The 57,671-nt window shown below is 55.7% G+C and carries 45 protein-coding genes, 4 pseudogenes and 1 riboswitch (1 of these 50 running past the window's edge); of the genes and pseudogenes, 25 read left to right on the plus strand and 24 right to left on the minus strand.

What is annotated here, in order from left to right; translation table 11 throughout:
* Nucleotides 1-105: 105 nt before the first annotated feature.
* From ACELLULO517_RS26035 to ACELLULO517_RS29090, 3 genes and pseudogenes are all read left to right on the plus strand, one after another.
* Nucleotides 106-207, plus strand: a pseudogene (locus ACELLULO517_RS26035) (IS481 family transposase); the annotation flags it as partial.
* A gap of 264 nt (nucleotides 208-471) precedes the next feature.
* The gene (locus tag ACELLULO517_RS26040) at nucleotides 472-1,989 is read left to right on the plus strand and encodes a hypothetical protein (protein ID WP_227310411.1); all 1,518 of its coding nucleotides are present in this window, start codon (nucleotides 472-474) and stop codon (nucleotides 1,987-1,989) included.
* Between the two features lie 279 nt (nucleotides 1,990-2,268).
* A pseudogene (locus ACELLULO517_RS29090) lies at nucleotides 2,269-2,537 on the plus strand (DUF1330 domain-containing protein).
* Between the two features lie 595 nt (nucleotides 2,538-3,132).
* On the opposite strand, the gene ACELLULO517_RS26050 reads toward ACELLULO517_RS29090, so the two are convergent.
* A complete protein-coding gene (locus tag ACELLULO517_RS26050) occupies nucleotides 3,133-3,582 on the minus strand; it encodes a DUF302 domain-containing protein (RefSeq protein WP_227310413.1) in 450 nt (149 codons plus the stop codon).
* Nucleotides 3,583-3,684: 102 nt separating this feature from the next.
* Between ACELLULO517_RS26050 and ACELLULO517_RS26055 the strand changes: the two genes are divergently transcribed.
* Together ACELLULO517_RS26055 and ACELLULO517_RS26060 are read left to right on the plus strand one after the other, a co-directional pair.
* Nucleotides 3,685-4,659, plus strand: a complete 975-nt coding sequence (locus ACELLULO517_RS26055; RefSeq protein ID WP_227310414.1) for a GlxA family transcriptional regulator — start codon at nucleotides 3,685-3,687, stop codon at nucleotides 4,657-4,659.
* Nucleotides 4,660-5,170: 511 nt separating this feature from the next.
* The gene (locus ACELLULO517_RS26060) at nucleotides 5,171-6,337 is read left to right on the plus strand and encodes a mandelate racemase/muconate lactonizing enzyme family protein (RefSeq protein ID WP_227310415.1); all 1,167 of its coding nucleotides are present in this window, start codon (nucleotides 5,171-5,173) and stop codon (nucleotides 6,335-6,337) included.
* 251 nt (nucleotides 6,338-6,588) lie between these two features.
* Here ACELLULO517_RS26060 and ACELLULO517_RS26065 read toward each other — a convergent pair whose 3' ends face one another.
* The gene (locus ACELLULO517_RS26065; protein WP_227310417.1) at nucleotides 6,589-6,954 is read right to left on the minus strand and encodes a cupin domain-containing protein; all 366 of its coding nucleotides are present in this window, start codon (nucleotides 6,952-6,954) and stop codon (nucleotides 6,589-6,591) included.
* A 60-nt stretch (nucleotides 6,955-7,014) separates the two neighbouring features.
* Entirely contained in the window at nucleotides 7,015-7,959 is a 945-nt protein-coding gene (locus ACELLULO517_RS26070) for an NAD(P)-dependent oxidoreductase (RefSeq protein ID WP_227310418.1), read from the minus strand.
* Between the two features lie 845 nt (nucleotides 7,960-8,804).
* Between ACELLULO517_RS26070 and ACELLULO517_RS26075 the strand changes: the two genes are divergently transcribed.
* Complete coding sequence (locus ACELLULO517_RS26075) at nucleotides 8,805-9,215, plus strand: cupin domain-containing protein (protein WP_227310420.1); 411 nt, start codon at nucleotides 8,805-8,807, stop codon at nucleotides 9,213-9,215.
* Nucleotides 9,216-9,445: 230 nt separating this feature from the next.
* On the opposite strand, the gene ACELLULO517_RS26080 is transcribed toward ACELLULO517_RS26075, so the two are convergent.
* The 5 genes from ACELLULO517_RS26080 to ACELLULO517_RS26100 form a co-directional block, all read right to left on the minus strand.
* Nucleotides 9,446-10,692, minus strand: a protein-coding gene (locus ACELLULO517_RS26080) for an IS3 family transposase (RefSeq protein WP_227310421.1) whose coding sequence is annotated in 2 segments (ribosomal slippage) — nucleotides 9,446-10,353 and nucleotides 10,353-10,692 — 1,248 coding nt in all. Because the reading frame shifts where the segments join, the coding sequence is not laid out codon by codon here.
* 187 nt (nucleotides 10,693-10,879) lie between these two features.
* On the minus strand, nucleotides 10,880-11,977 hold the full coding sequence (locus tag ACELLULO517_RS26085; protein ID WP_227310423.1) for an epoxide hydrolase family protein: 1,098 nt from the start codon (nucleotides 11,975-11,977) through the stop codon (nucleotides 10,880-10,882).
* Nucleotides 11,978-12,055: 78 nt separating this feature from the next.
* Complete coding sequence (locus ACELLULO517_RS26090) at nucleotides 12,056-12,928, minus strand: carbohydrate ABC transporter permease (RefSeq protein ID WP_227310425.1); 873 nt, start codon at nucleotides 12,926-12,928, stop codon at nucleotides 12,056-12,058.
* Nucleotides 12,929-12,972: 44 nt separating this feature from the next.
* Nucleotides 12,973-13,923: a carbohydrate ABC transporter permease gene (locus ACELLULO517_RS26095; protein WP_227310426.1), complete on the minus strand. Its 951-nt coding sequence runs from the start codon at nucleotides 13,921-13,923 to the stop codon at nucleotides 12,973-12,975.
* A gap of 141 nt (nucleotides 13,924-14,064) precedes the next feature.
* A complete protein-coding gene (locus ACELLULO517_RS26100) occupies nucleotides 14,065-15,438 on the minus strand; it encodes an ABC transporter substrate-binding protein (protein ID WP_227310428.1) in 1,374 nt (457 codons plus the stop codon).
* A 127-nt stretch (nucleotides 15,439-15,565) separates the two neighbouring features.
* Here ACELLULO517_RS26100 and ACELLULO517_RS26105 point away from each other — a divergent pair, with 127 nt between their 5' ends.
* On the plus strand, nucleotides 15,566-15,796 hold the full coding sequence (locus ACELLULO517_RS26105; RefSeq protein WP_227310430.1) for a hypothetical protein: 231 nt from the start codon (nucleotides 15,566-15,568) through the stop codon (nucleotides 15,794-15,796).
* Nucleotides 15,797-16,196: 400 nt separating this feature from the next.
* Here the strand turns inward: ACELLULO517_RS26105 and ACELLULO517_RS26110 are convergent, their stop codons facing one another.
* Nucleotides 16,197-17,717, minus strand: a complete 1,521-nt coding sequence (locus ACELLULO517_RS26110; protein WP_227310432.1) for an amino acid permease — start codon at nucleotides 17,715-17,717, stop codon at nucleotides 16,197-16,199.
* 237 nt (nucleotides 17,718-17,954) lie between these two features.
* Nucleotides 17,955-18,041, plus strand: a riboswitch (glycine riboswitch).
* A 149-nt stretch (nucleotides 18,042-18,190) separates the two neighbouring features.
* Between ACELLULO517_RS26110 and ACELLULO517_RS26115 the strand changes: the two genes are divergently transcribed.
* Complete coding sequence (locus ACELLULO517_RS26115; RefSeq protein ID WP_227310434.1) at nucleotides 18,191-19,432, plus strand: D-amino acid dehydrogenase; 1,242 nt, start codon at nucleotides 18,191-18,193, stop codon at nucleotides 19,430-19,432.
* Nucleotides 19,433-19,616: 184 nt separating this feature from the next.
* Here ACELLULO517_RS26115 and ACELLULO517_RS29095 read toward each other — a convergent pair.
* The 3 genes and pseudogenes from ACELLULO517_RS29095 to ACELLULO517_RS26130 form a co-directional block, all read right to left on the minus strand.
* Nucleotides 19,617-20,408, minus strand: a pseudogene (locus tag ACELLULO517_RS29095) (NAD(P)/FAD-dependent oxidoreductase).
* A 940-nt stretch (nucleotides 20,409-21,348) separates the two neighbouring features.
* On the minus strand, nucleotides 21,349-22,545 hold the full coding sequence (locus tag ACELLULO517_RS26125; protein ID WP_227310436.1) for an ABC transporter ATP-binding protein: 1,197 nt from the start codon (nucleotides 22,543-22,545) through the stop codon (nucleotides 21,349-21,351).
* Nucleotides 22,546-22,873: 328 nt separating this feature from the next.
* Nucleotides 22,874-24,463 (minus strand): GMC family oxidoreductase, encoded by a 1,590-nt coding sequence (locus ACELLULO517_RS26130; RefSeq protein WP_227310437.1) that lies wholly within the window; start codon nucleotides 24,461-24,463, stop codon nucleotides 22,874-22,876.
* Between the two features lie 223 nt (nucleotides 24,464-24,686).
* On the opposite strand from ACELLULO517_RS26130, the gene ACELLULO517_RS26135 reads away from it, so the two are divergent.
* Together ACELLULO517_RS26135 and ACELLULO517_RS29100 are read left to right on the plus strand one after the other, a co-directional pair.
* Complete coding sequence (locus ACELLULO517_RS26135) at nucleotides 24,687-26,123, plus strand: NAD-dependent succinate-semialdehyde dehydrogenase (protein WP_227310439.1); 1,437 nt, start codon at nucleotides 24,687-24,689, stop codon at nucleotides 26,121-26,123.
* Between the two features lie 93 nt (nucleotides 26,124-26,216).
* Nucleotides 26,217-26,684, plus strand: coding sequence for a flavin reductase family protein (locus ACELLULO517_RS29100; protein ID WP_227310548.1), 468 nt, complete (start codon nucleotides 26,217-26,219; stop codon nucleotides 26,682-26,684).
* A gap of 122 nt (nucleotides 26,685-26,806) precedes the next feature.
* On the opposite strand, the gene ACELLULO517_RS26145 is transcribed toward ACELLULO517_RS29100, so the two are convergent.
* Nucleotides 26,807-28,555 carry a sigma-54-dependent Fis family transcriptional regulator gene (locus tag ACELLULO517_RS26145; protein ID WP_227310440.1) on the minus strand — a complete coding sequence of 583 codons (1,749 nt, stop codon included), beginning with the start codon at nucleotides 28,553-28,555 and terminating at the stop codon, nucleotides 26,807-26,809.
* A gap of 531 nt (nucleotides 28,556-29,086) precedes the next feature.
* Between ACELLULO517_RS26145 and ACELLULO517_RS26150 the strand changes: the two genes are divergently transcribed.
* From ACELLULO517_RS26150 to ACELLULO517_RS26160, 3 genes and pseudogenes are all read left to right on the plus strand, one after another.
* Nucleotides 29,087-30,283, plus strand: coding sequence for an LLM class flavin-dependent oxidoreductase (locus tag ACELLULO517_RS26150; RefSeq protein ID WP_227310442.1), 1,197 nt, complete (start codon nucleotides 29,087-29,089; stop codon nucleotides 30,281-30,283).
* 272 nt (nucleotides 30,284-30,555) lie between these two features.
* Nucleotides 30,556-32,709 carry a malate synthase G gene (locus tag ACELLULO517_RS26155; RefSeq protein ID WP_227310444.1) on the plus strand — a complete coding sequence of 718 codons (2,154 nt, stop codon included), beginning with the start codon at nucleotides 30,556-30,558 and terminating at the stop codon, nucleotides 32,707-32,709.
* A gap of 190 nt (nucleotides 32,710-32,899) precedes the next feature.
* Nucleotides 32,900-33,424: pseudogene (locus ACELLULO517_RS26160) on the plus strand (integrase core domain-containing protein); the annotation flags it as partial.
* A gap of 221 nt (nucleotides 33,425-33,645) precedes the next feature.
* On the opposite strand, the gene ACELLULO517_RS26165 reads toward ACELLULO517_RS26160, so the two are convergent.
* Nucleotides 33,646-33,987: a cupin domain-containing protein gene (locus ACELLULO517_RS26165; RefSeq protein WP_227310549.1), complete on the minus strand. Its 342-nt coding sequence runs from the start codon at nucleotides 33,985-33,987 to the stop codon at nucleotides 33,646-33,648.
* Nucleotides 33,988-34,555: 568 nt separating this feature from the next.
* On the opposite strand from ACELLULO517_RS26165, the gene ACELLULO517_RS26170 reads away from it, so the two are divergent.
* Nucleotides 34,556-35,995: an FAD-dependent oxidoreductase gene (locus tag ACELLULO517_RS26170; protein ID WP_227310446.1), complete on the plus strand. Its 1,440-nt coding sequence runs from the start codon at nucleotides 34,556-34,558 to the stop codon at nucleotides 35,993-35,995.
* Between the two features lie 451 nt (nucleotides 35,996-36,446).
* Here ACELLULO517_RS26170 and ACELLULO517_RS26175 read toward each other — a convergent pair whose 3' ends face one another.
* The 8 genes from ACELLULO517_RS26175 to ACELLULO517_RS26210 form a co-directional block, all read right to left on the minus strand.
* The gene (locus tag ACELLULO517_RS26175; protein WP_227310448.1) at nucleotides 36,447-36,989 is read right to left on the minus strand and encodes an IS6 family transposase; all 543 of its coding nucleotides are present in this window, start codon (nucleotides 36,987-36,989) and stop codon (nucleotides 36,447-36,449) included.
* A 194-nt stretch (nucleotides 36,990-37,183) separates the two neighbouring features.
* Nucleotides 37,184-37,960: an SDR family oxidoreductase gene (locus tag ACELLULO517_RS26180; protein ID WP_227310450.1), complete on the minus strand. Its 777-nt coding sequence runs from the start codon at nucleotides 37,958-37,960 to the stop codon at nucleotides 37,184-37,186.
* Between the two features lie 5 nt (nucleotides 37,961-37,965).
* Nucleotides 37,966-39,138 carry a galactonate dehydratase gene (gene dgoD / locus ACELLULO517_RS26185; RefSeq protein WP_227310452.1) on the minus strand — a complete coding sequence of 391 codons (1,173 nt, stop codon included), beginning with the start codon at nucleotides 39,136-39,138 and terminating at the stop codon, nucleotides 37,966-37,968.
* Nucleotides 39,135-40,064, minus strand: a complete 930-nt coding sequence (locus tag ACELLULO517_RS26190; protein WP_227310453.1) for an aldose 1-epimerase — start codon at nucleotides 40,062-40,064, stop codon at nucleotides 39,135-39,137. The genes dgoD and ACELLULO517_RS26190 overlap by 4 nt, the downstream gene beginning before the upstream one ends.
* Nucleotides 40,064-41,110: a zinc-dependent alcohol dehydrogenase family protein gene (locus tag ACELLULO517_RS26195; RefSeq protein ID WP_227310455.1), complete on the minus strand. Its 1,047-nt coding sequence runs from the start codon at nucleotides 41,108-41,110 to the stop codon at nucleotides 40,064-40,066. Before ACELLULO517_RS26195 ends, ACELLULO517_RS26190 begins: the two co-directional genes overlap by 1 nt.
* A 23-nt stretch (nucleotides 41,111-41,133) precedes the next feature.
* The gene (locus ACELLULO517_RS26200) at nucleotides 41,134-42,126 is read right to left on the minus strand and encodes an ABC transporter permease (RefSeq protein ID WP_227310457.1); all 993 of its coding nucleotides are present in this window, start codon (nucleotides 42,124-42,126) and stop codon (nucleotides 41,134-41,136) included.
* A gap of 11 nt (nucleotides 42,127-42,137) precedes the next feature.
* Nucleotides 42,138-43,628 carry a sugar ABC transporter ATP-binding protein gene (locus tag ACELLULO517_RS26205; protein WP_227310458.1) on the minus strand — a complete coding sequence of 497 codons (1,491 nt, stop codon included), beginning with the start codon at nucleotides 43,626-43,628 and terminating at the stop codon, nucleotides 42,138-42,140.
* A gap of 21 nt (nucleotides 43,629-43,649) precedes the next feature.
* Nucleotides 43,650-44,618, minus strand: a complete 969-nt coding sequence (locus ACELLULO517_RS26210) for a substrate-binding domain-containing protein (protein ID WP_227310460.1) — start codon at nucleotides 44,616-44,618, stop codon at nucleotides 43,650-43,652.
* Nucleotides 44,619-44,703: 85 nt separating this feature from the next.
* Here ACELLULO517_RS26210 and ACELLULO517_RS26215 point away from each other — a divergent pair, with 85 nt between their 5' ends.
* The 4 genes from ACELLULO517_RS26215 (at nucleotide 44,704) to ACELLULO517_RS26230 (ending at nucleotide 49,152) form a co-directional block, all read left to right on the plus strand.
* Complete coding sequence (locus tag ACELLULO517_RS26215) at nucleotides 44,704-45,423, plus strand: FadR/GntR family transcriptional regulator (RefSeq protein ID WP_227310462.1); 720 nt, start codon at nucleotides 44,704-44,706, stop codon at nucleotides 45,421-45,423.
* 258 nt (nucleotides 45,424-45,681) lie between these two features.
* Nucleotides 45,682-46,602 carry a substrate-binding domain-containing protein gene (locus tag ACELLULO517_RS26220; RefSeq protein WP_227310464.1) on the plus strand — a complete coding sequence of 307 codons (921 nt, stop codon included), beginning with the start codon at nucleotides 45,682-45,684 and terminating at the stop codon, nucleotides 46,600-46,602.
* A gap of 31 nt (nucleotides 46,603-46,633) precedes the next feature.
* Nucleotides 46,634-48,133: a sugar ABC transporter ATP-binding protein gene (locus ACELLULO517_RS26225; RefSeq protein ID WP_227310466.1), complete on the plus strand. Its 1,500-nt coding sequence runs from the start codon at nucleotides 46,634-46,636 to the stop codon at nucleotides 48,131-48,133.
* Nucleotides 48,130-49,152, plus strand: a complete 1,023-nt coding sequence (locus ACELLULO517_RS26230; protein ID WP_227310468.1) for an ABC transporter permease — start codon at nucleotides 48,130-48,132, stop codon at nucleotides 49,150-49,152. Before ACELLULO517_RS26225 ends, ACELLULO517_RS26230 begins: the two co-directional genes overlap by 4 nt.
* 114 nt (nucleotides 49,153-49,266) lie before the next feature.
* On the opposite strand, the gene ACELLULO517_RS26235 is transcribed toward ACELLULO517_RS26230, so the two are convergent.
* Both ACELLULO517_RS26235 and ACELLULO517_RS26240 read right to left on the minus strand, forming a co-directional pair.
* Nucleotides 49,267-49,968: an IS6 family transposase gene (locus ACELLULO517_RS26235; protein ID WP_227310550.1), complete on the minus strand. Its 702-nt coding sequence runs from the start codon at nucleotides 49,966-49,968 to the stop codon at nucleotides 49,267-49,269.
* A gap of 246 nt (nucleotides 49,969-50,214) precedes the next feature.
* The gene (locus ACELLULO517_RS26240) at nucleotides 50,215-51,324 is read right to left on the minus strand and encodes a LacI family DNA-binding transcriptional regulator (protein WP_227310470.1); all 1,110 of its coding nucleotides are present in this window, start codon (nucleotides 51,322-51,324) and stop codon (nucleotides 50,215-50,217) included.
* Nucleotides 51,325-51,431: 107 nt separating this feature from the next.
* Here ACELLULO517_RS26240 and ACELLULO517_RS26245 point away from each other — a divergent pair, with 107 nt between their 5' ends.
* The 7 genes from ACELLULO517_RS26245 to ACELLULO517_RS26275 form a co-directional block, all read left to right on the plus strand.
* Entirely contained in the window at nucleotides 51,432-52,460 is a 1,029-nt protein-coding gene (locus tag ACELLULO517_RS26245; RefSeq protein WP_227310483.1) for a Gfo/Idh/MocA family protein, read from the plus strand.
* 96 nt (nucleotides 52,461-52,556) lie between these two features.
* Nucleotides 52,557-53,888 (plus strand): extracellular solute-binding protein, encoded by a 1,332-nt coding sequence (locus tag ACELLULO517_RS26250; protein WP_227310485.1) that lies wholly within the window; start codon nucleotides 52,557-52,559, stop codon nucleotides 53,886-53,888.
* 19 nt (nucleotides 53,889-53,907) lie between these two features.
* Nucleotides 53,908-54,804, plus strand: coding sequence for a carbohydrate ABC transporter permease (locus tag ACELLULO517_RS26255; protein WP_227310486.1), 897 nt, complete (start codon nucleotides 53,908-53,910; stop codon nucleotides 54,802-54,804).
* Nucleotides 54,801-55,646, plus strand: a complete 846-nt coding sequence (locus tag ACELLULO517_RS26260; protein WP_227310488.1) for a carbohydrate ABC transporter permease — start codon at nucleotides 54,801-54,803, stop codon at nucleotides 55,644-55,646. Before ACELLULO517_RS26255 ends, ACELLULO517_RS26260 begins: the two co-directional genes overlap by 4 nt.
* 34 nt (nucleotides 55,647-55,680) lie before the next feature.
* Nucleotides 55,681-56,535 carry a sugar phosphate isomerase/epimerase family protein gene (locus ACELLULO517_RS26265; RefSeq protein ID WP_227310490.1) on the plus strand — a complete coding sequence of 285 codons (855 nt, stop codon included), beginning with the start codon at nucleotides 55,681-55,683 and terminating at the stop codon, nucleotides 56,533-56,535.
* Between the two features lie 39 nt (nucleotides 56,536-56,574).
* Complete coding sequence (locus ACELLULO517_RS26270) at nucleotides 56,575-57,447, plus strand: acyl-CoA dehydrogenase family protein (protein ID WP_227310492.1); 873 nt, start codon at nucleotides 56,575-56,577, stop codon at nucleotides 57,445-57,447.
* 76 nt (nucleotides 57,448-57,523) lie between these two features.
* Nucleotides 57,524-57,671, plus strand: partial view of an SMP-30/gluconolactonase/LRE family protein gene (locus ACELLULO517_RS26275; RefSeq protein WP_227310493.1) — the beginning only. 767 nt of this gene lie beyond the right edge of the window; only the first 148 of its 915 coding nucleotides appear in the window; its start codon is at nucleotides 57,524-57,526; its stop codon lies off the right edge, out of view.

The following is a 57,671-nucleotide window of genomic DNA, read 5'->3' on the forward strand; positions in this document are numbered from 1 at the left end:
AGGCCCCTGTCTGCTCGTCTGTCCCACGCATCTGACACTCCAATCCCAACAGAACCAGAGAATCAGATCAGCGCCCGTCATGCATCTAAATTTCCGCAACCTGTTAGAGGCCTGACCCCTCATCAGTTCATCTGCAAAACCTGGACAAATGAGCCAGAAAGATTCAGAGTAAATCCACTCCATCAAATGCCGGGACTAAACACCTAACCCACTCCGCGATGTGGTCTGCGCGTTCCTGCACTGTGAGTTCGGCGCAACAAAGGTTTTCGCTGAACTCGCAAAGCTTGGCGTTTGGCATCGCCCTGCGGGGTCTGGAGCTGGACCATAATTACCGCCGCGTTACCTCATCTCCAATGGCTAAAGCCGCGATCCCAGACCCAAATGAGGCTAGTCCAGGAAGGGCAGGCTCAAGCACAATGACCGAAAGCGTTTTGTCTGAAAGCAGTTTTGATTTTGCAGCAGGAGATGACCGTGCCGAAGCGCCCGCTTCTTCTAGATGGCTTTGATAGTCGGTTGATTGCTCCCGTGCAAAGTCATGATATTGCTCCTGAGTCAGGTCAGGATAGCTATAAGCCCGAACTCATCCGAACCCGGCTCCTCGGAATGATCGAGCTTTTATTTGGCGGCAAAATTCTTGTCACAGAAGGATGGGCTCTCGACTCAATCAGCTTCATCATCATCGGTGGAGAAATTGCTCAGGCGAACGCCGCTGTGGCGAACCGCCCAGAGAACGTCAGGTTGCCAACATACAGTCCCCTGCTAATGGAGAGCCGCAGAGGTCCAAACTTCTTCAAAGTGATGGATGCTTACCTTCATCGATCAGAAGTACGGTGGCACGCGTTTCCTGCGGACTTCAAGAGTGAAGCGTCGCGCAAAGCGCTCCGACAAGTTTTAGATCCAAATGCGCACAGTCAATCGAAGGAGTTTTATGATCTTCTGCAGCACATCACTCGTGGCAGGGATTCCCTTTTTGCTAACTTCAGTGCGCTTGCAAAGTATTTTGGAGTAAATGAAGAGCGGTTCGTTGAAAGTCGTATCGAAGAGAAAGTGTTTCATAGGTACTTCCGCCAGCATCTGAAAACGTTCGCCAACTATCAAAAGAGCTTCAGAATCGACGACCCGATTGCTGAGGAGCTAGTCCGCGCCCGCAGTTTGATTGTGAAAAGCGGCCATATTTTTGAAACGTCAACCAGGGCAATGAATTATGTTGAGGAAACGTTTGCGCCGGAGGTTGCCGCTCACTTGCGGCACACGATCACCGCGGGCTATCTGGATACAAGCGCCTATTTGACAGGGTCAAACCGGACAAGCCCTCAAGTAGATAGAGATGCGGGTTTGACTACTTGGCTGACCAATTTTCTCCCCGACGTAAGTCGACATAACCAAATCACCTATGCGGCCCAAATCCAAACCGGATTTGAGCGTTTGTCAAAAACACCGATCATGGGAGTATTCGATAAAGTTTGTTATTGGGTCCCGTTGTGGGAGAAGGTCATCGCTCTGGCCAGAAGTGATGCGTGGCGAGCTTTGGTTGAAAAATTTCGACGTGCTGCGGTCGAGGGTGGTATCGAAGCGGCTCTGCGATCCGCCTCTTTCAACCTTTTGGAAGAGAAGCTTGCCACAGAGATACCCGAATTGGTCTTGCAGCAGAGCACGATCGATCGAATTCGGTTTCAACTGAACCTTGGTCCTGGCAACGCAGCGCGTAACATCCGCATCGGGTCCGCCGCTACAAAAATAGTCACCGGATCGATCGGTGCAGCTGCCACCGCAAAGGGACTTGAACATCTGTTTCAAGTCGATGTTGGCAGTGAGATCCTAAAAGTAGCGCAAAATTCCTGGCCGGTAATATCGGCCGTTGGCGGGGCCGCCACTGCTATGATAACGGCCCACCTTGGAATCGATCTCGGATCTAAAGACGCCGGCGTCGGGTTGTCGAAGCGTATTACCCCGCTGAGAGATCTGGCCCAGTTGATAGATGACTCTTAATAAACTCAACCTTTTCGCCCGGTTGAGATCGTCGATAAACTCATCGCCGGCAACGAGAACAGCGCGGAGGCGCTATTGGAGTTCGACGGTGCTATTCGCGGTGAGCACGGCGGAGCACGCGAGGCTGCTGGACGAAAGAAGATAGCGACTGAGCTTCCTCCGCATGACCCTAAGACTAGAGAAATCAGGAATGACAACGCTAAACTTGATTTTATCAGCCGGCGAGAAAAAGTTGCGTACGCGGCGGAACCAAAAGCCTATGCTCTCGCGCAGATTACATTGTTTGACCCCGCCGCCTATTCCGCGTCGGGCTATCCCGCCATGGTAGAAGCCGCGGTTGCTGCATATGGTGGACGCTATGTCGTCCGTGGTGGTTCGCCTGAAGCCCTAGAAGGCACAGCATCTGGTGACTGGACGGTGATCTAGAATTTCCATCACGTGCGCTAGCTCGCGCTTGGCACGAAAGCGAGATCTATGCACCAGCAATTAAATTACGGCGAAACCTGTCTATTGGACGTTTAACATTACTAGACCGATGTGCCGTCTAGCAGAACTTGTCTCGATGAGATGAGGCGTTACCAAGTGTTGTTGAAGAGACAGAATTCATCTCTAGAGGACGGCCGAGAGAATTCAAAAATGACCGGCACCAATTTCCGTTATAAAAACGGCGTTCCAAGAAAAAAGCGTTGGTAGTTAGGATGTCGGTGGCTTGCGCGGCTCACTTCAAGCCGTCACTGGCAACAGAATGTCATCACGAGTGAGGAAGCGGTGAAAAAGTTCAGCTCGTGGTGTGAGGCTTAGGAAACATGGGGAAACTCCATGCGATCCCCTTTGTGGATTATCGAGACGGCGCCTTGAGATAAAGGGCATATTCAAGTGGGATCGAAAACGTGGAAAATGAATCAACGGAATGGCCGCGATGCTATCGCCTTGGAAGCTTCGTTAAGACAGCGACAGTCATGAGGATGTAGAGAAGCTCGACAACGGTATGGTCGTGAATTTCCGTGTACGATGATTTTTTATCGATTATGATCAGGGACTGCCGAAGGCTACCCATTGGATCATCCCAAAGATACAGCGCACGAACGAGCCAAGATAGGTAGAATGTTTTTTGACCATAGCATTTTTCCCGAATTGAGCGGCTCAGCAAATTTCCGAGACCAGACTCTCCAAGACTTTGTCTAACTCAGCTGCGAGTGTGGTGAGGGTTGGGTAACGTCCTAGCAGTGCTGTGGCTGTGCAATATCTGACGGTGACCGTATAGTCAGGCATGGATAACACAATTAACTTTAACGGGATTTCCGGGACAGCACTGGGATCTGCAATCAACAATCTTTCTAAATAGCGAGGATGAAAGACTAGAAGTTGGCGGGCAGGCAGCATGGCGTAGTCAGCACGCGCGGCGAGCATCTGAGGGTTGATTTCATGGATTAGCCACAGATCATGAGCAGAAATGGCCTGTCTCAAGCGTTCCAAAGTAGCCTCAAACTCAAAAAGAGAAAGGGCTTCTCTCTGATGAGAAGGATTTGAGGGGGCACCGTAAACAATAGCGATGCGATCATCGCTTAGGTCATGCAAGTGAGAGGACGTCATGGCGGATCTCCGGTGGTTTGCAACGCCGTTCGCCCAAGAGCCTAGATTTCCGCCCGTTCGCGAGCTAGGGTCGATCATGTCAATCTTGGGGTCATTCACGACATGCAGTTGGCCATCTTGGTGCTTGATGGCGTTTTTGATACCGGCCTGACGGTGCTCCTGGACAGTTTCTCTACAGCGAACGAGCTGGCAGCTGCTCAAGGCATCCCTTTCCCTCTGTTTAATGTCACCCTTGTTGGAATGCAGAAGCAAGTTCGCACTGGCTTGGGACTTACCGTTCTGGTTGAGCCGGTGAGCGTGGCGGCGTATCCGGATTGGGTGATAGTGCCGGCATTGAATGCGAAAGGACCTGACCATCTGAGCCAGGCACTATCACGGGAGGACGTGAAGAGGGCTGTCGCGCAGTTGCGCCTTTGGCATGAGAGTGGCTGTGCCGTGGCAGGCGCGTGCATCGGAACCTTTCTCCTTGCCGAGGCGGGCCTACTGGATGGCGTCGACGCGACAACTAGCTGGTCCTTGGCGCCCTTTTTCAGGCAGCGCTACCCAACGACACGGCTCAGCGATGTTCAGATGATCGCAGTGAGCGGTAATGTTGTCACTGCTGGTGCGGTTATGGGTCATATGGACCTTGCATTATGGTTGATGCGACGGTCGAGTCCCGAAATTGCAGACTTGGTTGCCCGTTACATGTTGGATGCTCGCGGGTCGTTCCATGGTCGGCATATTATGCCGGATCATCTCGCTCACTCCGATCCACTGATCGCTAAATTCGAAAGATGGGCAAGAGAGCACCTCGCATCGGGGTTTTCACTGCAGGCGGCAGCCTCGGCACTGGCGGTGGGTCCGCGCACTCTGCAACGTCGCATGGAAAGTCTGTTGGGAAAGTCCCCACTTGCTTTCGTTCAAGATCTCCGGGTGGAGCGTGCTCAGCATCTCCTCGCCATGGGGCAAAATATCGAGAGGATAGCGGCAGAGGTGGGATATGCCGACGCGGCAACTCTAAGAACGTTAATGCGGCGGCAACTCGGCAACGGCGTACGAGAATTGAGAGCGGTCATGCGCGGGCTAGACCCATAACATAGGCCAAGCTTGCCAGCGCTTGATCCGGCACCATGGCGATGGTCCGCGATGGGTCGGTAGCGATCCCCGGCCTATTTCGGATGAGACGATTTGCGATGAATTGCGACGAAGCTTGTGATAACAACTCCCACCTAGCCAAATTCGAACGTTTCATCCGGTAGCGGTTTGCGAGTGGGGCTGGCGAAGCCAATGGCACAGCCTTTGCAGTAATGGAGTGAAGCTGAAAATCTCAGCCAACCCTTATTCTATGTGACGCTCGCGATGCCTGACAATCTTTGTAGCCAATCCCTAACTACGTTGAGCGCCACCTTCGCTTGTGCGCACGACGGCAGTTTTCTTTCGCCATTGCACACAGGCTCCCATCAATTGCTGACGCCGACGGGTTGTAGAATGGCATCGATCGACGATTAGCAAGGAAATCTAATTAGCGCCATGCTCGCCATGAAACGATTTCACCGCGGGCGCGTTATCGATCAATACAAATTTTCCTCAGCCTGGAGATTTTCGCATGCGTGTTACTAATGTTCGTGCCTATCATGTTCCCTCCGGAGGCGTTCGCCCAGTACTAGTTGAGGTTGAAACCGATGCCGGAATTACCGGATGGGGCGAAGCTGCTGTCGCTTACGGCATGGGAGCTCACGCCGCCGTTGGCATGGTGTCGGACGTCGCATATCGTATCATCGGCGCAGACCCAAATTATCCACGGCACGTCTACCATACGCTTTATGATAATTCATTCTGGGCCAAGGGCGGCGGCGCCATAGTGTTTGCCGCTATCAGCGCCATCGACCAGGCACTGTGGGACATCAAGGGCAAGGCGGCCGGCGTTCCTGTCTACCAATTCTTCGGAGGAAAATTTGCCGACCGCGCACAGGTTTACGCGAATGGCTGGAACTATCACTGCAATGATTCCGATGAATGGGCCAAAGCCGCCGAACGCCCGATGCGCGATGGTTATAAAATCTTGAAATGCTACCCGCTAGCTACACAGCAGATGGGGCGGACGTTGGTGCACGCACAACGTAGGATGCAGACACAGGAAGACTTTCAGCGCACGCTAGATCGAATCCGCAAACTCAAGAATGTAGTCGGCAACCAAGCTGAAATTATGATCGACCTATCTGGAGGGCTGAACAACGATCAGCTGCTTCGCGTGCTCAATTTATGCGAGGAAATTGATGTTCTCTGGGTTGAGGAGCCGTTCGACGCTTTTAACCTCACGGGCCTAAAAAATATCGCCGGGCGCTATAAGTTCCCCATAGCTGCAGGCGAACGTGTATATACCCGCAGCGGCTTTCGTAACATGCTCGATAGCGGCGGGGTCGACGTAGTGATGCCGGATGTTGGTAATTGCGGCGGTGTCTTCGAATTGGTGCAGATCGCCGCGATGGCAGAAGCTTACAACGCCCGAGTCTCGCCACACAACTGCGCGTCCTCACTTTGCACGGCGGCCTCGCTCCAGGCCTGGGCTGCCTGCGCTAATGCCATGCAGCTGGAAATCTATCCCTATCTGCCAGAATCGGATGGATATGTGCAAGTTTTGGACGACGCGCCTGAAGAGCGGATCAAGGATGGCTGGCTCAGTGTTTCAGATGCACCCGGTCTTGGTGCGACAGTCAATGTGGATCGCCTTCGTCCGTATTGTCAGTTCGACTTTCGAAAGGCAAATGGTTGAACCGCAAATCCGAAATGAGCAGTCTAGGGACACGGTGGCCTCAAACGACTGTGTCTTTGGTCGTTCTACTTTCTATAGTGAACCATCAATGACGGGCTACCTTTGATAAAACACCGGTTCGACGCAGCAATCCGTTCAAGCTTTTAAGACAAGAAAATGCATAAAAGCCGTTGGGTCGCATCAATGCAACCCAACGGTTTTTATCTTTTAAAGCGATATCGCCGGCAGTCTTTACTGACGACGCAGATGCTTCATTTGGACAGTTTGGTGTACGTGTACTTCGTACGTCCAAGCGCATTCGGGTTAGGACCCCACACGCAGAACAATTTCGCGTATCCCTTAGCAGTGTAACGCCCGAAAGCTCCCGCGGGAATTAGAACCGCGTCACCGGGATTGAGTTCAACCTCAACCCCATCAACTTCGATGAGAATTTGCCCTTCCACCATATAGTTCCACTCATCAAAGCCAAGCTCAGCGGTCAAAGCTTCAGCTTCGAGCTCCCATACGCATAGTATGGGTTCCATCCAGCCTTTGGGATCTGCAGTATTGATCCACCAGGTCCGCGGCTCTCCGGAAGGAGCCTCCAGTAGGCCGGCTGGATATTTAACAATTGCCATTGCTTTTCTCTTCACTTACGGTTGAGATGTTTGCCAAGTCGTCCATGAGCCCGATTCGAATTACTTGGCCTGAAATACCTCGAACAATGAGGCGTCGTCTTTCAGGCCGTAGCCCCGATCAACAGCATCTTGGAAGATCGAGACGAGCGTATCAGGAAACAGGCTCTGTAACCCGGCTGCTTTGGTCGCATTTACCATTAACTTGGCCGCACCTAGGTCTGTATTCAGCGCGACGTTAACCGTGGAGGTATAGTCGCGGTTCAAAATCATTGTGCGGTATGAACGATTTTGCGATTCAACTTGATGCATAAAGGACTGCGTCAAATCGAAATATTGGTCAAGGTCGAGGCCCGTGGCAGAACAGAAGGCGGCACCATACAAGCTGCCGACCACGCCCGCCCAATATACGCTTAGAAAGGCAAAATCACCTAGGCAGGCGTTGTCGATTTTCTCGCCGACATAGGTTGTGCGGCCGGCCATGCTTTTCAGCGGTCCTTCGTAGCGATCAAATTGCTCACGCCGGCCCGCGTAGAAGATCACGGTCGTCTCGGCGCCAATCTCCACGGGCGTCGTGGCGATTTTCGCATCGAGATAATTAATGCCGTTCTCGCTGGCCCAAGCGCCGAACTTGACCGCTTCCTCTGGGACAGCGGTCCCCATCATGATTAGGGTCTTGCCTTTGAGCGCGCTTTTGATGTCGTTGTTATCGAATACAGTTAAGGCTCCATCGTAGCTGGGGAAACAGCACAAAACCAGCTCAGCGGCTTCGCAAGCGGCGACGGCGGTTTCTGCGACGGCGCATTTGCCACGGAAGCTTTCCCGGCGATCAACACCGCGATTCCATACAATCAAATCGTTGCCGCCATTTATGATTGAATTTGCAAGGGCTGAGCCCATAGCGCCGAGTCCAAGCATGGCGATTTTCGGCTTTGCGGCCTGCGGTTCTCCAGCCATTTGATATCTATCCTTCAGATAATGATCGAGGTTATTGACGCTGATCGCCAAATCGCGCGCACCGAACGAGGCTAGTCCGATACCACTAGAGGTGTGATCTGCAAGCGTTGTGCCAGGGCACCGAGACCGGATCAGGCGTATCGTACTCACGCTGAACGCAGATTGCTTGGAGAGGACGGTGGCGGACCCAGCCAACGCGTTGAGGAGAATGGAGAAGTAATAAGAAAATTTGCGACTGATTGAGACTGGCCTCGCCTTCCTTCGACCACTGTCGAGTCAGCTTGCCTCATCTGTTTTCAATTTGGCTAAATCCGCTTCATGAGTATCCGATCTCAAAATCTCCACCGGATCAAAAGCTCTGCGAACCCGTCTCTGGCGCGTCGTAAGGGCTTGCGCAACGGGCTGGTGGGTGCCAGGGGGTTGGCAGGCAGGATGATCGCCGGCGCCTGCGGGGGAGTGTCGCATGTCCATCGTGTGGTGCCGCGGCAAGACAAGCGGCGTAGACAGCCAACTTTTCTACTCAAAAAAACCGCCGGCCGGCATAGCGGCGATCGTCGCTTCGCCCGCCTTATGTCAAAAAATCTGGTGATCATAGCCTTCAGCCATCATTGAAAAGGCAAGTCTTGGCACGACGTTTGCTTCGTGTCACCGCAAGGGCTCATGTTCGATCCCCCACATTGTTCGACATAAATGCACATGCTCTTAACTTTTGGGCGGCCTGAAGAGGAATTTGATGCCCACAATAATTGTCGAAAATGTAGCGAAGATGTTTGACGATAACGCTGCAATTCGGGATGTGAGGGTGGCAATCGATCCTGCCAGGCTTCACATGCTGCATGTGGCAGGTGCTTTTAGCAAAGCAGCTTGTCTAACTGCTTAAATCAGGAAAAATATTTATGGACCAAGTCAAATACCCGGCGCCGATGCTCGAAAGCGAACACGGTCCGAAGCACAAGTGGATCACTCCTTTAAATGCTGAAGGCTGGACTGATCCGGTCTTCTCTTTTTGGGAGATGACAGCTGAGTACTGGACCGATCGCCACTTCCATGCTGAATGGAATTATGTTGTTGAAGGACAACTATTTATCGAAGTCGATGGTATAAAAGTAGAGCTGAATGCAGGTGATGTTGGTTGCGTTCCCGCAGGACGTGTGGGTCACTACTCGGCACCTAAATACGCGAAGATGTTCGCTGTGTATGGCCCCAACCCGAATGGGACAAAGCCCACAGATATGACATACAAAAAGCTTAGCGACGGAGATTCGTCGCCACCGAAGGCTTGGTCGCTCAAAACCCCAGGGTTGTAACTTCAACATAAATTTAAGCTTAGCGAAACGCATTGCTCGATGAAACGCCAGTCACGATGCCCAAAATTACTTTACGCGGTCTCAATCATATGGGACCAAATTAGGGAAAACGCTGCTGGCGGCAGACCATGATCTTACGATTTGGAGTCGCGGCTGCCTCTGGCCGCGACTCCTTTCAGGGTAAATGCCAATAGCGCGGCCGTGGCCCGCGCGCAGGCTGTTGTTGCCCCTTAATTTTCGGACAGTGCGACCTCACCAGTTGGATTTGCTTTGAGAGCGATGAACTCGCGAGGGGATCGATAGCCGAGCGCGCGGTGCGGATGCAATGCGTTGTAATGTTCAAACCAGATGGGAAGCGATTGAATGACGGTGGCGGCGTCTGGCTTGGGATTGAACGCCACATAATCGCGTTTGAAGGTTCGCTCGAAGGCTTCGGCCATACCGTTGGATTGCGGGCTTTCAATTGGCGTGTGCAAAGAAAGGAGGCCGATCTCGCGCGCAAACCGGCGTGTGTCGGCCGCCGTGTAGCAGGAGCCGTTGTCCGTCAGCCATTCAATGGTTGTGGGCAATCGGTTGAGGCGGCTGAAGCGCTGATCGACAGCCGTGACCATCAAATCGCGGATATCGTCGCTCTTGATGCCCGCGGTTGTCGCAACATGGCTCATGGCCTCCCGGTCGCAGCAGTCGAGGGCAAAAGCGACACGAACGCGCTCCGCATTGTCACAAGCAAATTCAAATCCATCGGAGCACCAGCGAAGATTGGATTGCTCGACAGCAACGCGTCCATCGTGCTGGCGTTCTGCGTGGCCACCAGCGTGTTTCTGCAGGAGAAGGCCATGCTTCTTCATGATCCGATAGACACGTTTGCGGTTTGCAGACGGCGCACCCCGGGCTTCGGACCGGCGCCGCAACACGGCCCATACCCGCGGATAATCGTAGGACGGCATCTCGGCGATCACAGCCATGATCTCGCTCACCAACGGCTCTTCGGGCTGAGCTGGGCGTCCCTGGCGCTTGGAAGGGCCCTGTACGACGCGGCGTGCGACATTCGACCGTGCCACGCCGAGCGTCTCGCAGACCGCCGTCATGGGGAACTGTCTCGTGGCAGCGACAGCAGCCGCAACGGCCGTTTTTTTGAGTCCGTTGCAACCTCCAGCGCTTCTTTCAGGATCTCGGTTTCCAGCGTCTTCTTGCCCATAAGACGCTGGAGTTCGCGGATCATATCCTGCTGAGCCCGGAAGGCCGATGCCGGGACAACCTCTTCCTCGGCTTGGGTTGCTGTCAAAGCGCCCTGTTCGGCCAGGCGTCTCCAAGTGAAGAGCTGGTTCGGTGACACACCGCGCCGGCGCGCGACAAGGCTCACCGTGGCGCCCGGTTCACGGGTCTCGTCGACCATCGCCAGCTTTTCCGCCACAGACCAACGCCGTCGGCGTTCCGGTCCAGGCAAAACCTCGGTCCGAGGATAAGAACCAGTCATATAACTAACCCTTATTTAAGGGTGAGCCACGTCCGCAGATTAAGGGGGTACGTTCACAGGCTGGGTCAGCAAGGCATGATGAAAAGCAGTCCGAAATAAAACACGGAGCTCGTCAAAAACAAAAGAGGAAGCCGTACAGCTTCCTCCTTCATTCCCACTTTACTTACAAGCGTTTTGAAAGGCGCTCTTAGCTCAAGCCGCGTATAAAATCACTCAGATCTCCCGCGAATAATTCAGGCTCCTCGAAGGCAGTGAAATGGCCGCCAGTAGGAAACTCGCTCCACCGCACCACGTTATAGAAGCGCTCGGCGATCGAGCGTGGTGCTTTTAAAATTTCGGCAGGAAATGTCGCAATCCCTGTCGGAATGTCGATCGTGAAGGTGCGGCCGGTGGTGTTTCCCTCGTAATAAGACCGGAACGACGGGCCAATGGTTTGCGTCGCCCAATAGATTGTCAGATTTGTGAGCAGATCATCCATCGTGAAACGCGTTAGGATATCACCACCGCAATCGCTCCAGGCGCGCAATTTTTCTATGATCCACGATGCAAGACCTGCCGGTGAGTCGTTTAACGCCACCGCTGCCGTTTGCGGCTTCGTATTATGAAGCGCCCAATAGGCTCCTTCATTTTTTGTCCATTCAGCGACGTAGGCGAAATAGGCGAGTTCGTCCTTCGTCGCATCGGCTGGAATAGCATCTGGAAGATGGCCATCGAGGTCTGTAATGTGAAGGCCACGAACCACAGTTGGGTGTCTGTGCGCGATGTCGGATGCAACAAATCCGCCGATATCGCCTCCGTGCACAAAATAGGATTCAAAACCGAGCGCTGACATCATTTCAACCATCACGTCCGCCATGCGCTCCGTACCGACACCTCGGCGGGTAGGTCGTTCGGAAAAGCCATAGCCAGGTAGTGAAGGAACAACGAGCGTGAAGTCCTTAAGAAGGGGCAACACCTTACTATAACGCCAAAATGTATCCGGCCATCCATGCAGAAGAATTAAGGCAGGGCTAAGCGGATCTGCTGCGCGCTGGATCAGGGCATGGACTTTGAGGCCGCAGGCATCGACGAGCACATGTTCATGCTGATTCATCTCTTTCTCGGCAACGCGCCAATCGAACTCCTCACTCCAATAGGTCATGACTGTTTTGAGAAAGCCGATATCGGTCCCGTAGTCCCAACCGCCGCCCTCGACAGAATCAGTCCATCGCGTAGCCCGCACCCGAGACTGCAGATCTAATAGAGTAGCATCTGGAACTGAAATGGTAAATGGAGAAACAGCCACGACAGAATTCCTCTGCTATTTGACGGAAAACTTGGTAGACATATGAATCATTAAATCGACGGCAATGCCCAAACGGAATCAGCGCGTTGTGCGGCTTACCTTGAAGCCTGCGGTAAATATGCGTGAAGATGCAAGGTATAACGCCACGACCGGGAACGAATAAATAATACAATAAGCCGCTAACGTGCCGTATTGACAACTGACACTGCTTATAAAACCAAAAAGTTGCGCGGGACTCGGCTGTTGCTCGCTCGACGAAATCAGCACGATTGGAATTAGAAAATTTCCCCAGGACATGATAAAACCATAGATCGCTGCGGCCGCAATCCCCGGCAAGGAGATCGGCAGGATTATTTTAAAAAGTATTCTTAGTGTCGATGCTTTTTCAATCCGGGCAGCCTCTTCCAAATCCAATGGAATAGCATCAATGGCATTTTTGATGATGTAAAGTTCAAACGGAAGGCAGGTAATTCCAAGGATTATTGAGGCTGGAAGAAGCGATAGAAGGTTCCAGCTCTGAAAAACTTCGAATATTGGAATAATTAATATCGAGATTGGAACACCGGCTAAAAACAATATGCTGAAAAGAATGACATTCTTGCTAGGGAGCCGATGCCGCGAAAATGAATAAGCACCGAAGAAGGCTGGGATGGTGGCGACCGCTGTCGCAATACCCGAAATTATCACGCTGTTTAGCAAAGCCCACATCAAATCGGGCGCCATCGCGTGTTGAAAATTGATGGTTGAAAAATGGGGCCATTGAAGTTCCTGCGTTGCCTGAGAATCACATGCCGCCAGCACTAACCATAGCAGAGGAACCGAAAACATCAGGGCTACAAACAATGTTCCGATATTAACACCTATGGTAACGCGTCCAAACTTGGGAAGCACCACAGGCCGCCCGCTTGGTTTGTAGGGCTTTTCTTTCTCTAGAGATGCAACGCCGGTCAAATAAAGTCTCCTGTCAAAATGCAAATAACTAAGTTAGGTCTAATTCAGATCGCGCGGCGTTCCGCTCTGCTCTCCAGACGGGATATTGCGCCGAAAATAATGCCGATTGCTGCGGTAATCAGTACGATCACGTTGCCCAACATCGCGCCATATCCCAATCTGTGAAAGGTAAATCCTTCCATGTAGGAATAGACCGGTAAGATATTTGTTGCATCCTGGGGGCCGCCGCCTGTCATGATATAGATAATTGTGAAATTACCGAATGAGAGCAGTGTCATTAACAACGCGGAAGTCAATACGGTTGGCCTTAGCACGGGAAATACGACTCGGCGAAAAATACGAGCTGAGCTTGCCCCTTCGAGTTTGGCGGCTTCGACGATATCTTCAGGGACATTTTTTAAAGCCGCGGCAAACAAAAGCATCGCTAGTCCGCATAGCGACCAACAATTGGCACAGGAAACCACTAGCATCGGAACAGTGTATAAAACGCCTGTGTCCCCCATTCCTAACATCTCGGAAAAAATGCCGCCATGTGAGGTTACGGTCCACCAGATCACCGCGACCGTGGTTGGGGGCAGCGTCGTTGCCAATACGACGATGGTACCGATGAGCGACCTTAAGCTTGGTATAGCGCGCTGCATCAGCATGGCAATCAACAAGCCCACGGCTGTTGACGCCACCGCTCCAGAAAAAATAACAAATATGATCGTAAGGTATACGGATTTTCCGAACAGATCATCCCGCCACATCGCCTGGACGTTATGCATGCCGGTAAAATGCCAATTAACAGAATTAGGCCCAATCAGCGAAAGATTGGTAAATCCAATATAAGCTGAATACCCAATTGGCGCGAGAAAGGCGGCGAGCAATATGCCGGCCGGCAGCAGCAGAGGTACGCTCAACCACTGAAAGCGAACCCTGTCGAGACGGGCATTTTTGTTTACCTTCACGCCTTTACCCGGCGCTACCGGTGGCAGTTCGATAGAATTTGCCATTTTACCCCTGCAGCTCTTACATCTACTTATTCTAACAGACTCTGACAAAGCCTTGGCCAACGAGCAAGATCGGGTATCCTCGATCCTGCTCGTTTATCGGATTTCTCTATTACAAGTATGCGACTGGCCCTTCGACGATTTTTATCGCGTTTCAACCTGATCGTCGGAAAGCTGGTTGGTAACCGTATCTTTCAGCTTCGCGATTGCGTCATCTACCGACATATTTGGGTTAAGCACCACGGCGTCAGTTGCTTGCAAAAAGCCTACCGCCCAGATCGCGAAATTGGGATCGGCGGGAACACCACCGGCGATCGGAATAAGCGCGCCAAACTTAGCTCGGTATGGGTTTTCGTCTACATAGCTAGGCGTATTCAAAACATCGGTCTGCGACGGAAGTCCACCAATTTCGATGGCAGCCGAGAGCTGATTTTCGGGTTTCATCGCAAGCTCGATAAACTTAATAGCGAGATCGCGATTCGGGGTCTTGGCATAAACAACCAGTGGCCATCCGACCAAAGCCGACGCGATACCGATGCCACCGCCGTTTATGGTCGGCAAGTTCGCGTATCCCATTTCCTTCGCAGAATCTGGATAATAAGGGTTAGAAACTTCCTTAGACCAAATATCCGGCATCCAGTTACCCATCACCGCGATGCCGACCTGGTGCTTCGGCATAAAGGCTGGAAGATTATCGGTATTTTGTGCGCTCAACACCTGACTCGCCGGCGCGATTAAGCCTTTCTGTGAAATCTCCTTGTAAAAGGCGATTGTTTCACGAAGGCCCTTGCTATCCACAACCCATTTGCCCGTTTTCGGATCAAGGATTGTCGGGTCTGATGACCCGAGTAGAAAGCTCAGACCGCCATAGCCTACCATGGCAAGACCACCCGCCTCACCCGACATCGCGTAAAGCGGCCAGGTTTTAGGATTTGCTTTTTTTAGGTTTTCGGCTGCAACAACGATATCCGCCCAGGTCTTCGGCTGCCAAGGCATTGGAATACCAGCAGCTTTAAACAGCGTTTTATCATAGTATAGCGCCATGTCATTTTCGGCATGGCTGACACCGTAAACCTTACCGGCGATCGAGCTCTGCGTTTTAATCGACTGTGGAATATTATTCCAGAAAGGCTGGTCCTTCAGATAAGCGTTGAGCGGAAGAAGATAACCGCTGCTACTCCAAAGGCTTTCGTCCTGATCGAATATTTCAAGCAGGTCTGGCGCCGTCGAGGGAGACCGTAACAGCAATGAAATCTTATTCTCAAAGTCAATGAAGCTGCCGGGAAGCCCGATCTTCTGAACTTTGACGCCCGGGTTCGCTGCTTCAAATTCAGTAGATATATTATTCCACCAAGCATTGCAAAGCGTGGTGGAAATCGGCACGTAGTCGCAAGAATATGCAATCTTGAATACGACCGGTTCCTGAGCTGAAGCGCTGGATTCCATTGCTCCTAGGACGCCCAGACTGACCGCGGCCGGCAGAACAAGATAGTTAAATAGATTTCGACGGAATTTCATTTTAGCTAGTCTCCTGTGTGGAAAACGATTGAATGGCGAAATTGGATTCCAATCCTCTGGAACTAGAACTTGGCACTCACCAAGTGTCTCGGGATGGTGGGCTAAGTTCAGAGACCGGAGATATGAAGTGGAGCCATCAGCGAAATATAGGCCAATCGATTTAGTTTCTGCCGAACCAGCTCCATCAAAAGTTGGCCCAGCAGAGGCGATGCACGAATCATTTGTTCACCTGAAAATCAATCCCGCTGTTTTCGGGTTAACGATGGTAGCGCGCCAACTTCCTCCGCCATTGTATATGGCAATTTTCATGCCAAGAATGCACACTAACGTTGATATTTCAACAAAAGTACGCTTTTGAAATCCTGAGTGAGAATACATGTTGGTCGTGAGACAAGAACCTTAGAAAGGATTTATGTGAAAGTCGTGCTCAATTGTTATGAGGTTTAAAATAACAGGTCTAGGAAGTTGTAATAAAGCGGCGAGATCAGATGCGATTCTTGATCACTAGTCGACCGTATCTGAGAACATTGCGAGTTTAACAGGTTGGGATGCGGCACCGCGTTTTTACTACGGCACCATTCTGAATATCCAAGGTTAGCTTAGTCGCCGATTTACCCGGCTATAGCTCCAATTCTCATCAGTCTCAGTCTCATTTAGTCTAATAGAGTCGCTCGTCTCACGGGATGCGCTTTCACACAGATCCTGATAAGCGAAGCTAAGACGTTCGAAACGCCGACGTTGACTTATTGTCAAAGCTGTTATGAGTCACCGATCACTGTGTTCTCTATCGAGAGATCGTGGCGGCGAACCGCTAGAAGTTGTGGTGTAAGCGGAGGGCCAGGGAACCGGCGGCGCTCTATCGCGAACCAGCCGATAGCCAGGAGAAGCAGGATTCCGATAAAGTAATTCAAGAGAACCTGCGTCGGTGGTTGCAGTCCTACCCAGATGACGTAGACGCCGCCGACGATACCAATGATCCTAAACAACTTTGACCAGCCGCCAAGCCGAAACGGTCCGTAAATGTGATGCTTCGAAAAGAGTGCCGCACAAATCGCCATTCCATAACTGAGCTGATAGAAAAGTGCTGTGCCAGCGATGAGCGCAGAAAAAGCGGAGGAATAGAGGGTCGTGCATACCGCAAGGATGGCACCGCACCAGATCGCGACAGCGGGTGTGCGATATTTATGGGAGACAAGACGCAAAGCAGAAGGCAGACCTCGGTCGCGGGCAAAGGCAAAAATGGCACGCGAGAATCCGGTGAGGCAGCACGTGCCACAAACGTAAGATGCCACGACGAGTGCGACCGCGATAAAGTCCTTGACGATGGTGGGCGCCTGGGTCTGACCGAACATGACAGAGAACGCATTGGCGCCTTGTTTGGCAATCTGGTCCTGATCAGCCATAGCGAGACCGAGCGCTGTGAAAATGACGATACCCAGCAGCGCTGAGAATGAAGCGGACTGTACCATCGCACGCGGAACGGCTCGCGCTGCGTCAATGGTTTCTTCCGAGGTGTGCGCTGACGCGTCATAGGATGTGATGATCCACATCGGTAGAAGGATTGCATAACCCAAAACAAGCGCAATATTGCCGGTATGGGGAACAACGTCTCCGCCAAGCGTGCCTGTGTTATTTGTAAAAGTGAAGATGTGTTCGAGGTTCTGCGGGTGGATATTGTAAAGCAGGATGGACAGCAATGCGACCGCGCCGATAAACGTCATATAAGCACCAAATTCTCCAAATCGAGCAAGCGTTCGCACCCCGACATGGTTGAGAATAGCTTGGGATGTCACGATGACAACGACTCCCACAACCTGATGCCAGTATCCCCAGCTTGACGTGTCTATATGCAGAACCCATCCGAGGATCATCTGAGTGAAGAGCAGGTAGATGGCGACGGCGGTCCCCGCGACCGAGAATGTGTACGCGAGGAGGTTTAACCAAGCGGTCGCCCAACCCCAACCGCGCCCGCCAAATACGGATGACCAGTGGTAAAGGCCGCCGGCCGTCGGGATGGCAGATGCGATTTCGGCCAGAGACAAAGCTGTCGATACGGCGATGGCACTGCCGATGAGCCAGCCGACACTAACTCCGAACATGCCGGCACTGCCAATGCCCTGCTGCATGTTGATACAGGCACACCAGAAGACTCCGATCACCATGAAAGACATGGCGAAATTACCGAAGCTCGACATCAGCCGGCGCAATTCCTGCGTATAGCCAAACTTTTGCAATATTTCCGTGTCGTTATCGACGACTTGGTCATCGAACTTATCCATGAGCCATCGTCCCTTAAAAAATTCAAGCACGCCAGAAGCAGTTATTCGACGATAGCAAAAAGGATGCCAAAGTTTGCGGCGGCGTTGATGTCGGCTGTCTGCCTTTGAAGAAGAGTTGAAATCGTCCTTCCGAAGCGTCCTGTGCGGACAGGTTGGGACCCTATAAACAGAGTATGATCCCCGTAGAGGCGGCGGCGGGAATTTCGGCATGAGACTTGCTGGACCAACGATTGTCGAAACAGCCTCTCGGGAGAGACCGGGATTAATCGGCGCCGAAGGAGCAACCCCCCGGAAACTCTCAGGCAAAAGGACTGAGAGGCTGGACAATCTGGAGAGAGATGGCGCAGATCAGTCGTGTCATCCACCGAAGGGGAAATCTGGCACCGCCGGACAAACTCTCAGGTACAAGGGACAGATGGGGACAGTCGCCGCGGTCTTACAGCCGTGGATTTTACAGCCAAGAGGTTTGCTCTGTGCCCCATATAGCCGTCATTGGTGCCGGTATCACCGGTATGACAACTGCATACGCTCTGTTGAACCGTGGACACAAAGTTACGGTGATCGAGCGCCATCCCTATCCAGCGATGGAGACTTCCTTCGCCAACGGTGGACAGCTTTCGGTTAGCAATGCCGAAGTTTGGAACCACGCATCAACCGTTATCAAAGGGCTAAAGTGGATGACGCGAAAAGACGCGCCACTTTTGGTTCATCCTGCCCCAACATGGCATAAAGCATCATGGATGGCGGAGTTCGTCGGCCAAATCCCCCGGTACCATGTCAACACCGTCGAGACTGTCCGCCTTGCTTTGACCGCTCGCAAATATATGCTCGAGATCGCCGAAAAAGAGCATATTGACTTCAATCTTGAACGGCGTGGCATTCTGCATTTCTATTACAACAAGGCCAGTTTCGAGCATGCGGGGGTTGTTAGTCAGATGCTCAAGGAAGGCGGATTGGACCGTCATCCTGTCACTCAGGCTGAAATCAAAGACATTGAGCCGGCTCTGAATGGACAGTTTTATGGGGGCTATTTCACTCCTTCGGATTCGACCGGAGATATCCACAAATTTACCCGTGGTCTTGCCGACGTGTGCGCGAGGCTGGGGATGAACTTTGTCGGGAACGCCGAGGTGGTGAGGATCACCCACCTCGGCGGACAGGGTATCGAGATCGCCTGGCAGAAGAAGGGGCCAGGCGAAAGCACGGCGCAAAGTCTTGGGCGATTTGACTCCGTCGTTATGTGCGCGGGTGTCGGGACGCGACGACTGGCGGCAATGCTCGGCGATCGGGTGAATATTTATCCTGTGAAAGGCTATTCCATCACCGTGCATCTTGACAGCGAGACGAGCCGCAAAGCCGTACCTTGGGTGAGTCTGCTTGACGACAAGGCGAAGATTGTGACTAGCCGGCTTGGAGAGGACCGATTTAGGGTAGCGGGCACTGCTGAGTTTCGCGGTGAAAATCGGGACATACGGGCCGACCGTATCCAACCTCTAGTGGCATGGTGCCGCAAGCTTTTCCCGCGAATGGATACTGACCGTGTGATCCCCTGGGCGGGGCTGCGGCCAATGATGCCTAATATGCTTCCGCGCGTGGCCAAGGGACGCCAGGAGCGCGTGTTCTACAATAGCGGCCATGGCCACTTGGGCTGGACTTTGTCGGCTGCGACCGCAGAAATTATCGCACAACAAATAACCTCGGAAACGCCGGCCTAGCCGGTCGCTGGTCTAACTTGCCGCTGCTCCATCCGCATGGCCATTGGCTCATGGCGCGGCGCAGCGGCACAACAATCCTCCAGGGAAATCACGATTCTAAGTTCCGTCAGGATGCGAATAGATACCAGGGACATCTCATCACAGTGATTTGCGAGCACTTGTCGCAGTCCGATAGACATACCGCTCACACGAGATCTGCGGCGCCGGCCGCTCCCCGCCAAGCATGAGTCTCCACCGCCTCCGGAACGTTTCGGCTCATACACGCGTAGCTTGAAAAACTTTTAACGTTCGGACGCAATGAGGGAAGTCCAGCAAGCGCAACGTTTGTAGCTAGTACGACGTTTGTAGCTTTGAGATCACCCGAAGGCGTTTGGCGAAGAAAACCCACTTCCACTTCCGTAGCTCGCTGCACAAGAGTATCCTCAAAGACGGTGCAGCCACGCCGAAGAATTTCGGAACGAAGATGATACGCCAAACATCCCTGACGCACCGTCGCGCCCTCGGAATACAATAAGCCACCACGGAAAATCGGAGACCATAGATGCTGTCTCATCTCATCTTGGGATACTGGTGAGACACTTGAGGCTAATCCCAGTGCTCTAGCGACCTCCGATGCTCCTGAAATTATGGTGTCTTGTCCTTTGCTCATGGAAATCAGCAGATTGCCGCCTTCACTCTACTGACAATCCCAACCGCTGGCCGTACAAAAATTGCGAACCAGATCCTGCGAGCGGTCTCCCAGACGCGCAGCATATAACGCGTCTGAATCACCGAGCTGATGGGAGAGAAGCTCCAGGCTAGACCTGTAGCCATCAACCTTACCAACATTACACGAGCTGGCGCCGTATCCGTAGCAATAAGCATCTAATATCGCGATACGCAAAGTAGGACGTCGGTCCAGCAAAGCGATTGCAGTCCACATGCTGGCAAAGCCACCACCAACGATGGCGACGTCTACACGCAAGCTCCCCGTCAATGGCGGTCGGGGAGGTGTGCAGGCTTGAACGTATTAGACGTCCAGCAACCACCATGAGTGTCCCTGTCTTCGGTGTGCGTCGGGAGGCGTCACTAGGCCCGTAGAGGCTCTGACTCCAACCGGAGTAATTGCGGGGAACTTAGAAAAAAGTTGGAAAGGCTAAGCAATGGTCGCGCGATCAATATCTAAGACATTGTTTTATACGCTTCTTGACTTTTTCCTCATTTAAAAGCCCTGCGTCGCCAAATATGCCGCATAGTATATCTGCTGGTGGGCGTCGCGAAGATAACCAAAACCAGTCACTCTTAAGCCGTCGCAATTAATCTCGAATCGTCGCATTCGGATATATGAATTATCTGCGAACGGATAAGCTTGCTAGGCGTCAACGCCCGCAGAACGTATCGGGCTGATTGAAAGAAGGGCGTGCTTCCCGCGCGTTTTAGCCCTGAAGGTCGTGACGGCGAGACGGATTTCTGCGGGCCAGTTCGGAGCCGATGGTTATCCATGATATTCGGTGCGTTCTCCCCGAGCGGCAGGATTTGCAAGAGTAGAAAAGCCGAATCGCGTTCGCGGAAAGAGCACTGCATATTGAGTTGGGCTTCGCTTTAGCTCAATGACCCGCAAAATCGAAACCCAATGCGGGTGTCTTTTTCGAGATCGAATCCCAACATCATAGTCTGCATCGTGGTCGATTCATATTCCAAAAATACCAGTCGTTCAAAGCCGCCGGACAAGAGCGGAGGGGGCATTCCTCTGAATATGTTCGTGGATAGAGAGAGGCGCCATGAAAAGGCAAAGCCAGATAGAAGCAGCCCATCCGGCTAGTCGAGGAAGACGCTCTTCCCGTTAAGAGGATCTTGGGAAGGATTGCTAACCTCTGGCCAAATTTCATCGAAAGACCGGGGGGGGTGTCGCCCATATTGTTGAGCAGCCACAACTGTTACGCAGACAAGAGAAGGGCCTCACCGTCCCGGACATAGCCGGAGAGCAGGTTCACGCCGCTGGCGGCGTCGAAGACATAGAGATCTTCGCTATCAAAGACGAGCTCGACTTGATCGCCTGGACGAATTTGCGAGAAGCTTGGAAATTGAGCTTCTACGGATTGGCCATCGACATCTACAATGACAAATGTTTCCGCACCAGTAGGTTCGACGGCGTGTACAATGCCGCGGATCTTTTGCGTACACCGGCCAGGCGCATCCTGTGTCCAATGAACGTCTTGCGGGCGCAATCCGATATTGACACTGGAGATGTCACCGGATCGAAGTCCCTTAGCTTGACGATCAGACAATTGCGTGTTTCGGCCGAGGCATTTTAAAAAAACACTTTGATCGAACCTTTCGAGAGTCCCCGGAACGAGATTCATCTTAGGCGATCCGATGAATGTCGCCACGAATTCATTGACAGGCTGTTGGTAGAGGCGCTGAGGCGTATCGATCTGCAATAGCTCGCCTTTGTTGAAGACAGCAATTCGATGGCCCATTGTCAGCGCCTCGACCTGGTCATGCGTTACATAGGCCGTGGTGACACCTAACCTACGCTGCAGGTCTGTGATCTCAATGCGCATTTGCGCGCGGAGCGCTGCATCGAGGTTTGAAAGCGGTTCATCAAGCAGGAAGACCTTCGGCTGTCGCACCATGGCCCGGCCCAACGCAATGCGCTGGCGTTGTCCGCCAGAAAGCTCACTTGGCCGGCGTCCCAAAAGTGAATCGAGTCCAAGCATCCTCGCAACTTCGCGAATCCGCTGGTCCGTTAGCTGCTTATCTTCGTGACGGGCACGGGGGCCAAACGCGAGATTTTGATACGTCGAGAGATGAGGATAGAGAGCGTAGCTCTGAAAGACCATTGCAATATCCCGACGGCCTGGTGGAACTAGCGTAACGTCGACTTCGTCGAAAAATATGCTTCCATAGGACGGCGTTTCTAAGCCCGCGAGCATACGCAGTGTCGTGGTTTTTCCGCAGCCAGAAGGGCCAACGAATACAACGAATTCGCCATCAGCTATCTTGAAGTTAATATTTCGAATGGCCGCGTAGTCGGCAAATATTTTCGAAACATTCTCGAAGGTTACGGTCGGCATCGAACCCCTTACCCGGTTGCCCGGCACTGATTGATTTGGAAGATTGCCCAGCTGCATCACAACAAGGCTTCCACCACAAAGATGATAAGGTGGTAATAGCAAAAAGCGTGCCAAAAATTGAATGGGAAGTGTCTAGCGAGGGAAAGCATAGTCGCGATGCCATCATCATTATGGCTCGTCGAATTTTGCGATTGAGGGAATCATGTGACGAGTGGTCGGGAAATCGCTTTATTTTGACGAGTGGCTCTAAGCAACTGGCTCACTCGGATGAGTGCGCTCATTATGATTACTTAAAGTGAAGATCAGCGGTAATTCAGTTTCGTCTAGTCACTCTCAGAAAGTCTCGCCTCATCTCAATCGTTGAGATGAGGCTGCCTGTTTGGGATCAGGCGGTGTTTCCTTTGATGAAGTCGGCTGCCCGCTCGCCCATCATGATAGTGGGTGCCGTGAGGTTTCCCGACGGCACGAAGGGCATCACCGAGGTGTCCACCACGCGCAGACCGTCGAGGCCATGAATCCGAAACTGCGGATCAACCACGGCCAACTCGTCCGTACCCATCTTACAGGCTCCACAGGGGTGAAGTGCGCCTTGGCCAGTTTCACGAACGAAGGCTTCGCGTTCAGCTGCCGTTGCAAGCGCGCTTTGGGGCCTGTGGAGATTCTTTATGAATGGCTGTAGCTCCTTTTGAGCCATAATATCCATGCCAATGCGCACACCTTCACCGAGGCATTGCACATCGTATGGGTCGCTCAGATAGCGGGGGTCGACAATCGGCTTGCTATCGATGTCTGAGCCACGCAGGCGAATTTCTCCGCGCGATCTCGGGCGCATTTGGTATAGATTTACGGTGCATCCATTCCCACTGGGCGTGGTTTCAGAGCCCTCTTCAACACCAGCGCCGGGCAGGAAATGATATTGCAAATCCGGGGTTTTTTCGTCTTTATGCCCCCACCAGCAAAGACCGCCTTCACAGACATTACTGGTTACTGGACCATTACGAAACAGAAGGTACTGTAGCCCGGCGGCAGCCTGCCAGCGGAGTTTCTTGTACTTGTCGTAGCTATGTGGACCACTCAGGTCGTAGATGAGGAATACGTCGACATGATCGTGCAGGTTCTTTCCGACTCCTGGAAGATCGTGTATTACCTCAACGCCGGCCGAGCGAAGGTCTGCCGCCGGTCCGATGCCTGATACCATCAGGAGATGGGGAGAGTTAATTGCGCCGGCGCTGAGGATCACTTCCTTGTCGGCGTAAACTCGTTTGACATGGCCCTTCTCTATATACTCCACGCCCCGGGCACGACCACCCTCAACGATGATCTTGGTGACACGCTTTCCAGTCCATACGGTCACGTTGCCACGGCGCTCAGCTGGGTGAAGATAGGCTGCCGCTGCGCTGCAGCGCAGCCCATTGCGCATCATGACTTGGTAGAGACCGCAACCCGCTTGGTCGCCAGAATTGAAATCTGCGTTAAACGGGTAGCCGCTTGATTGGCAAGCTTGTAGCCAGGTTTTGGTGAGAGGATGCGTGGCCCGCGGATCCGAAACCCACAAGGGCCCAGTGGTGCCATGAGACGGTCCAGAAAACCGCTCATTGTGCTCAGCCTTGCGGAAATAGGGGAGCACCTCATTGTAGGACCAGCCTGTGCAACCAGATTCTGCCCAGTGGTCATAATCTTGCGGCACACCACGCATATAGACCATGGCGTTTACTGAACTAGCGCCGCCCATGACGCGGCCCTGAACCATTTCAGGGAATTCCGCTGAGCGTCCAGGGGTTCCGTTTTTGACTTCAAAGCGGGAGAGAAGCGATCCCTTCGCAGTTTTGTAGTAAGTTACCGGTATGTGAATGTACGGGTTTCTGTCGCGAGGGCCCTGCTCGAAGACAAGAATTTCTGCACCATCGAGTTCCGCGAGCCGCGATGCAACAACCGATCCGCCCGGCCCGGTCCCAATGACGATATAGTCAGCCATCTTCCACTCCATTTGCTAGGCTTCGCCAAAGGCCGGCTCCACCTGCAGCCGATTGCACGACTTGCGTTGCGTTGCGTTGCGTTGCGTTGCGTTGTCGCAGGCACGGTATTCGCAATTATCATGCCATATGCCGCGCCGCGAACTGAAGTGGCCCGCGGCTTGCTTACGGCTTCAGTAGCACCCTGCGCAACCGCACGGCGTTGAATGCACTAATGGGGACTTCATGAAATATCCAGACACAGCGCTGTTCATAAATGGCCAATGGCAGCAGGCGCAGAGCGGCGAGACAATCAGCGTCGCGAACCCTGCGACAGGCGAGGCGATCGGCGTCGTTGCGAAGGCGAGTGTAGCAGATCTTGATCTCGCCCTTGCGGCGGCAGGACGCGCGTTTGAGACGTGGCGCGCAACGTCGCCGCTCGTACGGAGCAACATTATGCGCCGGGCTGCCGATCGTCTGCGCCAGCAGGCAGAGCAAACCGCCACCATACTAACGATGGAGCAAGGAAAGCCGTTTAGTGAGGCTATGGCGGAGACCTTGTCGGCTGCTGATATCATTGATTGGTTCGCAGAGGAGGCACGGCGTTCTTATGGGCGGGTCATTCCTGCACGTGCCGACGGGATCTATCAGCTTGTCGTCAAGGAGCCAGTCGGGCCAGTTGCGGCGTTTACACCTTGGAATTTTCCTCTCAACCAAGTTGTTCGAAAGGTGTCTGCGGCGATCGCAGCAGGCTGTTCCATCATCGTGAAGGGCCCTGAGGAAACGCCTGCCTCACCAGCCGCATTGATCGCCTGCTTCGCAGAAGCTGGCTTGCCCGATGGTGTCATTAACCTTGTCTACGGTTCACCGGCAGAAATCTCGTCTTATCTCATCCCGCATCCCGTGATCCGAAAAGTGTCGTTCACCGGATCTGTCGCTGTCGGGAAGCAATTGGCGGCCATGGCAGGGCAACATATGAAGCGCGCAACTATGGAGTTGGGTGGTCATGGTCCTGCTCTGGTATTTGATGATGCCGACCTCCCGAGCGCGGTGGATCGCCTTGTGTTCTCAAAATTCCGCAACGCCGGCCAGGTCTGCGTCGCTCCGACACGGTTTCTCGTGCAGGAAGGTGTCTACGATGCCTTCGTGGAAGAATTTGCCACGCGGGCGGCGGCCTTAAAGCTCGGAAGCGGTTTGGATTCGGAAACCAAGATGGGCCCACTCATTAATGACCGGCGCGTCAAGGCGGTGGAGAGTTTGGTTAGTGATGCAGTCGCAAAGGGTGCAGGTGTTGCCACCGGCGGGCGGCGTGTCGGCAACGTCGGCAGTTTCTATGAGCCGACGGTTCTAACCGGACTGACGACCGAAATGAGCGTGATGCAGGAGGAACCATTTGGGCCCCTAGCACTTATGATTCCGTTTCGCGATCTAGATGAAGCAGTTGCAGAAGCTAACCGTCTTCCTTACGGACTTGCCGCTTACGCATGGACGGGTTCGGCGCGCACGTCGACCTTGCTGGGTCAGCGGATTGAGAGTGGGATGCTAACAATTAACCATCTTGGACTGGCCCTTCCAGAAACGCCATTCGGTGGTGTTAAAGACTCTGGTTACGGGTCCGAAGGTGGGGTCGAGGCAATGGAAGCCTACCTCAATGTGAAATTTGTGTCGCAAGCCGCAGGCTGAATAGACGAGACATGACGGCCGGCGAAACTACGCCGGCCGGTGATCCTAAGGAAATGCGGTATCATGCAAGAGCGTGAAGCCTTCATAAGCGGGATGGCCGCCCTAGCCGGGGGCGTTAACGTTATTACGACGGGGGGCCTAGAGAATTCTGCTGGGCTAACCGCCACGGCGGTTTGTAGCCTATCGGCGGACCCGCCGTCATTGATTGTGTGTGTAAACAAGGAAGCGTCGGCGCATGAAATGTTGTTGGCAGAGCGCCGGTTCGCGGTAAATGTGCTAACTGGTGATCATCGCAGTCTCGCTCTTCAATTTGCCAAGACTAGTTTGAGCGCCAAAGAGAGATTCGGAGGGGCAAGTTGGACGACGCTTGCGACCGGTGCGCCGGTCCTTTCAGGAGCAGCGGCGGTGTTTGACTGTGTTCTCGACCGTGTATACGACGGATATTCGCATTCTATTTTGATAGGCTTGGTTCAACGAACTCTCATTCAGGACGATCCCGACGGATCTGGTTTGGTTTGGCATGGCCGGAGGTTCCGCGGTTTAGTCGACTTGATCAGATAATTAGACCATGTTGCCAAAGGCGGGTAAGGAACCGATTTAGGCCTGCGTTTGAGTGACTAAAGCGTATAAAGCTGCATCCCTCTGCAGGATGCAGCTTTATACTTGAACCCGGAGAGTTGTGCTCAGTTAGTTGGGGACATTTGGATCCGCCGCGTTCCACGCGGCCGGATGCCAAATTCTTTTAGCCGGCGATAAAAGGTCGCTCGGCTCATCTGTAAAGCTTTCGCTGTTTCGGCAGCGTCGTCGTTGTGATCGCGCAGCGCAGCCATCAACATCGCGCGTTCATCGCCGCGTTGTGGGCTGGGAGGCAGGCTAATTGCGGCCGGCGGCGCAATCGCTGTGGACGTAACGCCGGCATTGATCTCGATATCAAAAAACAAATGATCCTCCTGGATCATCCCGTCGTCGGCGACGCAAGCGGCGCGTTGTAGTACGTTGCGCAGTTCACGGAGGTTTCCTGGCCACTCATACGATTGGAGCAACGCCATGGCCGCTGATGACACAGACATCCCAGCACCGGCCGGATAATCGGCAAGAATCTTAGCAACGACTTCTGGAAAATCGGTGCGCTCACGCAGTGTAGGCAGGTTCACAACAACGCCCGCGAGACGATAATAAAGATCGGCGCGGAATCGTCCTTCTCTCGCCGCCTGAGCCACCGAGACATTGGTTGCGGCAATCACCCGTACATCAACGCGGCGAACTGCACCCCCACCAATCGGCGTGACCTCTGCGTTTTCTAGAAACCGCAGCAGCCTAGTCTGCAAGGCTACGGGCATGTCGCCGATCTCATCAAGAAAGAGAGTGCCACCCTCTGCTTGCATGATGCGACCAGTCTGTCCCTCCTTCCGGGCACCGGTGAAAGCCCCGGAGCTATATCCGAAGAGCTCACTGTCGATGAGGGTTTCAGGCATTGCAGCACAGTTTAAGGCCACAAAAGGCTTGTGTGACCGAGGTCCATCCGCGTGGATGGCACGCGCCAACACGTCCTTACCTGTGCCTGTCTCTCCAAGGAGCAGCACAGGCAGAGTACTACCGCGCACACGTTGCAGTAAGCCCGCATTTCGTATCATTTTCGGATCACTGCCTACCGTCTCAAGGAGGCTGCGGCTTCCGGTTACAGGGGCTCGTGCAACATGGTCAGGCCTACCGCTGCTAAGAGGGGAGCGGATGGGGAAATGGATTTTGCTCGGAATCCGCACCCCGTCGATTTTATGCACCAACGCAACAGACTTTGACGATCCAGGAGTGAAAAAGGAGTTATCTCGGTCAAAATAATTCCACAGCGATTTGCCGTCGATGCCATATCCGGTTGCTCTGAGGAAATTCATCGCGTGCCTGTCGGCAGCGATAAGAGAACCCTCTTCACGTGCGGCAACCAGCGCCATCTGACCGGGGCTCACGCGCATTTCCACCAAACAATGGTCTCGGTGATAGTGGCGGAATAACCGCCTCTCAACCTTTTCAGCCATTTTTATCAGGATGTTATAGGCCATTTGGTGCAATTCTCGCGACACCGATTCCGAACTGGTCGTGATATTGAGCACGCCCAGTATATCACCTGAACTGGCAAAAACGGGCGCTGCAGCGCAGCAATTGTCGGTATAACGGCTGAGAAAATGATCCGATTTATAGAGAGAAACTGGCCGTGCTTCCCAGAGCGAGGTGCCGACGCCGTTGGTTCCTTCCGTTTCTTCAGTCCAAAGAGAACCAGGACACTCCAAGCTCGGCACCCCTCCGGCGCCGCTAGCTGGGAGGTTCAATATTGTGACACCAGCCTTGGTGCAGAATGAGACCTCGTAGCCGGAAGGATTTATTAATGCAGATAGCTCGAACAGACCAAGCTCAATGATATCCCGATAGGGCTCCAAGGGCTCTGCTTGCCGGCGCCACTCTGTGCGCATGAGTGTATGGGGACGCCGCCGCTGAATGGGGTCGAGCTTGTGCACTTCGATACAACGACGCCATGATACATCGACCCAGTTGTCCGCGTCCCGAGCGGTCAGCGATGACAGTATATGCGCTCGATGTGCGTTCGCGTCGATCATAGCCCCACTCCATCTTGCCTCCACAGGCAAAGGCCAACTCTGAAAGCGTTTTAGTAGGCAAATTTATATAAAGCATGCTCAGCCGCAAGGCAAAAAAAATTTCCGCAAGCTTAGCTGCCTAAACCATGTGCGTAGACGCCTGTCTAAGCAATTTTCATCTCACCTTGTCTCAATTCGTCTCACGCTATGATTGTCACCCATTCTAAATTAGTCGCAGCGATGAGACGCCGCAGTTCGAGGCTGGGCACTCTCCGCTGAACCCACTAATTTTTCTAAAAACATAGATTTTAACGGGGATTTCTTTTTATCTCCGTTAACAAAAACTCCCACTTGTTGACGCTTGCGAATGCTGGCATGGCTCTTGCGATTGACAACTCCTGCATGGCAAGCGGGTGCAAACGCAGCAAGGCTGCATGCTTTGAGCTTGATTTTAAAAGGGAGTTTGAAATGGACCTCGGCCTTTTCATGATGCCGCTTCATGACCAGAAGCGAAACATCACCGACGTTCTGCAGCAAGATCGTGAAGCCATCATCCTTGCGGATAAGCTAGGATTTGCAGAAGCTTGGGTCGGTGAGCATACGACCTGTTCTGCCGAGCCGATTGTGGATTCCCTTCAGTTTCTCGCGACACTGATAGACGCAACGAAGAACATAAAATTTGCTACTGGCGTGCTGAATTTGCCGCAGCAGCATCCGGCGACAGTGGCCGGGCGAGTTGCTCAGTTCGATCATCTTTCGCGAGGCCGCTTCATCATGGGTGTCGGGCCTGGCGGTCTAACATCAGACATGGAATTGTTCGACACGATCAATATGAACCGTGCCGAAATGGTCCTGGACTCGGTTGAGATTATTCATAAGATTTGGGCGTCCGATCCTCCTTACGAGATTCAAGGCAAATACTGGAAGGCAGTCGTTAAGGACCAAGTGATTCATTCACTGGGATTTGGCCCGATGCTTAAGCCGTATCAAAAGCCGTATCCGCCGCTTGCAATTTCTGTGATGAGCCCCTCCTCAAGTAGCGCAAAACAAGCAGGTGAGCGTGGTTGGGAGATCGTCTCTGCAAACTTTACCCCGGCGTCAAACGTCAAAACTCATTGGGAGCAATACGCCATAGGTTGCTCAAATGCGGGACGCAAAGTTGACCGAACCAAATGGCGTGTTGCACGGTCGATTCTCGTAACAGATACGGACCAGGAAGCTGCAGATTATCTAGCTCAGGACGAAAGCGCTTACGGCGCTTATTACGATTATATCATCGAAGACATGGCCGTCTTCAAGATGCTCCGAGTTTTGAAGCCGTCCAAAGAGACCCCAGACGAGGCGGTAACGCGGAAAAATTGCATGGATTGGATGGTGCTTTCAGGGTCTCCGAAAACAGTTCTCGACAAGCTTGTCGCCTTCGTCGACGAGCTAGGCGGGCCGTTTGGAGGTTTGCTCATGACCCAAAAGGATTGGGATGTGCCTAGCGTTCATCGCCGGACAATGGAGCTACTGGCGCTGGAGGTAATGCCGAAGTTGCGTCAGCACGTCTCAGCAATGCAGACAGCTTGATCCACGACGCCTCCCAGCGAATACTGGGAGGCGTCAGGGACACGAAGTAGATGATTAAATAAGATCCACAAAGAATTTGGATTAGTCGGCACTATAAGCCAATCAGCGGCCTTGCTCGGTCATGGTTGGATGGTAAAAAGATCAAATGGCGACCTAAGGTGAGGACGCAGAACGGCCGCGCCACATGGCAGCAAATGAGAGCGTCTTCGCATAGGCGACCTGCGTCTCAAGTGAAGTCGGACGAATATCGCGGCAACCTAGAGAGAAATCGAGTGACGGATAAAACAATAGCCACCGGAAACCTTGAAGTTGCTAGCGTTCTTCGGGACTTCGTGGTGAACGAGGCGTTAGTCGGGACTGGACTAGACGCTGACGTTTTTTGGAGAAATTTCGAAACTTTGCTAACAGAGTTTTCTCCTCGTAACGAAGCTCTTCTGAAGCTGCGGAACACATTTCAAGCAGAAATTGATGCATGGCATGTTGAGCACCGAGGCGGCCCGCATGATGCGGCCGCTTACAAAGTTTTTCTTTCGGAAATCGGCTACCTCGTTCCTCAGCCGACCGATCTTCTCATCGAGACAGCGGGCGTTGATGACGAAATTGCGCTGATTTCTGGACCACAGCTGGTTGTTCCAGTCACAAACGCTCGCTACGCGCTGAACGCGGCCAATGCCCGTTGGGGTAGCTTGTACGACGCTCTCTACGGAACCGATGCAATCGACGAATTGGACGGCGCTGGACGAATGGCAAACTTTAATCCGGTCCGTGCCGCCAAAGTGGTGGCCTACGCGAAAGCATTCCTAGATCGGACCTTCCCGCTTTCCGAAGGGAGCTACGCGGAAGTTACGGGGTTTTCTGTAGAGAACGGTCAGCTGCAAATACACCAACAGGTCAGAAAAACCGCCCTGCGATCGCCAGATCAATTTGTGGGATTCAAGGGCGCGGATGCTATCCTGCTGAACAACAACAAATTGCACGTGGAGATAGCGATTGACCGAAGCCACAATATTGGCGCGCACGATCTTGCCGGAATTTCCGACATTTTTCTAGAGTCGGCAGTTTCTACGATCATCGATTGCGAGGATAGTGTCTCGGCCGTCGATGCTTCAGATAAGGTCCTTGTTTACCGCAACTGGCTCGGTCTGATGAAAGGCACTCTCACCGCTTCAGTGGAGAAAAATGGCCAGGTTCAGACGCGGACTTTGAATGAAGACCGAATTTATACCGCGCCTGATGGTACGAAATTGGTACTTCCAGGACGTTCTCTGATGCTTGTTCGCAATGTTGGTCATCATATGATGACAGACGCTGTGTTGCTGGGTGGCAGCGAGGTTCCTGAAACCATCTTGGACGCCGTAATTACTACGTTAATCGCAATGCAGGATCTTCGTCAGCCAGGAAAATTCAGAAACTCTCGTGCGGGTTCGATTTATATTGTAAAACCCAAGATGCATGGGCCTGAAGAGGTGAGCTTTGCCAATGAGATCTTCGGGGCGGTGGAGCAATTGCTTGATCTACCCCGGTTTACGGTCAAAATCGGCATAATGGATGAGGAACGCCGCACCAGCGCTAACCTCAAAGCCTGTATATCACGTGCTCGACATCGCCTGGTTTTCATCAACACAGGGTTCCTTGATCGAACCGGTGATGAGATTCATACCTCGATGCAAGCGGGGCCATTCATCCGTAAAGCCGGACTAAAGACTACACCGTGGATACTTGCCTATGAAGATCGCAATGTGGATATCGGCCTTGCCTGCGGCCTAAAGGGCAAAGCCCAGATAGGGAAGGGGATGTGGGCGGCGCCCGACCAAATGGCTGCAATGTTGCAGCAAAAGATTGCCCATCCGCGGGCAGGTGCAAGTACCGCTTGGGTGCCGTCCCCCACAGCCGCAACGTTACACGCACTGCACTACCATGAGATTGACGTCGCCAGCAGCCAGAGCACGATTAGTAATCGCAGCTCAGCGTCTCTCGATGATCTTTTGTCTATCCCGCTGGCGGACGAGGTAAATTATTCGTCCGAGGAGATCCAACAGGAGCTCGACAATAACATACAAAGTATTCTTGGCTACGTCGTGCGATGGATTGATCAGGGAATTGGCTGTTCCAAAGTCCTCGACATACATAATGTCGGTCTCATGGAAGATCGGGCGACTCTCCGGATCTCGTCTCAGCACATAGCAAATTGGCTCCATCATGGGATCGTCAATGAAGCTCAGGTAATGCGCACGCTGAAGCACATGGCGTTGGTAGTCGATCAGCAGAATCGGAGTGATTCCAACTATAGCTGCCTTGCTCCGAATTACGATGGGGCCGCTTTTCGAGCTGCTCGTGAACTTATTTTTAGTGGGGTAAGCCAACCGAATGGCTATACCGAGCTTGTCCTCACCCGGTTCCGAAAAGAGGCAAAGAACGCTCTCTGACGTTGACTAAAAAGACTAGGTCACCCGACTTGGTCCAACCCCCTAGATCTGCACGATCATTGATGTAGTTTTTGGGTGGAGGTGGATGATGCCACGGAGAGTTTATAAGCCCGAAGAGATCATTGCGAAGCCCTGTCAGGTTGAGGTTTTGACCTCGCAGGGCAAGTCGGCTTTTGATGCGATCCGTTCGATCGAGGACCGCACGCATAACGGTCGCAAGATCCGAATGTTGAATATCGTCGACGAATTCACCCGCGAAGCGCTGGCGATCCGGGTCGCCCGGCGGTTGAATTCTAATGATGTCATCGATGCCCTCTCAGACTTGTTCATCTTGCGTGGCGTGCCGGGGCATATCCGTTCAGATAATGGGCCTGAGTTCATAGCCAAGGCCGTGTAGGCTTAGATCGCTGCCGTTGGCGCTCAGACCGCCTATATCACCCCAGGAAGCCCCTGGAAGAATGGTTACATCGAGAGCTTCAATGCCCGGCTGCGCGACGAATTTCTCCACGGAGAAATCTTCTACACGCTGCAGGAAGCGGGGGTTTTGATCGAAGCTTGGCGAAGGCAATATAACACGATCCGGCCGCACTCTTCGCTCGATTACAGGCCGCCAGCACCAGAGGGTCTTAATAGCGCCATCGCCGCAACCCAGTACTCAAAAACGTGGCCTCCTTCATTTCAGCCGCGGCCCAAATCCATCAGATTAACTACATAAAAACTGGACCAGTCATCGGGGCTTGCCAGATGGTGAAAAGTTAGAGTTCAACGGTGGAGAAAGGCCTGGATAGGAGCGGATCTCTTGGACGCTACTCGGCTCGGATCCGGCATTTGCCGTGTTTGGTCCGGTAATGCAACGACTTAATGTCGGCATGATGTTGTCCAATGACAAAGCTGATCTGGGCGGCTAAGGTGAAACCGTAAAACCTGCCCGTGTGGCTAGTAGATAGCGTAGACCTTGCGCAAGGTTTCGATCACTTCCCAGCGCCCGCTCCAGCCCGGCGGCAGAATGACCAAATCGCCGCCGGTAACGTCGATCACGTCACCGGTCGCAGCATTGGTCAGTTTAGCTTTTCCCACGATGATATAGGCAAATTCTGTGTCGTTACGATTAATGACCGGCCAGCCGCCCGGCTGACATTCCCAGATCCCCAGCCGGCCACCGGCCTCGGCCGCGAGCTTTTGGATCGCTAGCTGCGGATCGCCATGATCGGCACCTGGCCGTTGACCTGCTGGGCTTAAAGTCATGTCTCGAATTTCTGCGGCTTTTACGATTGTCATGTTATTCAAAACTAATTTCCTTTACCAACGAGTCTCGCTGTTCGCTTAGTTAGCCGACCGACGGTTTGGCTGCGTTGCGCTCAAGATCATTCAGTGTGCTGCTTCCTGACGCCAGGGCTTCTGCCTAGTTCAACCGGTGGCCCACCTGAATCCATGCATCGCAAAATGCGGTGCCACGATATCTGAAGCTCCTGGTCCGACACTACTGTGATCGGCATCGCGCAAATATCGAGATGGCTGCACGTTAGAATGATCGTAGCAAGAGCCGTGCCAGCCTTTCGGCAAATTTTGGCTGCTGATATTGGCTTTCGGGTAACGGCACAGCCCCTTCCCAACAGAGCGCAGGAAAAAGAAGATACCTACTGATGTTCGGCGTCCTCTGGTCCTTAGAAGAGATGACGTCGCGACGGGTTGGGAGACAATGCGACACATTGAAAATCTCCGGAACACGCTTTGGCCCGGAAAGCCTTCCCTTGCCACCAATCGGATGAGATCAATCTCATTGGCATGTCTTTTGCTCAAATGATTTTGCAAACTGGACCAAGGACGGCCAGGCCGGAGCACACCTATGCTAAATCTGCTGATGCCGCCAAGCAGCTACCGAGAAGAGGACCGTTCCTGGTGGCTAAACGACGTGCGATCGCTGCAAGGCGCCTTAAGGAATCACGCGCGCCTAACCGGCACGCAGACGGCGGATGTAGCTATCATTGGCGGCGGGTTTACCGGCATGTGGAGCGCGCTGGCGCTTTTGGACCGCCACCCCAAGTTACGTATCACTGTTTTGGATGCTTTTCGCTGTGGCGAAGGCGCGAGTTCCCGCAACGGGGGGAAGGCTCATGGCTATTGGTCGAGCCTCGGCCGGCTGAGCCAACAGCTCGGCGCATCCGCAGCCCTTGCCACGGCCAGGCTCGGCGACAAGGCGCAAGACCAGCTACGCAGCTTCTGCACCAGCAGCGGGCGCGATTGTTGGTGGCAGGAAAGCGGCAATCTGGCGATCTCGACGGCCGCGTCGCAGGATTATAAAATCGCCGAAGCCGTGGCCGTTGCCGCGCGCATGGGCGTGGCGGATAGTGTTGTAGCGCTGTCGCAAGACGAAATGGTGCAGCATATCAAGGCGCCACTATTTCGTGGTGGACTGCTCTATCGCGAGGGGGCAACCGTCCACCCGGCCCGTGTCGCCCACTATCTGCGCGCCGAAATCCAAGCGCGCGGTTGCGCGATCTATGAGGATACGCAGATAGCCGCGATTACTCCAACTGAAAACGGTGCCGTGCTGCACAGCGCAAACGGCCAACTAACGGCAGGCAAGGTGATACTAACGACGAACTTCGCTCTCTCCAGCCTGGCACATCTGCGGCCGCATCTCACTAATTTTTCAAGCTATGCCACGATGAGCCGCCCCGCCCCGGAAGCGCTGCGTGGTCATGGCTGGCTGGGCAGCGTCGGCGCGGCCGACCTGCGGATGTTCCTGCATTATTTCCGCAAGGCCGGAGACCGCGTTCTTATGGGTGCGGGCTCCGGTCCCATCGGCTTCGGTCAGGCATTGCAAGCTGAGCGCCTGCGGCAGGACAAGCCATCCCTGCGTCGCCCCGCCAATGCGCTTCAGCGCCTCCTACCCGGGTTTTCTACCCAGGATATCGAGCGCAGCTGGGGTTGGCCTATCGACGTCACCGCCGACAGGCTGCCTTACGCAGCACGTCTCAAAGGGCAAAATATCTTTTATGGCGGCGGGTTCTCAGGCCATGGCGTCAACCCAACCCTGATTATTGGCCAATGCTTGGCGTCTCTGGTGACGGGCCAAGACGACGAATGGACGAGATCACCGTTCTGCCAGCGCAAAATGCCGAGTTTGCCGCCGGAACCCCTGCGGTTTATCGGCGGCTCCGCCGTACGCTGGGGTATCATGAGCTGCGAGAATGACGAAGAAGATGGGCATTCACCCAATATGGCTGCCCGGTTCTGTGCAGCTTTGCCACGTCTGACCGGCATGTCTATTGGGTTACGCTAGCATATAACTGGGCGGAGCCCAAAGGATTGCCGAAAGTAGACTTCCGGAAATCATCTCGAGTCCGATGGACATACAACAGATCGGATATTCCTTTCTGTCCCATGTCAATTATGTGCTCTATTCAATCGGTGAAGAATCGTTCTCGTGCAGCCGCCTGATGAAAGCGTCAAAATGTTGACCATGCAAAAATACGGGCAATTGAGATCCGGCGCTGTGCTAGCTTTAGAGCGAGGCGGCGAATTTCCTGAACCGACCATTGGATGAGCGTCGTCGTGACTTTGCCGTCGTTTTTTTCGGTGTCATGACGTTGGCCTGGTGCCGAACGATCGTCATGTCGGATTGGATTATCCTCCTGTCAGCGAAGCCAATCTCTCTGCGATCATCCGGCTCGCCACGAAGGGTGCTGTCAGGTTGTTGAAATGCGAGTGCGTTTGGGCATGACGGTTGCCAGTCACAGGGTGATTGTGATGCAAGCGACAATGCGCCAGACACGAAAAGCCGCGTCACGAAAGGAGCGATAATCGTCTGCGGGAATGAGATGGCGGCGGAGCTGGAAGTGGCTGTGCATACGGCTATGAGCGGAGAGGAAGCGTTGAGCATGCCGTATCGATTTGAACCGCTGCATCTGTCGCTCACGTCGCCGGGTCGGTTGATGCGAAACCTCTATTCGGCTGTTCAGATAACGGCTTTGTCGGTGTTCAACCTTCGGTAGGATGTCTCGTTTTGCCGCCGCATAACTTTTCAGCTTGTCCGTGACGATCACCCGAGGCGCTTCAGTTCCGCCGCTGAGGAGCTTTTGGAAAAACCGCTTGGCCGCATTCGTGTCACGGTGTTTTTGCACCAGAATGTCCAGCACCACCCCGTTCTGATCGACAGCCCGCCAGAGATAGTGGATCTTCCCACGGATCCGTATAAACACTTCATCGAGGTGCCATTTATCCCCGGGTTTTGGACGACGGCGCTTGAGAGCGGCCGCGCCTCCCCACCCCGGCAACCTGACAGCACCCTCTGGTGCAAGGTTCTCTTTTAAGCGGAATATGAAACGACTAGATTGATATAGATCAGCAGGTAACTGGTTGCAAACTCACACCGTATTGGCCGTTTGCACCATAGCCGTAGGAGCTATCCACTTTTCCGAAGTAAGTTCAAGTCCAGATTGTCCTAGCTCTGTCTCTGGGGTGAAGTATGTCAGTCGTGGTACAGAACGGAACGGCCGCCATCGATCGCGATACTGGCCGCATTGATGAAGGGGGCTTCGTCCGAGGCCAGGAAGACCGCCGTCATGGCGACCTCTTCCGGTCGACCGATGCGCTTCGGCGGGTGTAGATCATAGGCTTTCTGCCGCTCAGCGTCCGGGTCGGGGAAGGTGTTCCAATAGTCGCGGGCGATATCCGTTTCGACATAGCCAGGGGCGATCGCGTTTACGCGCACGCCCCTGGCCGCATATTGAATGCCAAGCGCACGGGTCAGGCCCAATAGGCCGTGCTTCGCTACCGGATAGGGAAAGGTATCGGGGATAATCTTGCTGGAATGACTGGAAGCAATATTGATGATGCTACCGGCGTTTTGCGCCAGCATGGAGGGCAATACGGCTTTGCACATATGCCAGACGCCTTCCAGATCGACGGCAAAGCACCGTTTCCACTCCGCCTCGGTCGTTTCCAGTGGCTCATGGAAGACATTGATACCGGCGTTGTTGACCAGAACGTCAATGCGCCCGAAGGCACCAAGTGTCGCCTCGGCGACGGTGACGGCAGCGGCACTCTCGGCTACGTCGGTCTCGACAAAGAGGCTTTTTGCACCGAGAGACTTCAGCTCGGCCGCCATAGCGGGACCAGTCGTCGTATCACGCTCGGCAATCACCACGATGGCCCCTGCTTCAGCGAAGGCGCGGGCGGTGGCGGCGCCGATACCGCGGCCGGCACCGGTGATGATGGCGACTTTATTCTGAAGTCTAAGTGACATTGTGCTCACCAATCGACCACGGTGCCGTCCGGCAGAACGGCTTCCGTCGCGGTCAGAATTTCTTGTTTAAAAGGATGTTTGGCTGCCACAGCCTCATCAATCTCGATACCAAGTCCTGGGGCTTCCGGTATCTGCCAATACCCGTCCACCATACGAATGGGGCCTTGCAGAACGTCACCATACCAGGGGACGGCCCCCACCATTTCCTCCTGGATGACGAAGTTCGGCGTCGCAATGTCGAAATGCAGGGCAGCGACCCCGGCGAGAGGACCGAGCGGATTATGCGGCGCAATTCCGGCGCCGGCGAGTTCGGCCATAGCCGCGATTTTTCTTGCCTCCGTAAAGCCGCCGACATGACAAAGATCGGGCTGCGCAATGTCGATGACGCGCGCCTGGAAGAAGGGCTCAAACTCCCACCGGTCCACAAGGCGCTCGCCTGCCGCGAGCGGCACGTGAGTACGTGCTGCGATCGATTTCAGGCCTGCGATATCTTGTGGCGGCAGCGGTTCTTCCACAAACAATGGCCGACCCGCTGCCAGTACATCGATATATTGAAGCGCCGAGCCTGCTGAGGCGCATCGACCATGAAAATCGACCATAAGCTCGACGTCGTCGCCGACAGCGCTCCGAAGGTCCTGCATCATGCGCGCAACTTCATCAATCGCACGGACAGGGGCCGTGTAGTGGGTATAAGGGATGAAGACGACCTTCATGGCGCTGTAACCGCGCTCAAGCACTTCGTGGGCGCGCTCGATGAGCGGGCCGGCCGACATCGAATTATAGACGGCATTGATCTCACCCAGGCCGAGATGAGTATAGACCCGCACGCGGTCGCGCGTCTTGCCGCCCAGCAGACGCCAGACCGGCAGACCAACGCTTTTGCCGAGAATATCCCAAAGCGCAACCTCGATTCCGGCGATCGCGCTGCTGCCAATGACGCCGATACGCCAGAAGCCATGCTTGTGCATGGTGCGGACAAGGTTTTCGATGTCGCGGGGGTCTTTGCCGATGATAAGCGGCGCCAGATCATCGACAGCGCCCGTAACGGCTCTCGTCTTCCATTCAAGCGTGGCTTCACCCCAGCCGTAAAGTCCGGGCTGATCGGTATCGACGCGCACGAAAATCCAGTTGCGCATCTTGGCATTGACGACGACCGTCCGAATACTGGTGATTTTCATGAGGGGCTCCGATTGCGAAGAGGCTGAGGCGTGAAACGAACGGCCGCGTTCAGCGTCTCGCCGGGCGCCAGAAGTTTGAGTCCGCCGAGGTCCGCGGCATGGTGGGCATCTGCCTCATGCGTCATGGGTTCGAAGCAGAAGTAGTCCCCGGCGAAATCGGGCTCGAATGCGGTGTCGGACATGAAGACGAAAAAGTCCTGGAACGCGGGATCGGCATCGATATGCAGGCCTAAATCATGCTCGGGCCAAATGATCTCGGCCTTACCATTCCAACCTTTGAAGCCGTTGTTGATCCAGTGGCGGGGAGGGGAGCGTCTTTCGGCAAAATCCAGATCCGGAGGAATGGCAGTCAACGGGCCAGGCATGAACTCAGCCTCCTCCGAAAAGAAGCCGCTCGCACGCGCGCGCAGCGTCATCATGGGCGTCAGGGGAAAATAAGGATGCAGACCCAATCCGAAGGGCATGGTCTCATTGGCGAGATTGCGAATCGAGAGCGCGACAGCGAGCGTCGGTTGGGGCGCAACACTCAGCCGATAGACGATCTCCGCTTCATAATTATAGGGGCTTTGCGCATTTGCTTTCCTGCGCAACGCGAAGCGGATAGTGTCGCTACCTAGGTCCAGCACCTGCCAGTCGTTTAGCCAACCGTCGCCGTGCAAGTAATGTCGGTCCCAGGGCTGATTGGGCTGCAGATAGTAATCCCGACCATGAAGCTGAAACCGATTGTCGCGTACGCGGTTGCAGAATGGCAGGAGCGGGAAGCAGCTTGCCTTGAGTGGATCGCCGTCATGATGGCGAGCATCCCGCATCAGATGCTGCGTGACGCCAGCAGGGCCAGTCCAACGGAAGCCGCAGATGACGGCACCGCGACGGTCCAGATCAACCGCCAACGGGCCTTGCGACAGCGTAAAACGGTCGCCGGTCATTAGTCTTCCATCCGGATGATGACCTTACCCGCCCGTCCGCTGGCCGTGAGCGCATAGGCCTCGGCAGCCTGAGCAAGCGAGAAGCGATCCGTGATGATGTCGCGTGGATAGCGTTTCCAATCGGCCAGATCTTCCGCGCATTGATCCATATTGTGCAAGCTTGTGACCCAGGAGCCGATAATGCGGCGCTGCTTGTGCATGAGGTCGTCGCTGACCTTGAAGGTGACTTCGCCGGTCTCTCCGATATAGACACAGCGTCCCCAGATATGCGTGGCCTGAAGGGCCAGAAGCCGCCCGCGTGCATTGCCCGAACAATCGAGCGTCACATTAGCGCCGCCACGCGTGACCTCCTGCACAGCGCCAAGCGTGTCTGGCCCTGCGACGAAGCCATGAGTGATAAGACCGAGGCGCTGCGCGACCTCGACCCGCTCGACCTGGGTGTCGACGCCGATCGTCATTTTCGCGCCGCGCCCCTGGGCCAGCATGAGGGCCGCTAGGCCAACAGGCCCGAGGCCTACGACCATGACGCTGTCGCTGCCTGACACTTCGCCGCGTAGGATGCCCTCATAGGCTGTGCCAACGCCGCAGGAGATGAAGCAGCCGTCCTCATAGGTCAGGCTGTCGGGCAGCTTCACGAGATCCTTCTCGTCCGCGATCAAATATTCCGCATGGCCGCCGTCGCGCTGCCAGCCGTAAGCTGCACGCAAGGGGTCTGTGCAGCTGATCTGATAGCCCTTGCGGCAGCTCCGGCAGAAACCGCAACCGGAGATGTGATAGACGGAAACGCGGTCGCCTGGCTTGAAGTGCCGGCAGCCCGGGCCGAGCGTCTCTACCTGGCCGCTCGGCTCATGCCCGGCCACGACGCCCTGATATTTGGCACCGCCCTCGCCGATATGCTTGTGATAGATGTAGTGGATGTCGCTGCCGCAGAGGCCGGATGCCTTCATGCGCAGCCGAACCTGTCCGATCCCTGGCTCCGGCACATCGATCTCACGCAGATCAACCTTGTCATCGCCGGGCAGAAAAGCCGCAAGCATCTTTGCCATGATCGCAAATCCTGAACCTTGAGTTAGCGGCCTGCGCGCCCGGAACGGCGCGCGGCGGCGACATTGAGGAGGACGGCAGCGACGATGATGACGCCACGCACGACGTCCTGAACGAAGGAGTTGATGCCGTAGAGGACGAGACCGTCGCCGATGACGGTGATCGCGAGGACACCAAGCAAGGTGCCAAGCATGGAGCCGCGCCCACCGGTCAGTGAGGTGCCTCCAACGACGACACCCGCGATGACGTCGAATTCGAGCCCCGAAGCCGCTCCGGCATTGCCAGTACCCAGGCGCGCCAGCAGCATGATGGCCGTGACCGCCGCCATAAGGCCGGACAGCGTGAAAACCAGGATACGGATACCGGTGACATTGATGCCGCAGAGTCGTGCGGCGCTCGCATTGCCACCGACTGCGTAGACGGATCGCCCGAGCGCGGTTTTGCGCGACACGAAAACGAAGATCGCGAAGAGAATAATCATGACAACGGCCGAGACCGGAATGCCGAAGACATTGTCGCCGATCCAATCGAGCGTGTCGTTGTCATCGAAGCTGACCGGCAGCGCATTCGTCATAAAAAGTGCCAGGCCGCGTAGCGCGCTCCAAAGGCCCAAGGTCGCGACGAAGGAGGGCACGTTGAAGATGCCGCGCAGCACACCGGCGACGCTGCCGAGCAGCGCGCCCAGCACAAGCCCACCACAGAGCGAGACGGCAAGCGGCATATGCCATTTCAGGGCAAAGGCCATGAGGACTGATATAAACGCGACCATGGGACCGACGCTGATATCGATTTCGCCGGCGACGATCACCAGGGTTTGGGCCCAGGCGGCAATGCCGATGGCCGAGCCGTCGCGCAGGATATTGACCTGGTTATTGGCGCTTAGAAAGCCTGGCGAGATGAAACCGAAGATGGCGTAGAGCAGGACGATGATGCCGATCAGGCCAAGTTCGTTGACATGGCCCGCCAGTCGCCCGGATAAGGTTCTGGGGATAGGCGTCGTGATCACGGAAGCCGTCATGGGGAAAATCCTCAGCCGATGCAGGCGGCCAGAAGCCGCTCGGCATCGATGTCAGGGGCTGTATGCTCTTCAGCGATTTGTCCGTCTCGCAAGACCAGAACGCGATCGCAGACCTGATCCAACTCCTCGATCTCGCTTGAGACGAAGAGGATGGCGCGGCCCTCTCGCGCCAGGCCGCGAATGATGTCGTAGATTTGATTCTTGGCTTCGACGTCCACACCGCGTGTCGGCTCATCCAGTAGCAGGATGCGCGATCTGGCATGAATCCATCGCCCGATGACGACTTTCTGCTGATTGCCGCCGGAGAGCGTGCCAATAGGCGTCGTGGTGGCGGCGGTCTTGACGTGGAGCCGTTCGACGACCCCGCGCGTAGCGCGCGCAATGGCCGATGTCGACAGAACGCCGATACGGTCGACCCGCCGAAAATCGGTGATGACGGTATTCTCATCGACACCGAGCAGCGGAATGATGCCGTCTTCCTTGCGGCTTTCCGGCGTATAGCCAAAGCCGCGTCGGATCATGCTCCGGTAGCCGCGACGGGCAATGGCTTTTCCGTCTACGGCGACAATACCCGCAGCCGGTTTCGTAAAGCCCAGGATTGCCTCTATGAGTTCAGTGCGGCCGGAGCCCAACAACCCGGCAATGCCCAGCACCTCACCCTCTTTCAGATCAAGGCTGATGGACTGCAGTTTGGGCGGCAGGGATAGACCCTGCACCGATAGCAGCGGACGACCACCGACCTGTGGTGTAATTTGCCGCGCTTGTTCACTGCGGCCGAGCATCATCTGCACGATATCCTCCGTGCGTGCTTCGGCAACGGGGAGAGTGGAGATGATACGGCCATCGCGCAGGACGGTCGCGGTATCGGCCAGTCTGCGGATTTCGCTCATGCGATGGCTGACATAGAGAACAGCCGTGCCTTGGGCGGCGACATCTCGAACCGCAGCGCATACTTGGTCGACCTCGGCGGCTGCGAGCGAACTTGTCGGTTCGTCGAGAATGACCAGCTTCGGCGTGCCGAGGAACGCGCGTGCGATTTCCACCATCTGTCGCGCAGCCGGGCTGAGTGACGAGACCGGAAGAGAGGGATCGAGCGTGAGGCCGAGACGCGCGAGGGCCTGACGTGCCTCGAACACCATGCGGGCATGGTCCAGCATGCCGCTGCGCCGGAGCCAGGCGCCCAGAAACATGTTCTCGGCGATGCTCATGCTGGGAACAAGACTGAGCTCCTGGTAGACGGCGCGCAGCCCGCGTGCTGCGGCTTCGCGGGTTCGCCCTTCACCTTGTTCGCGGAACGGCTCGCCTGCCAACAGTACTGTGCCGTCGTCGGGGGTTTCTGCGCCGGTCAGCAAGCGGATCAGGGTCGATTTGCCAGCGCCGTTTTTGCCCAAGATGGCGCGCACCTCGCCTGGCTGAACCGCGAAGTCGACGCGGTCCAGCGCGACCACACCCGGATAGCGTCGACTTGCCTGGCGGATTTCGGCAACGGGTATGGTTATCATCAGATCTAATCCTGGCCGCGCTTACGGGATGCCGTCAGCATGCGTCTGCAGCCATGCATTGGCCTGATCAGGCGTCTTATACAGATCAATCGCAGCCGGCACCGTCGGATCGGTCTGAGTCTTGCCATCCACAGCGTCCATGGCTTCCTGGATCGCGAGATGGCCGACGGCCTTGCCGGAGATATCGACGACCGCCTTGAGAATCTTATGGTCGGCGAGGGCATGGGCGATGTCTGTTGTCATATCGCTGCCGAAGACGACGGTCTTGCCGCCGTTTTGCTGCACGGCCTTTGTCGCGCCAAGCGTGGCGCCGCCGGATTCGCCAAAGAAGGCATCAAGATCGGGATGCGCGGTTAGCATCTTCTCAGAAACGGCGACCGACGCGTCAACCGTTGTGCCCTGCTGATTATCGACAAGCTTGGCGCCAGGAACACGCTTAAGCAGTGCTGCCTGAAAACCTTTGCGGCGATTTATGCAGACTTCTACGAATTCGCAGTTGACGACGCCAATCTTAGGCGCAGTGATCCCGGCTTTCACAAAATAGTCGGCGGCCGCTTCGCCAAGCTTTGTGCCAAAGGCGACGGGATCACCCACGACGTAAGCATAGACGTATGTCTTCATCGCTGTACCGCTGATGCAGGTATTGTAGCAGACGACCGGGATGCCGGCCTGATGGGCACGGCGAATGGCATGGACCGAGCCCTCTGCCGACACGGCGGAGAGCAGGATCGCTTTGACATTTGCGGAAATCAGCGTGTCGATGAAGGCGCTTTCCTTGGAAGGATCATCCTGGGCGGTTGTTTCGACCAAGCGGATGGACCGGTGCATCGTGGCGGCACCGTCCTGAACACCCTTCCGGACACCGGCGTAATAGCCCTGGGAGTCCAGGTAGATGGCACCGATGCTTGTGGTGGATGCAGCTTGGGCCGGCAGCGTGCCGAGACCGAGAGCAAAGCCGCACAGCATAAATAAAGACGCTAGGACGCGCATTATTTCCTCCTTTCCCTTGTCTTTCGTTTCCCTTATGCGTGGGAAAACATATGATTGATTGCGACAATAGTAGGATGAATGCGGGATGCAAGTAGGAAATAATGCGCGGCCGCGCGTTCACCAAAATGTTCTGATGGATCTCGCCCGCCGTATCCTGTCAGGGGAGATCCCCGCTGGATCGCTGCTGCCCAGCATGCAGGAATTAAGTGACGAGCTTGGTGTCAGCCGCTCCGCAATGCGGGAGGCGATCAAGGTGCTGAGCGCCAAAGGAATGGTGGAAGTACGCCCGCGGACGGGCACGCGGGTTCGCCCGCGGGCGACCTGGAATTTGATGGACCCCGAATTGCTCTCCTGGTCAGGACCGGAACTTGATCAGCGCTTTCTCACTAGCCTTCTGCAATGCCGTCTGCTTATCGAACCGGGTGCGGCGGCGCTGGCGGCAGCCAATGCTACCGCGGCGCAATTGGCGGTGATGGAGGATGCGTTTCACCGCATGCAGAATGCGAAGACGCTCGGTGAGCGTGTCGAGGCGGATCTTGATTTTCACGTCGCGGTGCTGAGCGCCAGCGGAAACATATTCCTGGAACAATGGGGCAGTACAATTTCGTCCGTATTGCTGGCCGCCTTTCGTATATCGACCGAGACGGCGATGTCGGGCGATGAAGCGTTCAGTGTTCACGGAGAGGTCCTGGAGGCGATCAGGATGCGCAGCGAGCAAAGGGCAGATCGCGCCATGAGACGACTTCTCACCGTCGCCGCGAAAGACCTGCATGTCGGTGCCAAGGAGGTGAAGAAGGTCTCTTAATATCCTTGGCTTAATATAAGACGGACTTGACTCTTCTAATCATCCGACATTTGATGCCGACCGGATACGGATAGCCTGGCATCCAAGGGCTAGGTACGGAATAGACTATCGTTCAATGTATACTGCCGACTTCAGCGCTCTCGTTTTAAAAAAAATAATAGATCACGAGTGGGGAACAAGTTCATGGCCTGGTCCAGATCAACGATTACGACCTTATTCATGGCGACAGCCGGATTAGGCACATTTGGCCAGCTTCCGATGGCCCAAGCTGCTGATAAATCCCTGACCATCGCCTATATCCAGAAGCAAGGCGACCAGCAGTATTTTGTTGATGAAGCGCAAGGTGCGCGCGACGAAGCCAAGGCGCTTGGCAATGTAAAGATCAATGTCGTCAATGTGCAGATGGATTCCAACGCGGCTATCAGCGCCATGAATGTCATGATCGGTCAGCAGGTCGGCGGCATTGCCATTGTGGTGCCGGACCAGCAGATCGGCCCGCAGGTCATCGACATGGCCGGGCAAGCTAAGATCCCTCTTGTGTCGTCGGATGACCCGATCAAAAGCGGTACAGGCCAAGTCGCCCCTTTCGTCGGTTTTGATGGCTATCAGATGGGCTTCAAGGTTGGACAGGCCGCTGGCCAGCTCTACAAGAAAGCGGGATGGGATGCGAAGCAGGCAAAGATAGCGGCAGCGTTCGAGGAGCAGCTCTCTGTCTGCCAGGATCGCGAACACGGCGAGGAGGACGGTTTCAAATCCGTCATTTCCGCGGATATGCCGGTCATCGTCAAAATCGGCACCGACAATTCAGTGGTCGACGCCCAGAACCGCATGGGCGCTGTGGTGACGGCCAATCCGCAGATCAAGCATTGGGTGGTCTGGGGCTGCAATGATGAGAATGAAACCGGGGCCGTGACGGCGCTCGCCAATGCCGGGCTGGCGCCGGACAATGTCATCGGCGTCGGGCTTGGGGCTTATTTGACCTGCAAGGATTGGCAGGCAGGGCAGGCGTCTGGCAACAAGGCGGCTTTGTTCATCAGCGGACATGACGTCGGCAGTGCTGCCGTGCAGGTTCTGGTCGACAGCATCCGCAACCACACGCCGCTGCCACCCAAGACTATTGCCAAGACAACAATCGTGACGCCCGAAACCTGGAAGGGCGTCATGGGAAGCTGCAGCTAGGCAGACTGAGACAAGCTTAAGGCAAGACGCGATGACCGGTGCCGTTCTGCTGCATATGGACAATGTCGCGAAGCGATTTGGCGCTGTCCAAGCGCTACGCGGCGTGTCGCTCAATGCCCGCGCCGGGGAGGTGCTGGCATTGATGGGGGAAAACGGTGCCGGCAAATCCACGCTGCTGCGGCTGATGAGCGGTGTGCATCAGCCCGACAGCGGCAGCATCGCGGTGGATGGCAAAAACATGGCCTTCGCGACGCCGCATGCCGCCCGCGATGTCGGGGTGCGGGTGGTGGTGCAGGAGCCTGAAATCATTCCCGATGTCTCGGTTGCCGAGAATGTCTATGCCGGGGCTTTGCCGCGCCGTGGTCGCATTTTCGACCGCGGCGCGCTACGCGCCCAACTGGAGCATGATCTGGCGCGCTATGGTTTCACCGGGGTTTTGCGGCCCGAACAAATCGGACGGACGCTGTCGCCGGCGCAACGCCAGGTGGTTGAAATCCTCCGCGCCCTGACCGGCGGCGCGCGCGTCATCGCCTTCGACGAGCCGACATCCTCGTTGTCCGATCATGAGGTCGAAAGCCTGTTCCGCCTCATCGCGCAGCTAAGGGCCGAAGGTATTGCCATCATCTATGTGTCCCATCGCATGAAGGAAATCTTCCGGATCGCCGACCGTATCCTGGTCTTGCGCGATGGTGCGAGCGTCGGTGAACGCCCCGCCGCCGAGACCAGCGAGCCGGAACTGGTGCGCATGATGGTGGGGCGGGACCTTTCGGCCCTGTTCGCAAGGAGCCCGCGCAGCATCGGCCGCGGCGTGCTGCGGGTCGATCAGGTGACTACGACCGATGTGCGTGACATCAGTTTCGAGGTCCGGGCCGGGGAGGTCGTGGCCTTGGCCGGTTTGGTTGGTGCGGGCCGCACGGAGCTTGCACATGCCATTATCGGCGATACACCGATCCTTACGGGGCAGATCGAGGTCGATGGCAAGCGGCTCACTCTGAACTCGCCGCGCGACGCCGTGCGTGCGGGTCTTGCCTTGGCACCCGAGGAACGCAAGCAGCAGGCGTTGCTGATGAAGCGCTCCGTCCGCGACAATATCTGTCTTGCCGTGCTGGGACGCTTGCAGAAACTGCGGTTCGTTAGCCGGGCGGAAGAAAGCCGTATCGCGCGCCGTTACGTACAGGAATTGCGCGTGCGCACACCGACGATCAACCAGGAAGTCGCGACACTGTCGGGTGGCAATCAGCAAAAGACCGTGCTCGCCCGCTGGCTTGCGAGTGATGCAAAGATGCTGATCCTGGATGAGCCGACCCGTGGTGTCGATGTCGGTGCCAAGGCGGATATCTACGCCATCATCGATAAGCTCGCTGCACAGGGCAGCGCTATCCTGGTCATTTCTTCTGAATTGCCGGAGGTGCTGGGTCTGGCCGACCGCATCATCGTCATGCAGGGCGGCCGCATAAGGGGTGAGCTGACCCGGGCGGAGGCGACGGAAGAAAAAATTCTCAGCTTGGCTATTCTGGAGGATGCGGCATGACGAGTTCGGTGCAAGAGCCGGCCAAGATGGCGCCTGCCACGCATATGGCATTGCAACGTCGGGTGCTCGCCGCAGTCGGTGTGCAGAATGTCAGCCTGCTGCTGGCGCTCGTTGTTCTCGTCGCTTTTATCGGCGCGCAAAACAGCAATTTTTTCTATGCCAGCAATATCGCGACGATCGGCACGACGATTGCGATCGTCGGTGTTCTGGCTGTCGTCCAGACCGTCGTCATGTTGCTCGGTGGCCTGGATATTTCGGTCGGAAGCCAGGCCGGGCTGACGTCGGTGGTATCGGCCATGGTGTTCATGGCGACTGGCAGCGCGCTTGCCGGTATTGCGGCAGCTCTCGCTCTCGGGCTTTGCCTCGGTCTGCTGAATGGCGTTGTCATCATTTATGGCCGCGTCAACGCTGTCATCGCGACACTGGCGACCTTTGCCGCCTTTCGCGGCTTGGCCAATCTCGTCTCTGACGGCCGGGCGCAAGGCTATACTGGCGTGAACCATCTTTTCGTGTTTCTGGCACGCGGAGACCTGCTCGGCATACCCGTTCTGATCTGGATTCTGCTTCTGATCGCGGCGCTGGTGCAGGTGATGCTGCATTACACGGATATCGGCCGGAATATCTACGCGGTCGGCGGCAATGCCACGGCTGCGCGTTTGGCGGGCATTCCGCTCAATCGCTACATCATCGGGTGCTATATGCTCGTGGGCTTTGTCGCGGCGCTTGCCGGCATTTTGCTCACAGCCAGGACCGGGTCAGGTCAGCCGACCTCCGGCAGCCAGGGGCTGGAACTGCAGTCGATCACCGCGGCGGCCCTTGGCGGTGTCGCGCTGCAGGGTGGGCGCGGCACCATTGTCGGGACGATTCTGGCGGTTATCCTTCTGGGTGTGCTGGAAAACGGGCTGATCATCCTCAACGTCAACAGCTTCTGGCAGGATATCGCGCAAGGGGCTTTGCTCGTGATTGCGGTTGTCATCCAGCAGCGCCGGGCGGGCGGCAACGGCGTTGGTCTTCCGTAAAGTAGAAGCCCTTCCCACGACGCTTTGCCACGAGAGGTGCTGTCAGGTTGCCCCGGGTGAAGTGCTGTAAGGTTGTTGAAGTGCGTGTGCGTTTGGACATGAACGGTTGCCAAGTCACTCGGTGATTGCGATGCGGGCGACATCCCGCCAGACACGAAAAGCCGCGTCACGAAAGGAGCGATAATCGACTGCGGGAATGAGATGGCGGCGGAGTTGGACGTGGCTGTGCATACGGCTATGAGCGGAGAGGAAGCGTTGGGCTTGCCGTATCGATTTGAAACGCTGCATCTGCCGCTCTCGCCGCCGGGTCGGTTGATGCGAAACCTTTATTCGGTTGTTCAGATAACGGCTTTGCCGGTGTTCGACCTTCGGTAGGATGTCTCGTTTGGCCGCCGCATAGCTTTTCAGCTTGTCCGTGACGATCACCCGAGGCGCTTCAGTTCCGCCGCTGAGGAGCTTTTGGAAAAACCGCTTGGCCGCATTCGTGTCACGGTGTTTTTGCACCAGAATGTCCAGCACCACCCCGTTCTGATCGACAGCCCGCCAGAGATAGTGGATCTTCCCACGGATCCGTATAAACACTTCATCGAGGTGCCATTTATCCCCGGGTCTTGGACGACGGCGCTTGAGGGCGGCAGCGTATTGCCGGCCAAAACGGATGCCCCAGTCCCGGATGCTCTCGTAGCTGACGGTCACGCCCCGGGCCGCCAGGATCAGTTCGACATCCCGCAGGCTAAGGCTGAAACAGTGATACAACCAGACCGCATGGGCGATGATCTCCCTTGGAAAACGGAAGCCTCGGTGGGGTTCTGGGATCGTCTCATGCGCAGAGTTTGCTCCGTGCCTACCGTTCCCAGCAACCTGACAGCACCCTCGCGTACAAGGGTTTTGAAAGGCGCTATAAGCGCGGCGGGGAAAATGCGCTCAACGGCCTAGTTTCGTCGTAACCGCCTGGGATAAGAGGGCAGAAGACCGCCCTAAAAATGAGGAACCCGCTGCCAATAACTCCTCTATTTCTGATACGGTTGATCCTTCCGCCTAGTGTTGAGGACAGGGCGGACCTCATTGAATAGATCCATCACTCCCGCGGGCGATGAGCTTCAGCGGCCAAAGTTCGGCGACTACTGGGCGTTCTGCTTCGGTTTCGTCCTTATCCAGCGCAAACAAGGCAACCTCAGCCAAACGTTTGCCAAGCGCGATTGTATCCAGGCCGAAGCAGGTCAGGGGCGGGGAGAGGAATTCCGGAATAGGATTGTCCTGCACGCCGCCGATCACTGAGATATCCTGGCCGCAGCGCAGGCCGAGCTCCGCAAGCCTGACGTAGACTCCGACAATCACCGCGGAATCAATCACGATGAAAGCGGAAGGTCTTGCGCGCAAGCCGAGTAGTTTATCCGTGGCCTGGATACCGCCTTGAGGGATCGCTTCACATTGCACGATCAACTTGTCGTCGAGCGCCGTCGAATCTTCGGCAAGCGCTTTCTTATAGCCGGCAATGATGAACTGATTTTGCATGAGGGCGCTGGAGACGAGAATGAGCCCAATATGGCGATGGCCGAAACCAAGCAGTCTGCGCGTGGCCTTATAGATGGCACCTTCGAAGTCCAAATCGATCCAAGGATGGTTTCCACCAGATCTGCTGCGGCCGAGGGCGGTGAACGGCACAGCTTGTTTCGCGCAATAGGCGAGACGGGCATCGGTGACGCGCGTCCAGGGGATGATGAACGCGTCCACCTGCCGGCGCTGAATGGCGTCCTTCAGGCGACCGAGCGGCGGCTCGGCGAGACCGCCGCTACTGGGCCGATCAAACAGGATTGTCAGGTCATAGCCGCGTTCAAACAATTGTGCCTGCACACCGATGAAGAGCGAGAGGAAGAACGCATCCCCGTAATTCTCGCGCCCGAAGGGTATTTCCCATAGCAGGCCGATGGTGCGGGTGGTACCCGTGCGTAGACTGAGACCGGACTGTTGGGGGCGGTAGCCAAGCCGCTCGGCGGCCTCCAGTACGCGCGCCTTCGTGGCGGGATTGACGTTCGGCCGACCGTTCATGGCCCGTGAAATCGTGCCGATCGAGATGCCGAGTTCGGCTGCCAGTTCGCGGATGCCGTGGGGCGCGCGGATGGATTGGTCGCCCGTTGCGGCTTGTGTGTTTTGTTTTTCCCCGCGTTTCACATCTTCTCCTTGACCGGGCGGTCGCTTCGGTCGTATAGCCCGTAAACGTTTACAATGCCATCCCGGTTTCGTAAAGCAAGAATAAGACCGGACGGGAGGATATATCGATGCCAGTCAGAGCCGTTTTGGTTGGGTGTGGGGCGATGAGCCGCGGCTGGATCGAGGCTGCGAAACAGATCCCCGATCTGCAATTGGTGGGTTTTGCCGATATCGATGCCGAAAGAGCGCAGGCGGCTGCTGCCTCCTACGGGAATGATGCGGCACGCGTGAGCACGGATGTCGCGATACTTCTGGATCAGACGAAGCCTGATGCCGTCTTCGATGTCGTGGTCCCGGCTGCGCGCCATGCGCTGGTATCGCTGGCACTCGAAAAGGGTTGTCACGTTCTGACAGAAAAGCCGATGGCCGAAACGCTGGAACAGGCGCGGGATCTTGTGCGCAAAGCGCAGGCGGTCGGCAAAATCCATGCTGTAATCCAGAACCGCCGCTATATCGCGGGCATTCGACGGATCAAGGCGCTAATGGCATCCGGCCAACTCGGTCATGTCACCAGCGTTCACTGCGACTTCTTCAAGGCGCCGCATTTCGGCGGCTTTCGTGAAGAGATGCGCCATGTGTTGCTGGTCGATATGGCGATCCATATCTTCGATTCGGCCCGGGTTTTTTCAGGGTCGAACGCCGTCGCCGTTTACGCGCATGAATGGGACCCGCCAGGCAGTTGGTACCATCAGGGATCATCGGCTGCGGCGATTTTCGAAATGGCGAACGGTTCCGTTTTCACCTTCAATGGCAGTTGGTGCGCCAAAGGTCTTGGCACCAGTTGGGAAAGCAATTGGCGCTTTGTCTGTGCCAATGGCAGCATCAGCTGGGACGGAGAAGACAGCGTCCACGCGGAGCTGGAAGTGCCCCCGCGTGACGGCCTGTTCGATAAGACCGTGGTCTTGGATATTCCGCCGCTCGCGCCGGGCGACCGCGTCGGTGGACATCTGGGCGTGCTGCAGGATTTCGTCGCCGCGGTGCGGGGTGGTCCCATGCCGCCCACGATCGGGCAGGACAATATCCATAGTCTGGCGATGGTGGTTGCGGCCACGACAAGTGCGGAGACGGGCGCGCGTCTCGCCGTCGGCGGACTGTGACGGACGGCAAGGCAACCCGAATACTGACTAACCGACTGAGGCTGGCTTCTCTCACACAAATAAAAACTGCAAAAAGCAGAAAAGGGAGGACATCTTATGCGTCATTACTGGATCAATCGCTTGCTCGCGGGCGTCGCCAGTCTAGCACTCATGGCGTCGGCGGCCTGGGCCGATGATCTCGTCACCCCGGACCGGATCGGTCGCGCCGATGCGTCGCATAACTTCACATTTCGGGTTTTGACCGACGAGTCCAACAGCAATGCGCAGCCGCAATTCGCGGCTGCTATGACGGCGCTATACGAAAAATACGCCAAAGATCACCCCGATTGGCGTGTCAATATCGAGCTGATGTCACTGCAGATTCCGCAGGAGCATGCGCGCCTTTTGCAACAGGCGCGCAACGGCACAGCGCCCGATTGCTCCTCGATGGATTCCTTTCAAGTTCCGCTGTTCATTCATCAGCATCTGCTGCAGCCGGTCGATCCCTATTTCACCGACAAGGACAAGGCCGGTCTTTTCCCCTTCGTTCTGCCGATCATTTCCGATCATCATGGCCATATCTATGCCTGGTGGTGGACGACCGATCTGCGCCTGCTCTACCGCAATACGGCGCTTGTGCCGCAGGCGCCGCAGACCTGGGCTGAGACCGAACGGATGGCGCTGGCCGCCAAGTCCCACGGTGCGGCGGCCGGCATCATGTTCAATGGCGGCCGTAACGAGATCACGATGATCGACTTCCTGCCCCAGTTCTGGGCGCAAGGCGGGAAGCTGATCGACGACAAGGGCAATCCAGTCTTCGGCAAGGAGCCCAACCGGACCTATCTGCTGAAGGCGATCGCCTATTACCAGCAACTCATCAAATCCGGTGCCGCACCGGCGCGTGTCGCCAGCATCAGCAACTATGATGATCTGACGGCGGCAGCCATCGGCGGCCAGACGGCCATGATGGTGAATGGCGATTGGGCTGAAGGCCAATTGCAAGCGGCCATGAAGCCGGAGGATTTCAAGAACTGGGCCATTTCCATGCTGCCGGGGCCGACGGCCGATGAGCGCGCAACATCCAGCGGCGGCTGGACCTTCGTCGCCTTCTCCAAAGACCCAGCCAAGGTCAAGGCCTGCATGGATTTGGTTCGCGAGGTCTATATGGGACCGGCGGTCGTTGCCCTCAAAAGACTGCCGACGAGCGAGGCGGTTTTCGACAGCGACCCGATGTTTGCAACCCCCTTCTATCAGCAGATCAAGACCTATCTGAAGGATAGCCACGCAAGGCCGGGCTACCCGATCTATACGGAAATCTCGAACCAATTGCAGATCGCGATCAGCGAAGTTCTGTCGGGTGAGCGACGTCCGGATGCGGCGCTTGATACCGCTGTCGCCCGTGTGAACCGTGTGGCCGCGCGTTACAGCGATGCCGCCGGCAGCAAGTGATCTTGGCAAGGCGGCGCGGATGATGACGCCGCGCCGCGCTGCCCTGCGCCGAAAGGTCGTGGACCCTCGTGTCTGGCCCTGGCTGCTGCCGCTCGGCCTGCTGCTGATTCTGTTTTATCTTTATCCGGCCATGGATGTGTTGCGGCTCAGCTTTACCGACGCCAGCCTGACCGATCCCGGCTACAGCTACACCTTCGACAGTTATGCCTCCGTCATCTCCGACCCCGATTTCCCGGGGATATTGCTGGCGACGGTCATCTTTGTCGGCGGCAGCATCATCGGCCAGGTTTTCCTCGGTCTGTGCGTGGCGCTGGCCCTCAATGCCGGCGTGCGGCGACGACTGCCGGGCGTGCGGCTGGTTCAGGTTGCCGTGCTTGCGACCTGGATCATTCCTGGCGTTTCATCCGGCATCATCTGGCAGTTCATGCTGAACGAGGCGAGTTTCGGCTTCTTCAACGCCATTCTGGCCGGTTTGCGTCTGCCGCCGATGGCTTGGCTGTCCAACCCCGATGTTGCCATCTGGTCGGCGACGATCGCCAATATCTGGCGCGGCACGGCACTCAGTATGATCTTGCTCTATGCCGGCTTGCAGGCGATTCCCGACAATCTTTATGAGGCGGGCGCGCTTGATGGTGCCAAGGCCTTTCAGGTGCTGCGGCATATCACCTTGCCGCAGCTCAAGCCGATTCTGCTGATCAATATCATTCTCGTCAGCATCTTCTCGCTGAACACCTTCGACTTGGTCCTGCCGCTGACCGGAGGAGGACCGGGACGAGCGACGGAGGTGCTGTCGCTCGACACCTACAACACTGTCTTCCATAATTTCGATCTGGGCCAAGGCAGTGTGCTCGCGGTCCTGATGCTGCTGATCGGTCTTGGCGTGACGATGGCCTATGCAAGGCTGTTGCGGTCATGACACCGCTCACTCGCCGCACGCCCGGCACCGTGCTGGGCCTTTATCTGGTCTATGCCGTCATCCTTCTCATTTTCTTGACGCCGGTTGTCTGGCTGCTGTCCCTATCGATCCGCACCGCGGCCGAAGTCTTCGTCTCAGAACTCAGAATAATCCCGCGCGCGCCGACCTTGCAGAACTTCATCTATGTTCTGCGCAATCCGCAGTTTCTCGGTTATCTGTGGAATGGTCTTGTCCTGTCGGTGATCGGCGCAGCCGGCTCGGTTCTGGTGGGTGCGCCCGCGGCCTACGCTTTCTCGCGCTATAGATTTCGCTTCAAGAGCCAGCTGCTGCTCGCCGTGCTGGCGTTTCAGATGATCTCACCACTCGTCATCATGGTGCCGCTCTATCAATATATGCAGGCCATCGGCCTGACGGAGAGCACCTTTGGCGCGGCACTCGTCTATGTCGCGGTCGCGGCGCCGCTCGCTACCTGGATGCTGAAGGGCTTCTTCGACAGTATTCCTCTCGAGTTGGACGACGCCGCGATGATTGACGGCTGCACGCGCTTTGCCGGATTTATCCGTGTCATAGCGCCATTGGCCCTACCCGGCGTGATGGCGACTTTCATTCTTACGACGATCCTTGGCTGGTCGCAATTCGTGGTGCCGTTCATCCTGATGAGCCGGCCGAACATGCTGCCGATTGCCGTCGGGATCTTCAATTTCCTCGGCACCTACACGGGATCGGCCACGCAGCTGATCGCAGCCGCAAGCGTTTTGTCGCTTCTGCCGGCAATTGCCATTTTCCTTATCTTTCAACGCTATATCGTGGGTGCCCTGACGGCGGGTGCCGTCAAGGAATGACCAGACGCCTCAAGCGCACTCGGAGAGCACAGATATGAAGATCGGCTTCTACACATCCACATTTGGGGATCAACCGATCGAGGCGGTGCTGGATTTTGCCGTCGAAGCCGGTTTCGACGCTATCGAGATTGATATCGGACGGCATGTCGGGAAGCCGGAGCGTGTCAGGGACGTGGCCGAGCTTGCGCGCGCGCGGGGCCTTTCTATTTCGTCCTTCGTTTTGTTTGGCGGCCAACTGCGCAGCGACACGGCGGAACAGACGGCGTTCCGCAATCTCACGCGGGATTTCGCGACTGCGCTCGGTGAGGCGCGTGTGCCGGTTTTCGTGCTCTTCGGTGGCGTCGATGCAAGCCGATCGGACGACGCGAATTATGAGAGCCTGGCTGAGCAAGGCGCGCGCCTGCTGGCAGCGACCAAGGACAGCAGCCTGCAATTCGCGATCGAGAATTGGCCCGGCCCGGAGAACCGCTTCGTCGCGGTCACGCCGGACGGCTGGCACAAACTGTTCGATCTTTTGCAGGATGAGCGCTTCGGCCTCGAGTTTGATCCTTCCCATCTCGTGCGGCTCGGCATCGATCCGTTGCGGGCGTTGGATGCCGTGCATCACCGCGTGAAAATCCTGCACGCCAAGGACGCGGCGATCGACGCCGAGCTGTTGCAGGCGGTGGGTTACGCTGGAGAGGGCTGGTGGCGCTACACGCTACCTGGCCGCGGTCTAGTGGACTGGGCTGGCTTCCTGAGAAAAGCGCAGGGCTACGGGTTCGACGGCACGCTCTCCATTGAGCATGAGGACGAGATATTCGGCTGGCCGGCGGGTGACCTTGGCAAGCGCAAGGACGGGGAGCGGGAGTCGCTTCGCTACTTGAGGGAAGTTTTACAAGATCTTTGAAGAAAAACGCTGAATCACAGCGATAGCGCTGAACCGCCATTGCACTTCGCCTACAGCTCCGACCCGCGCGCCGTTGCGGCAACCGGTCTTGCATTCCCCTGCGGTCGAGCGAAGCCGGTCGTCGGGGGCTTTCGTTTGAGTGGCCGGTGGCCATTTGCCAGCGGCGTCGATGCGGCAACTTGGATGATTGTCGGGGCACAGATCGAGGGCACGCCGGACCGATTGATGCTGTTGGTGCCGAAGGACGACTACCAAAGCCTGGATAATTGGCGTGGCTTCGGATTGGCAGGGAGCGGCAGCCACGATGTCAAAATGCAGGAAGTCTTTGTTCCGGAGCATCGCACTGTGCGGCCTGAACAACTGGCTTCAGGGCGCGACGCTCCTGGGACACTCGTCCATGACAGCCCTGTCTATAGGCTTCCCGCGTATTCCGGGTTTGGTTTTGCGCTGGCTGCCGTTCCTCTCGGAGCAGCGCGGGCAGCCTTGGATCAATTCATTGCAGGTGCCCGTTTGCGGGCGACCACCTTCAGTGCCAGTCGTGTGGCGGAGCTGGCACCCGTGCAGTTACGTGTGGCCGAGGCATCGGCCAACATCTCCTTTGCCGAAATTGCCTATTGGACACATCTGCGCGAATTGGTGGCATTGACGAACAGCGGTGAAGAGGTCGGGCAGGATGCGAAGCTTCGCTGGAAACGCGATGTCGCTTTCGCGGTTGGCTTGAGCAAGCGCTGTCTTGAGACGCTTTTGACTGCGGGCGGCGGCGGGGCATTATCCACCAACAACCCGCTGCAGCGCTATTTTCGCGATGTTTTCGCGGCCGCGTCGCACATCGCCTTGACCTGGGACGTGCAGGCTTCGCTCTATGGGCGTCACGCCTTGACGATACCACTCGGCGATGACTTGCTCATTTAGGGCCTGATCGTCAGCGCGTCTCGTGCGTAAGGCGACGCACCCCGGACAAACCCACATTCAAGAACAAGAGGTAAGAATGTCCTACTCGATCGAATGCGTATTGGAATGCTCGAACCATCTCGGCGAAAGTCCCATCTGGGATGTCGAGGAAGGACGGCTCTACTGGGTCGATGGCACCGGCCGGCGCGTCGGCAAGCCTGCCATCTGGCGCTACGATCCGCGCA

The organism is Acidisoma cellulosilyticum (assembly GCF_020621385.1).
Classification (GTDB): Bacteria; Pseudomonadota; Alphaproteobacteria; order Acetobacterales; family Acetobacteraceae; genus Acidisoma; species Acidisoma cellulosilyticum.

Bases quoted from the DNA above. Each gene is read 5' to 3' on its own strand.
- ACELLULO517_RS26050 (WP_227310413.1), bottom strand. From the start codon at position 3,582: ATGACGTCCTCTCACTTGCATGACCTAAGCGATGATCGCATCGCTATT.
- ACELLULO517_RS26055 (WP_227310414.1), top strand. From the start codon at position 3,685: ATGCAGTTGGCCATCTTGGTGCTTGATGGCGTTTTTGATACCGGCCTG.
- ACELLULO517_RS26060 (WP_227310415.1), top strand. From the start codon at position 5,171: ATGCGTGTTACTAATGTTCGTGCCTATCATGTTCCCTCCGGAGGCGTT.
- ACELLULO517_RS26065 (WP_227310417.1), bottom strand. From the start codon at position 6,954: ATGGCAATTGTTAAATATCCAGCCGGCCTACTGGAGGCTCCTTCCGGA.
- ACELLULO517_RS26075 (WP_227310420.1), top strand. From the start codon at position 8,805: ATGGACCAAGTCAAATACCCGGCGCCGATGCTCGAAAGCGAACACGGT.
- ACELLULO517_RS26095 (WP_227310426.1), bottom strand. From the start codon at position 13,923: ATGGCAAATTCTATCGAACTGCCACCGGTAGCGCCGGGTAAAGGCGTG.
- ACELLULO517_RS26100 (WP_227310428.1), bottom strand. From the start codon at position 15,438: ATGAAATTCCGTCGAAATCTATTTAACTATCTTGTTCTGCCGGCCGCG.
- ACELLULO517_RS26110 (WP_227310432.1), bottom strand. From the start codon at position 17,717: ATGGATAAGTTCGATGACCAAGTCGTCGATAACGACACGGAAATATTG.
- ACELLULO517_RS26125 (WP_227310436.1), bottom strand. From the start codon at position 22,545: ATGCAGCTGGGCAATCTTCCAAATCAATCAGTGCCGGGCAACCGGGTA.
- ACELLULO517_RS26130 (WP_227310437.1), bottom strand. From the start codon at position 24,463: ATGGCTGACTATATCGTCATTGGGACCGGGCCGGGCGGATCGGTTGTT.
- ACELLULO517_RS26135 (WP_227310439.1), top strand. From the start codon at position 24,687: ATGAAATATCCAGACACAGCGCTGTTCATAAATGGCCAATGGCAGCAG.
- ACELLULO517_RS29100 (WP_227310548.1), top strand. From the start codon at position 26,217: ATGGCCGCCCTAGCCGGGGGCGTTAACGTTATTACGACGGGGGGCCTA.
- ACELLULO517_RS26150 (WP_227310442.1), top strand. From the start codon at position 29,087: ATGGCTCTTGCGATTGACAACTCCTGCATGGCAAGCGGGTGCAAACGC.
- ACELLULO517_RS26165 (WP_227310549.1), bottom strand. From the start codon at position 33,987: ATGACAATCGTAAAAGCCGCAGAAATTCGAGACATGACTTTAAGCCCA.
- ACELLULO517_RS26170 (WP_227310446.1), top strand. From the start codon at position 34,556: ATGCTAAATCTGCTGATGCCGCCAAGCAGCTACCGAGAAGAGGACCGT.
- ACELLULO517_RS26180 (WP_227310450.1), bottom strand. From the start codon at position 37,960: ATGTCACTTAGACTTCAGAATAAAGTCGCCATCATCACCGGTGCCGGC.
- dgoD (WP_227310452.1), bottom strand. From the start codon at position 39,138: ATGAAAATCACCAGTATTCGGACGGTCGTCGTCAATGCCAAGATGCGC.
- ACELLULO517_RS26190 (WP_227310453.1), bottom strand. From the start codon at position 40,064: ATGACCGGCGACCGTTTTACGCTGTCGCAAGGCCCGTTGGCGGTTGAT.
- ACELLULO517_RS26195 (WP_227310455.1), bottom strand. From the start codon at position 41,110: ATGGCAAAGATGCTTGCGGCTTTTCTGCCCGGCGATGACAAGGTTGAT.
- ACELLULO517_RS26200 (WP_227310457.1), bottom strand. From the start codon at position 42,126: ATGACGGCTTCCGTGATCACGACGCCTATCCCCAGAACCTTATCCGGG.
- ACELLULO517_RS26205 (WP_227310458.1), bottom strand. From the start codon at position 43,628: ATGATAACCATACCCGTTGCCGAAATCCGCCAGGCAAGTCGACGCTAT.
- ACELLULO517_RS26210 (WP_227310460.1), bottom strand. From the start codon at position 44,618: ATGCGCGTCCTAGCGTCTTTATTTATGCTGTGCGGCTTTGCTCTCGGT.
- ACELLULO517_RS26215 (WP_227310462.1), top strand. From the start codon at position 44,704: ATGCAAGTAGGAAATAATGCGCGGCCGCGCGTTCACCAAAATGTTCTG.
- ACELLULO517_RS26220 (WP_227310464.1), top strand. From the start codon at position 45,682: ATGGCCCAAGCTGCTGATAAATCCCTGACCATCGCCTATATCCAGAAG.
- ACELLULO517_RS26225 (WP_227310466.1), top strand. From the start codon at position 46,634: ATGACCGGTGCCGTTCTGCTGCATATGGACAATGTCGCGAAGCGATTT.
- ACELLULO517_RS26230 (WP_227310468.1), top strand. From the start codon at position 48,130: ATGACGAGTTCGGTGCAAGAGCCGGCCAAGATGGCGCCTGCCACGCAT.
- ACELLULO517_RS26245 (WP_227310483.1), top strand. From the start codon at position 51,432: ATGCCAGTCAGAGCCGTTTTGGTTGGGTGTGGGGCGATGAGCCGCGGC.
- ACELLULO517_RS26250 (WP_227310485.1), top strand. From the start codon at position 52,557: ATGCGTCATTACTGGATCAATCGCTTGCTCGCGGGCGTCGCCAGTCTA.
- ACELLULO517_RS26255 (WP_227310486.1), top strand. From the start codon at position 53,908: ATGATGACGCCGCGCCGCGCTGCCCTGCGCCGAAAGGTCGTGGACCCT.
- ACELLULO517_RS26260 (WP_227310488.1), top strand. From the start codon at position 54,801: ATGACACCGCTCACTCGCCGCACGCCCGGCACCGTGCTGGGCCTTTAT.
- ACELLULO517_RS26265 (WP_227310490.1), top strand. From the start codon at position 55,681: ATGAAGATCGGCTTCTACACATCCACATTTGGGGATCAACCGATCGAG.